At 63.4% G+C, this 53,986-nt stretch carries 62 protein-coding genes (2 of these 62 only partly in view); 25 read left to right on the top strand and 37 right to left on the bottom strand.

The window, feature by feature from the left end; all coding sequences use genetic code 11:
• The 3 genes in view from BVH03_RS07620 to BVH03_RS07610 are tightly spaced (at most 8 nt apart) and all read right to left on the bottom strand, a layout consistent with a single transcriptional unit that may run on beyond the window.
• A protein-coding gene (locus BVH03_RS07620) for an LON peptidase substrate-binding domain-containing protein (RefSeq protein ID WP_075960603.1) crosses the window boundary here: on the bottom strand, window positions 1-83 show its 5' portion. The gene continues 511 nt to the left of window position 1, outside the view; 83 of the gene's 594 nt are visible here — the first part of the coding sequence; it begins with the start codon at window positions 81-83; its stop codon lies off the left edge, out of view.
• Window positions 84-91: 8 nt separating this feature from the next.
• Window positions 92-808, bottom strand: coding sequence for an LrgB family protein (locus tag BVH03_RS07615; protein ID WP_075960602.1), 717 nt, complete (start codon window positions 806-808; stop codon window positions 92-94).
• Window positions 805-1,167, bottom strand: coding sequence for a CidA/LrgA family protein (locus BVH03_RS07610; RefSeq protein WP_075960601.1), 363 nt, complete (start codon window positions 1,165-1,167; stop codon window positions 805-807). The genes BVH03_RS07615 and BVH03_RS07610 overlap by 4 nt, the downstream gene beginning before the upstream one ends.
• Window positions 1,168-1,346: 179 nt before the next feature.
• Here BVH03_RS07610 and BVH03_RS07605 point away from each other — a divergent pair, with 179 nt between their 5' ends.
• Both BVH03_RS07605 and BVH03_RS07600 read left to right on the top strand, forming a co-directional pair.
• The gene (locus BVH03_RS07605; RefSeq protein WP_075960600.1) at window positions 1,347-3,026 is read left to right on the top strand and encodes a C13 family peptidase; all 1,680 of its coding nucleotides are present in this window, start codon (window positions 1,347-1,349) and stop codon (window positions 3,024-3,026) included.
• 58 nt (window positions 3,027-3,084) lie between these two features.
• A complete protein-coding gene (locus BVH03_RS07600; protein ID WP_075960599.1) occupies window positions 3,085-3,726 on the top strand; it encodes an oxidoreductase in 642 nt (213 codons plus the stop codon).
• Between the two features lie 37 nt (window positions 3,727-3,763).
• Here the strand turns inward: BVH03_RS07600 and BVH03_RS07595 are convergent, their stop codons facing one another.
• Entirely contained in the window at window positions 3,764-5,077 is a 1,314-nt protein-coding gene (locus BVH03_RS07595) for a CitMHS family transporter (RefSeq protein ID WP_075960598.1), read from the bottom strand.
• Window positions 5,078-5,274: 197 nt separating this feature from the next.
• On the opposite strand from BVH03_RS07595, the gene BVH03_RS07590 reads away from it, so the two are divergent.
• On the top strand, window positions 5,275-5,961 hold the full coding sequence (locus tag BVH03_RS07590) for an SDR family oxidoreductase (protein ID WP_075960597.1): 687 nt from the start codon (window positions 5,275-5,277) through the stop codon (window positions 5,959-5,961).
• Window positions 5,962-6,090: 129 nt separating this feature from the next.
• Here BVH03_RS07590 and BVH03_RS07585 read toward each other — a convergent pair whose 3' ends face one another.
• Window positions 6,091-7,185 carry a calcium:proton antiporter gene (locus tag BVH03_RS07585; RefSeq protein WP_075960596.1) on the bottom strand — a complete coding sequence of 365 codons (1,095 nt, stop codon included), beginning with the start codon at window positions 7,183-7,185 and terminating at the stop codon, window positions 6,091-6,093.
• A 156-nt stretch (window positions 7,186-7,341) separates the two neighbouring features.
• On the opposite strand from BVH03_RS07585, the gene BVH03_RS07580 reads away from it, so the two are divergent.
• Window positions 7,342-8,289, top strand: a complete 948-nt coding sequence (locus tag BVH03_RS07580) for an adenosine deaminase (protein WP_075960595.1) — start codon at window positions 7,342-7,344, stop codon at window positions 8,287-8,289.
• Window positions 8,290-8,556: 267 nt separating this feature from the next.
• Here BVH03_RS07580 and BVH03_RS07575 read toward each other — a convergent pair whose 3' ends face one another.
• The 4 genes from BVH03_RS07575 to BVH03_RS07560 form a co-directional block, all read right to left on the bottom strand.
• Window positions 8,557-9,036, bottom strand: coding sequence for a copper chaperone PCu(A)C (locus BVH03_RS07575; RefSeq protein ID WP_075960594.1), 480 nt, complete (start codon window positions 9,034-9,036; stop codon window positions 8,557-8,559).
• A gap of 56 nt (window positions 9,037-9,092) precedes the next feature.
• Window positions 9,093-10,454 (bottom strand): PepSY domain-containing protein, encoded by a 1,362-nt coding sequence (locus tag BVH03_RS07570; RefSeq protein WP_075960593.1) that lies wholly within the window; start codon window positions 10,452-10,454, stop codon window positions 9,093-9,095.
• Window positions 10,455-10,525: 71 nt separating this feature from the next.
• Entirely contained in the window at window positions 10,526-10,915 is a 390-nt protein-coding gene (locus tag BVH03_RS07565) for a DUF2946 domain-containing protein (RefSeq protein WP_075960592.1), read from the bottom strand.
• 58 nt (window positions 10,916-10,973) lie between these two features.
• Window positions 10,974-11,891 carry a LysR family transcriptional regulator gene (locus tag BVH03_RS07560; protein WP_075960629.1) on the bottom strand — a complete coding sequence of 306 codons (918 nt, stop codon included), beginning with the start codon at window positions 11,889-11,891 and terminating at the stop codon, window positions 10,974-10,976.
• A 111-nt stretch (window positions 11,892-12,002) separates the two neighbouring features.
• Between BVH03_RS07560 and BVH03_RS07555 the strand changes: the two genes are divergently transcribed.
• Window positions 12,003-13,019, top strand: a complete 1,017-nt coding sequence (locus BVH03_RS07555; protein WP_075960591.1) for a zinc-binding alcohol dehydrogenase family protein — start codon at window positions 12,003-12,005, stop codon at window positions 13,017-13,019.
• Window positions 13,020-13,098: 79 nt separating this feature from the next.
• Here BVH03_RS07555 and BVH03_RS07550 read toward each other — a convergent pair whose 3' ends face one another.
• The 5 genes from BVH03_RS07550 to BVH03_RS07530 form a co-directional block, all read right to left on the bottom strand.
• The gene (locus tag BVH03_RS07550; RefSeq protein ID WP_075960590.1) at window positions 13,099-13,983 is read right to left on the bottom strand and encodes a ChaN family lipoprotein; all 885 of its coding nucleotides are present in this window, start codon (window positions 13,981-13,983) and stop codon (window positions 13,099-13,101) included.
• 10 nt (window positions 13,984-13,993) lie between these two features.
• Window positions 13,994-14,761, bottom strand: a complete 768-nt coding sequence (locus tag BVH03_RS07545) for a heme ABC transporter ATP-binding protein (protein WP_075960589.1) — start codon at window positions 14,759-14,761, stop codon at window positions 13,994-13,996.
• Window positions 14,761-15,798, bottom strand: coding sequence for an iron ABC transporter permease (locus BVH03_RS07540; protein WP_075960588.1), 1,038 nt, complete (start codon window positions 15,796-15,798; stop codon window positions 14,761-14,763). Before BVH03_RS07540 ends, BVH03_RS07545 begins: the two co-directional genes overlap by 1 nt.
• Complete coding sequence (locus BVH03_RS07535; protein ID WP_075960587.1) at window positions 15,795-16,682, bottom strand: hemin ABC transporter substrate-binding protein; 888 nt, start codon at window positions 16,680-16,682, stop codon at window positions 15,795-15,797. The genes BVH03_RS07540 and BVH03_RS07535 overlap by 4 nt, the downstream gene beginning before the upstream one ends.
• 70 nt (window positions 16,683-16,752) lie before the next feature.
• A complete protein-coding gene (locus BVH03_RS07530; RefSeq protein WP_075960586.1) occupies window positions 16,753-17,814 on the bottom strand; it encodes a hemin-degrading factor in 1,062 nt (353 codons plus the stop codon).
• A 198-nt stretch (window positions 17,815-18,012) separates the two neighbouring features.
• Between BVH03_RS07530 and BVH03_RS07525 the strand changes: the two genes are divergently transcribed.
• Together BVH03_RS07525 and BVH03_RS07520 are read left to right on the top strand one after the other, a co-directional pair.
• Window positions 18,013-20,331 carry a TonB-dependent hemoglobin/transferrin/lactoferrin family receptor gene (locus BVH03_RS07525; RefSeq protein ID WP_075960585.1) on the top strand — a complete coding sequence of 773 codons (2,319 nt, stop codon included), beginning with the start codon at window positions 18,013-18,015 and terminating at the stop codon, window positions 20,329-20,331.
• Between the two features lie 81 nt (window positions 20,332-20,412).
• Complete coding sequence (locus BVH03_RS07520) at window positions 20,413-20,730, top strand: Rieske (2Fe-2S) protein (protein WP_075960584.1); 318 nt, start codon at window positions 20,413-20,415, stop codon at window positions 20,728-20,730.
• Between the two features lie 97 nt (window positions 20,731-20,827).
• On the opposite strand, the gene sfsA is transcribed toward BVH03_RS07520, so the two are convergent.
• Together sfsA and BVH03_RS07510 are read right to left on the bottom strand one after the other, a co-directional pair.
• Window positions 20,828-21,538 (bottom strand): DNA/RNA nuclease SfsA, encoded by a 711-nt coding sequence (sfsA, locus tag BVH03_RS07515; protein WP_075960583.1) that lies wholly within the window; start codon window positions 21,536-21,538, stop codon window positions 20,828-20,830.
• Complete coding sequence (locus tag BVH03_RS07510; RefSeq protein ID WP_075960582.1) at window positions 21,528-22,709, bottom strand: pyridoxal phosphate-dependent aminotransferase; 1,182 nt, start codon at window positions 22,707-22,709, stop codon at window positions 21,528-21,530. The genes sfsA and BVH03_RS07510 overlap by 11 nt, the downstream gene beginning before the upstream one ends.
• 315 nt (window positions 22,710-23,024) lie before the next feature.
• On the opposite strand from BVH03_RS07510, the gene dksA reads away from it, so the two are divergent.
• The 3 genes from dksA to BVH03_RS07495 all read left to right on the top strand — a co-directional run bounded on the left by dksA (window position 23,025) and on the right by BVH03_RS07495 (window position 25,002).
• Window positions 23,025-23,468, top strand: a complete 444-nt coding sequence (gene dksA / locus BVH03_RS07505; protein WP_013792734.1) for an RNA polymerase-binding protein DksA — start codon at window positions 23,025-23,027, stop codon at window positions 23,466-23,468.
• A gap of 63 nt (window positions 23,469-23,531) precedes the next feature.
• Entirely contained in the window at window positions 23,532-24,419 is an 888-nt protein-coding gene (gene gluQRS, locus BVH03_RS07500; protein ID WP_075960581.1) for a tRNA glutamyl-Q(34) synthetase GluQRS, read from the top strand.
• A 52-nt stretch (window positions 24,420-24,471) separates the two neighbouring features.
• The gene (locus BVH03_RS07495) at window positions 24,472-25,002 is read left to right on the top strand and encodes a hypothetical protein (RefSeq protein ID WP_075960580.1); all 531 of its coding nucleotides are present in this window, start codon (window positions 24,472-24,474) and stop codon (window positions 25,000-25,002) included.
• 42 nt (window positions 25,003-25,044) lie between these two features.
• Here the strand turns inward: BVH03_RS07495 and BVH03_RS07490 are convergent, their stop codons facing one another.
• Window positions 25,045-25,935: a triacylglycerol lipase gene (locus tag BVH03_RS07490; protein WP_075960579.1), complete on the bottom strand. Its 891-nt coding sequence runs from the start codon at window positions 25,933-25,935 to the stop codon at window positions 25,045-25,047.
• A gap of 159 nt (window positions 25,936-26,094) precedes the next feature.
• Between BVH03_RS07490 and BVH03_RS26750 the strand changes: the two genes are divergently transcribed.
• Both BVH03_RS26750 and osmE read left to right on the top strand, forming a co-directional pair.
• Window positions 26,095-26,229, top strand: coding sequence for a hypothetical protein (locus tag BVH03_RS26750; protein ID WP_256574651.1), 135 nt, complete (start codon window positions 26,095-26,097; stop codon window positions 26,227-26,229).
• A gap of 120 nt (window positions 26,230-26,349) precedes the next feature.
• Window positions 26,350-26,703: an osmotically-inducible lipoprotein OsmE gene (gene osmE, locus BVH03_RS07485; protein ID WP_075960578.1), complete on the top strand. Its 354-nt coding sequence runs from the start codon at window positions 26,350-26,352 to the stop codon at window positions 26,701-26,703.
• A 114-nt stretch (window positions 26,704-26,817) separates the two neighbouring features.
• Here osmE and cysN read toward each other — a convergent pair whose 3' ends face one another.
• From cysN to BVH03_RS07465, 4 genes are all read right to left on the bottom strand, one after another.
• The gene (cysN, locus tag BVH03_RS07480) at window positions 26,818-28,707 is read right to left on the bottom strand and encodes a sulfate adenylyltransferase subunit CysN (protein ID WP_075960577.1); all 1,890 of its coding nucleotides are present in this window, start codon (window positions 28,705-28,707) and stop codon (window positions 26,818-26,820) included.
• A 48-nt stretch (window positions 28,708-28,755) separates the two neighbouring features.
• Window positions 28,756-29,097: a four helix bundle protein gene (locus BVH03_RS07475; protein ID WP_075960576.1), complete on the bottom strand. Its 342-nt coding sequence runs from the start codon at window positions 29,095-29,097 to the stop codon at window positions 28,756-28,758.
• Window positions 29,098-29,150: 53 nt separating this feature from the next.
• Window positions 29,151-30,068: a sulfate adenylyltransferase subunit CysD gene (cysD, locus tag BVH03_RS07470; RefSeq protein WP_027903667.1), complete on the bottom strand. Its 918-nt coding sequence runs from the start codon at window positions 30,066-30,068 to the stop codon at window positions 29,151-29,153.
• A gap of 145 nt (window positions 30,069-30,213) precedes the next feature.
• Window positions 30,214-30,972 carry a Nif3-like dinuclear metal center hexameric protein gene (locus BVH03_RS07465; RefSeq protein ID WP_075960575.1) on the bottom strand — a complete coding sequence of 253 codons (759 nt, stop codon included), beginning with the start codon at window positions 30,970-30,972 and terminating at the stop codon, window positions 30,214-30,216.
• A gap of 108 nt (window positions 30,973-31,080) precedes the next feature.
• Here BVH03_RS07465 and algW point away from each other — a divergent pair, with 108 nt between their 5' ends.
• From algW to BVH03_RS07450, 3 genes are all read left to right on the top strand, one after another.
• A complete protein-coding gene (algW, locus tag BVH03_RS07460; RefSeq protein WP_075960574.1) occupies window positions 31,081-32,226 on the top strand; it encodes a Do family serine endopeptidase AlgW in 1,146 nt (381 codons plus the stop codon).
• Window positions 32,227-32,322: 96 nt separating this feature from the next.
• Window positions 32,323-34,422, top strand: coding sequence for a TonB-dependent siderophore receptor (locus BVH03_RS07455; RefSeq protein ID WP_143485910.1), 2,100 nt, complete (start codon window positions 32,323-32,325; stop codon window positions 34,420-34,422).
• A gap of 15 nt (window positions 34,423-34,437) precedes the next feature.
• Window positions 34,438-35,163: a DUF4198 domain-containing protein gene (locus tag BVH03_RS07450; RefSeq protein WP_075960573.1), complete on the top strand. Its 726-nt coding sequence runs from the start codon at window positions 34,438-34,440 to the stop codon at window positions 35,161-35,163.
• 73 nt (window positions 35,164-35,236) lie between these two features.
• Here the strand turns inward: BVH03_RS07450 and hisC are convergent, their stop codons facing one another.
• From hisC to BVH03_RS07400, 10 genes are all read right to left on the bottom strand, one after another.
• Window positions 35,237-36,289: a histidinol-phosphate transaminase gene (hisC, locus tag BVH03_RS07445; RefSeq protein ID WP_075960572.1), complete on the bottom strand. Its 1,053-nt coding sequence runs from the start codon at window positions 36,287-36,289 to the stop codon at window positions 35,237-35,239.
• 74 nt (window positions 36,290-36,363) lie between these two features.
• Window positions 36,364-37,674 carry a histidinol dehydrogenase gene (hisD, locus tag BVH03_RS07440; RefSeq protein ID WP_075960571.1) on the bottom strand — a complete coding sequence of 437 codons (1,311 nt, stop codon included), beginning with the start codon at window positions 37,672-37,674 and terminating at the stop codon, window positions 36,364-36,366.
• A gap of 122 nt (window positions 37,675-37,796) precedes the next feature.
• Window positions 37,797-38,432: an ATP phosphoribosyltransferase gene (hisG, locus tag BVH03_RS07435; RefSeq protein WP_075960570.1), complete on the bottom strand. Its 636-nt coding sequence runs from the start codon at window positions 38,430-38,432 to the stop codon at window positions 37,797-37,799.
• Window positions 38,433-38,436: 4 nt separating this feature from the next.
• Window positions 38,437-39,702, bottom strand: coding sequence for a UDP-N-acetylglucosamine 1-carboxyvinyltransferase (gene murA, locus BVH03_RS07430; protein ID WP_075960569.1), 1,266 nt, complete (start codon window positions 39,700-39,702; stop codon window positions 38,437-38,439).
• A 15-nt stretch (window positions 39,703-39,717) separates the two neighbouring features.
• Entirely contained in the window at window positions 39,718-39,957 is a 240-nt protein-coding gene (locus BVH03_RS07425) for a BolA family protein (protein WP_075960568.1), read from the bottom strand.
• Window positions 39,958-40,155: 198 nt separating this feature from the next.
• Window positions 40,156-40,464 carry a lipid asymmetry maintenance protein MlaB gene (locus BVH03_RS07420; RefSeq protein ID WP_075960567.1) on the bottom strand — a complete coding sequence of 103 codons (309 nt, stop codon included), beginning with the start codon at window positions 40,462-40,464 and terminating at the stop codon, window positions 40,156-40,158.
• Window positions 40,461-41,093, bottom strand: a complete 633-nt coding sequence (locus tag BVH03_RS07415) for a phospholipid-binding protein MlaC (protein WP_075960627.1) — start codon at window positions 41,091-41,093, stop codon at window positions 40,461-40,463. Before BVH03_RS07415 ends, BVH03_RS07420 begins: the two co-directional genes overlap by 4 nt.
• Before the next feature lie 11 nt (window positions 41,094-41,104).
• A complete protein-coding gene (mlaD, locus tag BVH03_RS07410; protein ID WP_075960566.1) occupies window positions 41,105-41,578 on the bottom strand; it encodes an outer membrane lipid asymmetry maintenance protein MlaD in 474 nt (157 codons plus the stop codon).
• The gene (gene mlaE, locus BVH03_RS07405; RefSeq protein ID WP_074881392.1) at window positions 41,578-42,375 is read right to left on the bottom strand and encodes a lipid asymmetry maintenance ABC transporter permease subunit MlaE; all 798 of its coding nucleotides are present in this window, start codon (window positions 42,373-42,375) and stop codon (window positions 41,578-41,580) included. The genes mlaD and mlaE overlap by 1 nt, the downstream gene beginning before the upstream one ends.
• Complete coding sequence (locus BVH03_RS07400) at window positions 42,375-43,184, bottom strand: ABC transporter ATP-binding protein (RefSeq protein ID WP_075960565.1); 810 nt, start codon at window positions 43,182-43,184, stop codon at window positions 42,375-42,377. Before BVH03_RS07400 ends, mlaE begins: the two co-directional genes overlap by 1 nt.
• A 242-nt stretch (window positions 43,185-43,426) precedes the next feature.
• On the opposite strand from BVH03_RS07400, the gene BVH03_RS07395 reads away from it, so the two are divergent.
• The 10 genes from BVH03_RS07395 (at window position 43,427) to BVH03_RS07350 (ending at window position 50,480) form a co-directional block, all read left to right on the top strand.
• Complete coding sequence (locus BVH03_RS07395; protein WP_075960564.1) at window positions 43,427-44,401, top strand: KpsF/GutQ family sugar-phosphate isomerase; 975 nt, start codon at window positions 43,427-43,429, stop codon at window positions 44,399-44,401.
• Window positions 44,401-44,922, top strand: a complete 522-nt coding sequence (locus BVH03_RS07390; RefSeq protein ID WP_075960563.1) for an HAD family hydrolase — start codon at window positions 44,401-44,403, stop codon at window positions 44,920-44,922. The genes BVH03_RS07395 and BVH03_RS07390 overlap by 1 nt, the downstream gene beginning before the upstream one ends.
• Window positions 44,923-44,931: 9 nt before the next feature.
• A complete protein-coding gene (gene lptC, locus BVH03_RS07385; RefSeq protein ID WP_075960562.1) occupies window positions 44,932-45,501 on the top strand; it encodes an LPS export ABC transporter periplasmic protein LptC in 570 nt (189 codons plus the stop codon).
• A complete protein-coding gene (gene lptA, locus BVH03_RS07380; protein WP_074881397.1) occupies window positions 45,488-46,036 on the top strand; it encodes a lipopolysaccharide transport periplasmic protein LptA in 549 nt (182 codons plus the stop codon). The genes lptC and lptA overlap by 14 nt, the downstream gene beginning before the upstream one ends.
• A 2-nt stretch (window positions 46,037-46,038) precedes the next feature.
• Window positions 46,039-46,764, top strand: coding sequence for an LPS export ABC transporter ATP-binding protein (gene lptB, locus BVH03_RS07375; RefSeq protein WP_075960561.1), 726 nt, complete (start codon window positions 46,039-46,041; stop codon window positions 46,762-46,764).
• Between the two features lie 171 nt (window positions 46,765-46,935).
• Window positions 46,936-48,444 carry an RNA polymerase factor sigma-54 gene (locus BVH03_RS07370; protein WP_075960560.1) on the top strand — a complete coding sequence of 503 codons (1,509 nt, stop codon included), beginning with the start codon at window positions 46,936-46,938 and terminating at the stop codon, window positions 48,442-48,444.
• Between the two features lie 88 nt (window positions 48,445-48,532).
• Window positions 48,533-48,841, top strand: coding sequence for a ribosome hibernation-promoting factor, HPF/YfiA family (gene hpf / locus BVH03_RS07365; protein WP_013792760.1), 309 nt, complete (start codon window positions 48,533-48,535; stop codon window positions 48,839-48,841).
• 15 nt (window positions 48,842-48,856) lie between these two features.
• Window positions 48,857-49,321 (top strand): PTS IIA-like nitrogen regulatory protein PtsN, encoded by a 465-nt coding sequence (gene ptsN, locus BVH03_RS07360; RefSeq protein WP_075960559.1) that lies wholly within the window; start codon window positions 48,857-48,859, stop codon window positions 49,319-49,321.
• A 16-nt stretch (window positions 49,322-49,337) separates the two neighbouring features.
• Window positions 49,338-50,195 carry an RNase adapter RapZ gene (gene rapZ / locus BVH03_RS07355; RefSeq protein WP_075960558.1) on the top strand — a complete coding sequence of 286 codons (858 nt, stop codon included), beginning with the start codon at window positions 49,338-49,340 and terminating at the stop codon, window positions 50,193-50,195.
• A 12-nt stretch (window positions 50,196-50,207) separates the two neighbouring features.
• The gene (locus BVH03_RS07350; protein ID WP_075929216.1) at window positions 50,208-50,480 is read left to right on the top strand and encodes an HPr family phosphocarrier protein; all 273 of its coding nucleotides are present in this window, start codon (window positions 50,208-50,210) and stop codon (window positions 50,478-50,480) included.
• 15 nt (window positions 50,481-50,495) lie between these two features.
• Here BVH03_RS07350 and BVH03_RS26745 read toward each other — a convergent pair whose 3' ends face one another.
• From BVH03_RS26745 to pmbA, 6 genes are all read right to left on the bottom strand, one after another.
• Window positions 50,496-50,630, bottom strand: a complete 135-nt coding sequence (locus BVH03_RS26745) for a hypothetical protein (RefSeq protein WP_256574650.1) — start codon at window positions 50,628-50,630, stop codon at window positions 50,496-50,498.
• 21 nt (window positions 50,631-50,651) lie between these two features.
• Entirely contained in the window at window positions 50,652-51,263 is a 612-nt protein-coding gene (locus BVH03_RS07345) for a superoxide dismutase (protein ID WP_075960557.1), read from the bottom strand.
• Between the two features lie 12 nt (window positions 51,264-51,275).
• Window positions 51,276-51,725: a hypothetical protein gene (locus BVH03_RS07340; RefSeq protein ID WP_075960556.1), complete on the bottom strand. Its 450-nt coding sequence runs from the start codon at window positions 51,723-51,725 to the stop codon at window positions 51,276-51,278.
• Window positions 51,726-51,769: 44 nt separating this feature from the next.
• Complete coding sequence (gene fumC / locus BVH03_RS07335) at window positions 51,770-53,158, bottom strand: class II fumarate hydratase FumC (protein ID WP_075960555.1); 1,389 nt, start codon at window positions 53,156-53,158, stop codon at window positions 51,770-51,772.
• Complete coding sequence (locus BVH03_RS26560) at window positions 53,151-53,546, bottom strand: hypothetical protein (protein WP_075960554.1); 396 nt, start codon at window positions 53,544-53,546, stop codon at window positions 53,151-53,153. The genes fumC and BVH03_RS26560 overlap by 8 nt, the downstream gene beginning before the upstream one ends.
• Before the next feature lie 207 nt (window positions 53,547-53,753).
• Window positions 53,754-53,986: the 3' end of a metalloprotease PmbA gene (pmbA, locus tag BVH03_RS07325; RefSeq protein ID WP_075960553.1), read on the bottom strand. 1,114 nt of this gene lie beyond the right edge of the window; the window shows 233 of its 1,347 coding nt (coding positions 1,115-1,347); its start codon lies beyond the right edge, outside the window; the stop codon is at window positions 53,754-53,756.

Raw genomic sequence — 53,986 nt, 5'->3', positions numbered from 1 at the left:
AGATAGCGCGCCTCGAAGATCTGCAGGTCCAGCGTGCAGCCGGGAAACAGGACGGTGTGCAGCGGAAACAGAGGTAAGGTCATTGCAACTCTCAATTCAGGAAGACGATGGCAAGCGGCAGCAGGATCGCCGTGAACACGCCCATCAGGCTCATGGCCAGCGCGGCGAAGGCGCCGCACTCCTCGCTCTCCTGCATGGCCCGGGAGGTACCGACCGCGTGGGCGGTCATGCCCAACGCCATGCCCATGGCGGCATGATTGCGCACACCGCACAGGCGCAGCAACGACGGCCCGATGATCGCGCCCAGCACCCCGGTGATCATCACGAATACCGCGGCCAGTGCCGCCAGGCCACCGATCTGGCTGGCCACCAGCATGGCGATCGGCGAGGTGACGGACTTGGGTGCCATGCTCATCAGCATGTTGTGCTCGGCGCCCAGCAACCAGGCCAGGGCGACACCGAGCACGGTGGCGACCACGCCCGCAACCAGCAGAGTGAGCACCGTGGGCCAGAACACCTGACGGATGCGCCGCAGGTTGAGATACAGTGGCACCGCCAGTGCCACGGTGGCGGGGCCGAGGAAAGTGGTCAACGCATCGGCGCTGGTCTGGTATTCGGCAAAGGTCAGGCCGCACAGCAGCAGAATGGCGATCACCAGCATGGTGGACACCAGCACCGGCTGCAGAAATACCAGGCGAGTCTTCTCGTAAACGGCAATCGCCAACTGATAGGCGCCCAGGGTGACGCCCGCGCCAAATAGCGGATGATGGGTGACGGCCATCCAGGCGCCGTGCCAGTCGAGCATCATGGCTGCTCCCGACGGCGCGCCTGGCGCTCGATCAGCTTTTGCATCATCCAGCCGGCGAATGCCAGGGACAGAATCAGCGACAGCACCAGCGCACCGATCACCGCCCAGAAGTCGGCGGCGATGGCTTCAGCATACGCCATCACCCCCACCGCTGGCGGCACCAGCAGCAACGGCAGGTATTTGAGCAGGCCGCTGGCCGCCTGCTGGATAGGCTCGTCGACCTGCCCCCGACAAAGCAGGAACACCACCAACAGCAGCATGCCGAGAATCGGCCCCGGCAGCATCGGCAGAAACAGCGCATTGATCGCCGTGCCGAGCAATTGGCACAACACCAGCCAGAACAGGCCACGAAGCAGCATGATTGTCCCCCGCGAACTCGACGGGCGCGGCCCGTCAACAAGGCGGCCATTATAGGCCGCGAATGCGGGCCGCTTAACAGGGGCCGATCCCTCTCCAGCGGCCTGATCAGCCTGGCAGCGCGCCGCCAGGCAGTTTGCGGCATACTGCCGGCACCGCTTATCCGACAGGGACGTACTGCATGTTTCGCCTCGCGCCTTTGGCCCTGACCCTCGCCCTCACGGCCTGCGGCCCGAGCACTCAACTGCTTCCCCCCGACGCCATCCTGCCCGACGGTTCGCGCTACCACGGCGAAGTGGTCGAAGGTCTGCTGCAGGGCGAGGGCCGCCTGGACTATCCCGATGGCAGCCGTTATGTCGGCCATTTCGTCGATGGCCAACGCCACGGCGCCGGGGAGTGGCAGAGCAGCGACGGCGAGCGTTACCAAGGCGCGTTCGCCGCCGGCCGATACGACGGCCAGGGCACGCTGAGCAAAGCCGATGGCAGCCGCTACAGTGGCGGCTTCCGCCAGGGCCGCTTCAGCGGCGAAGGCGTGCTGGAAGAAACCGGGCAAACCTATCGCGGGCAGTTCCGCGCGGGCCGCTTCCATGGCTTCGGCATCCTCGAACAGGCTGACGGCAGCCGTTTCCAGGGCGTCTTCGCCCGGGGCTTGCCAGACGGCCAGGGTATGCGCGAGGACCAGCTCGGCAATCAGCTTTCCGGGCACTTCGTCGGGGGTCAGCTCAAGGGCGCCGGCAGCTACCGCGGCAGTGACGGCGACAGCTATGACGGCGAGCTGAAGGACAGCCTGTTCCATGGCAAGGGCCGCTACCAGAGCGCCGCCGGCGATGCCTGGAACGGCACCTTCAGCGAGGGTGCGCTCAACGGCAAAGGCGAATACCGCGGCACCGATGGTAGCCGCTATACGGGGCAGTTTCGCGACTGGCGCTATCAGGGCGAAGGCCACCTGCAGCAAGCCGACGGCGGTCGCTACGACGGCCAGTTCGCCAATGGCCAGTTCAACGGCCAGGGCACGCTGATCAGCGCCGACGGCACCCGGCAGCAAGGCACCTGGCGCCGCGGCTTGCGGGTACGCGACGAAAACGGCCAGGCGTTGCCCGATCCGCTGGAAATCGGCCTGCTTAAACAAGGCGACTTGCTCGACCAGGCGATTGCCGCGCTGCCAACCTCGACACCACGCGGCGAACTCTATGCCCTGACCCTGGCCGGGGACGGCAAGCAGAGCGTGTTCCTGCGCGAAGCAGACTACGTGGCAGACCTGCTGGCCGAGCGCTTCGCAGCCCACGGGCGCATCACCCTGGCCAACCATCGCGACCACCTGGCCGACCGCCCCCTGGCCACCCGCGAGAATCTGCGTCGTGCGGTAAAGGCCCTCGCCGAACGCACGGGGCCGGAAGACCTGGTGTTCATCTACCTGACCAGCCACGGCTCGCGCACTCACGAGCTGAACCTGGACCAGCCGCGCCTGCAACTCGCCGACCTGCCCGCCGACGAGTTGGCCAGCCTGCTCGAACCACTGGCCGAGCGCGACAAGGTGGTGGTGATTTCCGCCTGCTATTCCGGCGGGTTCATTCCCGTCTTGAAAGACGACAAAACCCTGCTGATGACCGCCGCGCGCGCCGACCGGGTGTCATTCGGCTGCTCCGAAGAGGCCGATTTCACCTACTTCGGCCGCGCCCTGTTCGCCGAAGCACTGCAGCAGACCGATGACCTGCAAGAGGCCTTCGAGCTGGCCCGTGCGGCGGTGGCCGAGCGCGAGCAAGCCGATGGCTTCGAGGCGTCCGAACCGCAGATCTGGGCGCCTGCCGCAGTGCTCCAGCGCTGGAGTACGCTGCGTCAGGCACGCAGCGAAGCGCCTTGAACGATAAATCGGCGATTGCCCTCTAAACTTCACAGTGAATAGCAGTCGAGGATCGACCATGTATTTGACTCCCCAGCACATTCTTCTGGCAGGCGCCTCGGGCATGACCGGCGAACACCTGCTGGATCGCCTGCTCAACGAACCCACCGTCGAGCGCGTGCTGGCCCCGAGTCGCAAGCCGCTGGCCGAACACCCTCATCTGGAAAATCCGGTTGGCGAGTTGCTCGACCTGCTGCCCGCGCTCGACGGCCCGATACATACCGCCTTCTGCTGCCTGGGCAGTACCATCAAACAGGCTGGCTCTCAGGACGCCTTTCGCGCCGTCGATCACGATCTGGTGCTGGCCTTCGCCGCGCGTGCCCGAGAGCTGGGCGCGCGCCACCTGCTGGTGGTCAGTGCCATCGGCGCCGACGCGAAGTCTTCGGTGTTCTACAACCGCACCAAGGGGCAGACCGAAGAAGCGCTCAAGGCCCAGGGTTGGCCGCAACTGACGATTGCCCGCCCATCCCTTCTGCTCGGCCCACGCACCGAGTTTCGTCTCGGTGAGCGGCTGGCCGCGCCTTTCCTGCGCTGGCTGCCGGGCAAGCACCGCGCCATCGAGGTGACAGCCCTGGCGCGCGCGCTGTGGCGCCTGGCGCTGGAAGAAGGCGAAGGGCTGCGTGTCGTCGAATCCGATGAGCTAAGGCGCCTGGGGCGCTAACCAGAAAAAAGCGCCGCAGGCACGGCGCCCTTTGCAGTCAGAACAGGCCCAGCAGTGCAGCGGCGCCGAGCATCAGCAGCGAAAACACCCACATCCACCAGAACGAGTAGCGGATGTGCTGGCCCATCTCCAGGCGAGCCAAGCCCAGCGCCAGCCACAGGGCCGGCGAGAACGGGCTGATGAAGGTGCCGATGATGTTGCCGATCATCAGCGCGTAGACCACGCTGGCCGCCTCCACGCCGTGACTTTCGACCACTTCCAGCACCACCGGCAGCAAGCCGAAGTAGTACGCATCGGTGCTCAACAGAAACTCCATCGGCAGACCGAAGAAGCCCAGAATGATGTGCAGTTGGCCGACCATTGGCTCGGGCAGCACCTTGACCAGATCCTGGGCGATGGACGTCAGCATTCCGGTGCCGGCGAGAATGCCGAGCATCGAGCCGGCGGCCAGGATGATCATGCCCATGCTCAGTGCTGCCGGCGAATGTACAGCTAGACGCTTCATCTGCAGTTTGCCATCCGGGTAGTTGATCAGCATGGCCAGGCTCAGGCCGATCATGAACACATAACCCGCCGGCAATATGCCCGTGAACAGCGAGACCAGTACCGCCAGGAACAGGCCGGCATTGATCCACATGCGCCCGGGCCGTTCGAGCGCCCGCTCCTCGTCGCTGAGCTCGCCCGGGTTGCCGCTATGATCGCTCTCGCCGCCCTCGGTCACGGTGCCACCAGTGCGCGCGATGCGGCGCTGCTCACGCCAGCCCAACAAGGCCGCCATCGCCACCAGTAACACCACGCCGACACCCTGTACGGCGATCAGCGGTCGCCACAGTGCGGTGACATCGATGCCCGTTACCGCGGCCGAACGGCCGAGCGGACCGGCCCAGGGCACCATGTTGAGAATGCCAGCACCGATGGCCAGTAGCATCAGCATCAGATACGGGCTCATGCGCAACTGCTTGTAGAGCGGTAGCAGGGCCGGGATGGTCAGCAGAAAGGTGGTCGCACCGGCGCCGTCCAGGTGAGCGAGCATGCCGATGATCGCGGTAGCCACCGCCACGGCGATCACGTTGCCGCGGGTCAGCCGCACCATGAAGCCGATGATGGGCCGGAACAACCCGGTGTCCTGCATCACGCCGAAGAAAGTGATGGCGAAGATGAACATGGTGGCGATGCTGATGACCCGGCTGACCCCATCGTTGAAGAACACTGAGATTTCCGCCGGGCCGAAACCGGCGCAGAAGGCGCCCAGCAGCGGCACCATGATCAGGGGCAGTACGGGCGACATGCGCCCGCTGAGCAATAGGGCCACCAGGCAAACGATGGTCAACAGGCCAATCAGGGTCAACAAACCGATTTCTCCTCTTTTTCTTGTTCAGTCGCCACTCGCACGACAGCAGGCGCGGACTCTAGAAAGCCAACCTTTCACGAACCTTTATGGTCGGCGTCGCTAAGCCCATGTTTTGTCAGTGAATATGTAGTAACTCGAGGTAACAGTTGCGCGCTCTTGCTAAGCTGATGGGCCTTGCCAATTAGCGGAGCTTCGTCATGTCCTCGAACAAAACTGCCTTGATCATCGGCGCCTCGCGCGGCATCGGCCTGGGCCTGGTACGCCAGCTACACGCCGATGGCTGGCAGGTGACCGCCACCGTGCGCAGCCCGGCGTGCGCCACCGAACTGCAGGCGCTAAGCGGTGTGCAGATCGAATCACTGGATATCGATGACGGCGCTGCGCTGGATGCCCTGGCGCAACGCGTGCAGGGTCAGGTCTTCGACCTGCTGTTCGTCAACGCCGGCGTTCTGGGGCCTGGCCACCAATCGCCTGCTCAGGCCACAACCGAGGAGCTCGGCCAGCTGTTCATGACCAACGTCACGGCACCGATCCGCCTGGCCACGCGCCTGGTCGGCCAACTGCGCCCGCAGACCGGCGTGCTGGCGTTCATGAGCTCGGGGCTGGGCAGCGTAGCCAACCCGGAAGGCAACAACCTGGCCCTGTACAAGGCCAGCAAGGCCGCCCTCAACTCGCTGACCAACAGCTTCGTCTGTGAATTGCCCGAGCCGCGCCCGACCGTGCTGTCGCTGCATCCAGGCTGGGTGAAGACCGACATGGGCGGCGAAAACGCCATGGTCGAAGTCGCCGACAGTTGCCGCGGGCTGATCGCCCAGGTCGAGCGCTTCGCCGGCCAGGGTGGCCACCACTTCGTTGACTACCAGGGCCAGAAGATCGCCTGGTAAGCGCTTTGAGTTGATGGGCGGGGCGCCCATCCTTCGGTGCTCCCACTGAAGGCGGTGTTAGCCTCAATGCCGTAGGATGGGCCGGGCCGCGTAGGCGCAGCTCATCGATACCTCGGTAATGACGCCGACCTAAAGCCCCAGCATCGCCAACATGATGAACGTGGCAAACAGCACGAAGTGAGTCATGCCCTCGATGGCATTGGTTTCACCGTCGTTGAGGTTGATGGCGCAGACGATCAGGGTGATGAACACCATCACCGTCTGCACCGGGGTCATGGCCATCTGGAACGGCTGACCGCTGTACAGCGCCATGGCTTCCATCACCGGCACGGTGAGAATCACCGTCGACAGCGACGCACCCAGGGCAATGTTGACCACCGACTGCATGCGGTTGGCCAGTGCCGCCCGCAGGGCGGTGAGAATCTCCGGCGCGGCGGAAATGCCGGCCACCACGATGGCGGTCAGCACCGGCGGCGCGCCGCTACCTTCCAGGCCGACGTCCAGTGCCAGGGACATCACCTCGGCAAGCATGCCAATGACGATCACCCCGAATACCAGCACGCCGATCGACCAGGCCACGTTGACCTGAGACTCGTCGGTGCCGTGCCCTTCACCGCCACGGTGCTTCTTCTCCGGGTAGCTGTAGCTGAAGAAGTAACTGTGCGGGCCGACCTGCATGCGCAGGAATACCGCGTAGAGCACCAGCATGGCGCCGATGGTGAACATCGAATACGCCTTCCAGTCCGACTCGGGAATGAACTCCGGCACCACCATGGAAATGCCCATGGCCGTGAGGATCATCACGCTGTAGCTACGCGCCGAGTCATCGTTGTAGGGCTGCTCGCCATGTTTGATACCGCCCATCAGTGCGGCGAGGCCGAGGATGCCGTTGATGTCGAGCATCACCGCCGAGTAGATGGTATCGCGCACCAGCGTAGGTGACGCCTGGTTACTCATCATGATCGCCAGGATCACCACCTCGACCAGCACCGCCGACAGGGTGAGGATCATGGTGCCGTAGGGGTCGCCGACCCGCTCGGCCAGTTGCTCGGCATGGTGGGCGACGCGCAGCGATGCGCAGACGATGGCGGCGATCAGCGCCACGGCACCAGCCAACGCGATGGCCTGGCCATGGCCGAGTAGCGCATGCTCCATCGGCAGGGCGACGAGAGCGGCGAGCACGGCCAGCAGCAGCCAGTACTCCTGCTTGATGGCATTCAGCATGGGTGATTCCTTTCCGGGCGTTGAGAGCGATCCTGCTCCGACTGCAACATCCTGTAAATAATTCCAGTCACTTACCGTTGATGCTCTCGGATGCCGCACGGTTGAGTGCATAGGGGTAAACTTCGCGGCCACGCTTTGACTGAACGAGATTTACCCATGTACGACTGGCTCAACGCCCTGCCCAAGGCCGAACTGCACCTGCATCTCGAAGGCTCCCTGGAGCCCGAGCTGCTGTTCGCCCTGGCCGAGCGCAACCGCATCGCACTGCCCTGGAACGATGTCGAGGCGCTACGCGCGGCTTACGCCTTCAACAATCTGCAGGAATTCCTCGACCTGTATTACCGCGGCGCCGACGTGCTGCGTAGCGAGCAGGACTTCTATGACCTGACCTGGGCCTACCTGCTCAAGTGCAAGGCGCAGAACGTGGTACACGTCGAGCCGTTCTTCGATCCGCAGACCCACACCGACCGCGGCATTCCCTTCGACGTGGTGATGCGCGGCATCAAGGGGGCGCTGGTCGATGGCGAGAAGCAGCTGGGCATCAGCCACGGCCTGATTCTCGCGTTCCTGCGCCACCTGCCCGAAGCGCAGGCCTTCCAGACCCTTGAGCAGGCCATGCCATTCCGCGATGCTTTTATCGGCGTTGGCCTCGACAGCTCGGAGACGGGGTTTCCGCCGCGCCTGTTCGAGCGCGTGTTCGCCAAGGCCCGCAGCGAAGGCCTGCACGCCGTCGCCCATGCTGGCGAGGAAGGCCCGCCCGAATACATCTGGGAAGCCCTGGATCTGCTGAAGATCGTACGCATCGACCATGGCGTACGGGCCAGCGAGGACGAGCGGCTGATGCAACGCATCATCGACGAGCAGATTCCGCTGACCGTCTGCCCGCTGTCCAACACCAAGCTGTGCGTGTTCGAGCATATGGGCCAGCACAACATCCTCGACATGCTCGAGCGCGGCGTGAAGGTCACCGTCAACTCCGACGACCCGGCCTATTTCGGCGGCTACGTCAATGAAAACTTCATGGCACTGCACGAAGCCCTGGGCATGAGCGAAGCGCAGGCCAAGCGCCTGGCGCAGAACAGCCTGGATGCGCGACTGGTATGAAACACCGGTAGCGCAACGATACCCGGGCAGCCAATCCCTGGGGTCTGTTCCCGTTTCAGCGCGATGCGGCGTTACTCGATGGCTCATTTGGCCCGCCAAACCTCGCATCTGTGTGCCCCACATGGATGAGGGAAATGCCGCAAGCCCGCCTGGAGCGGGCGCGGCCCTTGCCTCGCGCAAAAATTGACTCCGGCGCGGCCATGCGTGAAACGGGAACAGACCCTGGGTATCGCGGCGCTCAACCGCAGGCTACGGGGCAGGCTTTCATCAATGCCCCTTATGCTCATGCCCACCTTCCGCCGCCGGCTCATCCTTCTGCACCGCCACCTCGACCGTCACCGGCCCGGCCTTCTCGAAGGTCAGGGTCAGCGGAAAACGGTCACCAGCCTGGGCCTGCTGCTTCAGGTTGAACAGCATCACGTGATAACCCATGGGCGCAAACTTCACTTCGCCACCGGCAGGAATCACCACGGTCTGCACCTGTTGCATCTTCATCATGCCACCCACGTGGGCGTGCTCGTGAATTTCCGCCTTGCCGGCGACGGGTGTCTGGACGGTGAGCAGGCGGTCATCGGCATCGCCCTTGTTGTGCACAACGAAATAGGCGGCGGCGGTCGGCGCCACCGGCGGCATTTCACGCGACCAGGGGTGGTCGATGTGCAGTTGGCCGACGTCGTACTGATGCGCGTTGGCCAGCAGGCTGGTGGCGAGCAGTGCAACGGTCAGAGCGAGTTTGTTCAGCGTCATGGTGCTTCTCCTTCAATAGAATTCGGGGTGGCCGCCACGGGCAGCCGCCGGTTGGGTCAGGCCAAGCGCCGGCTGGCGAGGCGCGACAGCAGCAGATAATCCAGCGCCCAGATCGCCAGCAGCGAAGCACCGACCAGGGGGAACAGCACGCCGAGCCCGATCATGATCGCTACGCCGACCTTCCAGCGCGGCAGGTCATGGCGCAGCGGCGGTACGCCCAGGCCACCGCTGGGCCGTCGCTTCCACCACATGATCAGGCCGCTGACCGAGCTGAGCAGAACCAGCAGGCACACGGCGAAGATGAACAGTTGATGCGGCAGGCCATAGAGCTTGCCCATGTGCAGCATCACGCCACTTTCTACCGCACGGGCCGCCAGGCCGTAGTCGGCCCAACGCACGTCGGCGAGCACCGCGCCACTGTATTGATCGACGTGCAGGGTGGCGTCGTTGCGCGGATCATCGGCGAATACCGCGATGGTGTAGACACCGGTCGGCGTGGTCGGGAAGGTGATGCTGTAGCCCGGATACACGCCGCGTGCGCTGGCGATGTCCACCACCTGCTGCAGGCCCAAGGTCGGGTTGGCGGTGGACGCCGGGGTGGCCCCGCCGTTGTGCGCCGCATGGGGGTCGGATTCGGGCAGCGGGGTATTCTCCAGTGCCCAGGGCACCGTCTGCTTGTGGCTCTGATTGAGCTCACCGGCCTGGCGGTCGGAGGTCGGCACCTGGTCCCACATGGCAGCCGGAAAATGGTTCCAGGCGCTGGCGAACTGCTTGCCCCAGAAGCCGGTCCAGGTCATGCCGGTGAGCAGCATGAACAGCAGCAGCAAGGCGCCCCAGAAGCCGGTGACCGCATGCAGATCACGCCAGAACAAGCGGCCACGGGCCGACAGCCGTGGCCACAACACACCGGCGCCGCGCCCACGCGGCCACCACAGGTACAGCCCGGAAACCACCAGCACCACGCCCCAGCCGGCAGCCAGTTCGATCAACCGATCGCCCGGCGTGCCGATCAGCAGGTCGGCGTGTACGGTGCGGGCCAGGGCCTGCAGGTTGTTCTGGGCGTCCTGGGTACCGAGGATCGCGCCCCCGTAGGGGTCGACGAACACGTTACGGGTGCGCTCGCCGAGCTTTACCACGAACTGCGCGCTGTGGTCGGCATCCACCGGCGGCAGGTACTGGCCGATGCTGCCTTGAGGATAAACGGCCTGTACGCGGGCGAGCATCTCGTCAGCGGTCAGCGCCTGGCCGCTCGCCTCGACCTGCAACAGATCGGCATACATCAGCCGGTCGAGCTGCGGTTTGAGCAGGTAGATGATGCCGGTCAGCGACAGCATGATCATGAACGGAATGACGAACAGCCCGGCATAGAAGTGCCAGCGCCAGGCGAGGTTATAGAACGACGGTGTCGCGTTTTTCATGTGAAGCCCGATCGTATGCATGAACGAACTGCCCACGGCGACAAGCGCAGCAGGCAACGACAATCAGCGAGTCAGGCGATCAGCGGCGATGCGCGAGGGTTGGCCGAGGGCCACAGGTAACGGACCGCCCCGCCAGGCTCGGCGCTGGGGCGTGGGGTGGCGGGACGCTGCCGGGGCAGCAGACCGAGCAGGCCGAAGAAGGCCGCCAGGGCCAAGGCCACGAAGGTGGAGCACAACGGACACACCGAGCCCATGAACGGCATCGGCATGCCCGAATCCAAGCCGCCCATGTCCATGCTGCCGTTGGCGCCGGCCTCCAGGCCGCAATAGCCGCCATCCATGCCGCTGAGCTGCAGGCCGGTCATCTGCCCATGACTCACCGCACAGGCGAGCGCGCTGAACAGGACGCTGAAATACAGCACCCAGGCGAGCAATGAGCGGTTGCAGCGGGACAGGTTCATGGCTGGCGATTTTAGGGGCAGTGGCGGCAAACGGGCTGTGGTGGATTGCCGCAGCAGCTTAACGGTGCCACGGCGCTTGCGCCAGCAACTCGCCGCAACGCGCCTGCACGAACTCGCGCAGCAGGTGCACCGGCTTGCTCAACTGCTCGCGGTGGGTGCAGATCAGATTCAACGGCGTCGGCTCGCCAAGTACCTCCGGCAAGAGGATGCGCAAGCGCCCGGCGTGCACGTCGCCGGCCACGTCCAGCCAGGATTTGTACACCACCCCGGCGCCAGCCACGGCCCAGCGCCGCACCACATCGGCATCGTCGCTGAGGCGATCACCGGCCACCTGCAGGCCGTGCGCCCGGTCGCCGTCGTGAAAGCGCCAGCGCTCGTAGGCGCGGCCGCCGAGCATGTAGATCAGACAGTTGTGCTGGCGCAAATCAGCGATCTGCCGCGGCTCGCCATGGCGCTGCAGGTAGGCTGGCGCAGCGCACAGTACCCGGCGGTTGCCCGGCGCCACTGGCAGCGCCACCAAGCTCGAGTCCTCCGGCGCGCCGTAGCGCAGGGCGATGTCGACGGGCTCACGAAACAGATCGGTGACCCGGTCGCCAAGCAGCAGGCGCAATTGCACCTGGGGATGCGTCTGCATGAAGGTATCGAGCCAGGGCAGCAGCGTGTTGCGGCCGAAGTCCGAGGGCGCCGCGAGTTGCAGCGGCCCGCTGATCGCCGACTTGCTGCCGGCCAGTTGTTGGCGCCCCGCCTCCAGGCTCTGCAGCGCTTGGCGGGCATGCAGCAGAAAGGCCTCGCCGTCGGCGGTCAGCCGCAAACTACGGGTCGAGCGTACGAACAGGCGCGCCTGCAACTGCTGTTCCAGGCGCTTGAGGCCGGCGCTGGCCACGGCCGGCGATATGTCCAGCTGGCGCGCAGCCGCCGACAGGCTGCCCGCTCCGGCAATGCTTACGAACAGTTGCAGGTCATCGAAACGCAGCATGGCGATCATCTTCAAAAAAATATTGAAAGAGACTCTAGCTGCCTATGGTTTTTCCTGGCAATGGATTGGCGCAAGCTGCCCTCCATCCCATGCCCCTACAGGACGCCCCCCATGAAAGCCGTTGCCTATCACCAGTCGCTGCCCATCGATAATCCGCAGGCCCTGCAGGACGTCACGCTCGACGCACCGACGCCCGGCCCGCGCGACCTGCTCGTCGAAGTGAAAGCCATCTCCGTGAACCCGGTGGACACCAAGATCCGCCGTAACGTGGCGCCCGACGCCGGCCAGCCCAAGGTACTGGGCTGGGACGCGACCGGTGTGGTCAAGGCGGTCGGCAGCGAGGTGACGCTGTTCAAGGTCGGTGATGAAGTCGCCTACGCCGGCGCCATCAACCGTGCCGGGGCCAACAGCGAGCTGCATGTGGTCGACGAGCGCATCGTCGGTCGCAAGCCAAGCAGCCTGCCCTTCGCCGAAGCCGCTGCCCTGCCGCTGACCGCCATCACTGCCTGGGAGCTGCTGTTCGACCGCCTGCAGGTCGCCGAGGGCACGGCCGACCAGGGCCAGAGCCTGTTGGTCGTCGGCGCCGCCGGTGGCGTCGGCTCGATCCTCGTGCAACTGGCCCGACAGCTCACCGGGCTGACCGTGATCGGCACCGCCTCGCGTCCGGAAACCCAGGCCTGGGTTCGCGAACTGGGCGCCCATCATGTGATCGACCACAGCAAGCCGCTGAACGAAGAACTGGCGCGGATCGGCATCGCCCAGGTCACCCACGTGGCCAGCCTGACCCAGACCGACCAGCACTATGACGCCATCGTCGAGGCCCTGGCCCCGCAAGGCCGCCTGGCGCTGATCGACGACCCGCTGCAGCCGCTGGACGTGATGAAGCTCAAGCGCAAGAGCATCTCCCTGCATTGGGAACTGATGTTCACCCGCTCGCTGTTCGAGACCGCCGACATGATCGAGCAACACCGCCTGCTCAATCGCGTCGCCGACCTGGTGGACGCCGGCACCCTGAAAACCACCCTGGGCGAGCACTTCGGCACCATCAATGCCGAAAACCTGCGCCGCGCCCATGCCCTGCTGGAAAGCGGCAAGGCCAAGGGCAAGATCGTGCTGGAAGGGTTCTGAAGCAGCCTGAGAGGCGCCGATAACCGGATGCGTCTCGCCCCCGAGACAAGCACCTGACCCGCCCTAAGAGGATCTTGCGCTAGCGAAATCGCGCGCAATGGTCCTCGGGCGGCAAGGCGGCGGTGTACCACACGTAATCCGCTTGCTCGGCGGTCACCGGCTTACCCACTTCGGAAAGGATCAGCACCTGGGCGCCATCCGGCTCGCCCAGGTCGCTCAGGTGCAGCGGCACGCCCAGGTCGCGGCGCACGTGAAAGGCGCCAGCGAACAACATCGCCGGCTGCGGTGCTTTCAACAGTTGCTCGGCCATGCGCCGGTCGCGCTGCTGCTGCACGGCGAGCATCGCTGGCAGCTGGCTGATCGGCAGCTTGTCGCAATGGGACTCGCTAATCTGCGCCAGCAGCGGTTCCTGCACGGCCGCCGCGGTGGAGGCCTCTCCTCTCAGCACTGGCTGCTGCCGGTAGATCATCATGATCTCGGCACGGTCGAGATTCGCGGCACGCAGCGGGTAGTCCTGTACCAGCGCATGATGCACGATGGGGCCGTACAGCGCCCACGGCCAACCGTTGCTCCACTCCAGCGCCTTGGGCAGATCGGCGATCTGCAGGCCTTCACGCAATTGCTGCTTCACATCTTCGACCTGCGGCTGCTGGCTGTTGGCGAGCATTTCCAGCAACAGGCTGCCTTGCCCTCGCCGCGCCTCCAGGGCGCGCAGCAACCACAGATGCAGAGCGTGGTGATCCGGGTTGTCATGCTGCTCGCCGACCAGCACTCGGGGAGCCTTTGCCAATCGAGCGACGAGTTGCTCGGGCGTCAGCCGTGCGCGGCGGCGCAGGTCGATGATTTGCCCCAGCTCGGCGTGCCCACGCCCCTCTGGGCTTTGCCACGCGGGCACGGGCGCCAGGACGGGCTGGCTTTGGCAGGCAGTGAGCAGCACCAGCAGGGCGAAAAACAGCGTACGCATCGGGCTTCCTTCAGCGGGCGACGATCAGTGGGTGCCCGCGTTCGGGGTGGCGCTGCACCAGCACTTCCAGGCCGAACACCGCGTGCAGCGGCTCGGCACGCAGCACCTCGGCAGGCAGGCCGATGGCATGGGCACGACCGTCGTTGAGCAACAGCAGGCGGTCGCAATACCGGGCCGCCAGGTTCAGATCATGGAGAATGACCATCACCGCGGCGCCCTGTTCGGCGAAGCGGCGTACGGCCTGCAAGGTGGTGTGCTGATGCAACGGGTCGAGCATGGAGGTCGGCTCGTCGAGCAGCAGCGTCTGCTCGGCACCGCCCGGCCACAGCTGCGCCAGCACCCGCGCCAGGTGCACACGCTGACGCTCGCCGCCGGACAGCTGCAAATAGCTGCGTTCGGCCAGGTGCTCGGCATCGGCGGCCTGCAACGCCTCGCGGACGATCTGTTCATCACGCTCGCGGCCCGTATCGTGGGGCATGCGGCCCATCATCACCACATCGCCGACCACGAAACTGAAGTTCAGCGACGAGCTTTGCGGCAACACCGCCAGGCGCCGCGCGCGGGCCGTGCCCGGCCACTCCTGCAGCGGCCGGTCGTCCAGAACGACCTCACCCGCAGCCGGGCTCAACTCGCCGCACAGGGCGCCCAGCAAGGTGCTCTTGCCAGCGCCGTTGGGGCCGAGCACGCCCAGCACTTCACCAGGCTGCAGTTGCAGGTCGATATCGGCCAGCACCGTCTTGTCGCCACGCTGGATCGACAGGTTGCGGGCACTGAGCATCAGGTGCGTCCTCGCAGCAGCAGATAGAGAAAGAACGGCGCGCCGATCAGGGCGGTAACGATGCCGATGGGCAGCTCGGCGGGCGACAGGATCAGCCGCGCGAACAGATCGGCGAGCAGCAGCAAACTGGCGCCCGCCAGCGCCGAAGCCGGCAGCAGCACGCGGTGATCGGGCCCGACCAACAGCCGCACCAGGTGCGGCACCACCAGGCCGATGAAACCGATCATCCCCGCTGCAGCCACGGCGGCACCGACACCCAACGCGGTGCAGAACACCAGCTCGCGCTTCAGGCGCTCCACCGCAACGCCCAGGTGACGCGCCTCGGACTCGCCGAGCAGCAAGGCATTCAGCGCCAGAGCACGGCGCGGCAGCCACAGCGCCACCGCCAGGGTCACCAGCAGCAGCGGCCACAGCCGGGCATAGCTGGCGCCGTTGAGGCTGCCCAGGTTCCAGAAGGTCAGGGTGCGCAAGGTGGCATCGTCGGCCAGGTAGGTGAACAGGCCGATGCAGGCGAACGCCAGGGCATTGAGGGCGATACCGGCAAGCAGCATGGTGGTCACGCTGGTCTGCCCGTTGCGGCGCCCCAGGCGATAGACCAGCGCGGTCACCACCAGGCCACCGAGAAAGGCGCACAGCGATAGCAGGTAAGGCGCGAACAGCTCCGGCATCCCCCCCATGGCGGCGCTCCCGACGATGGCGATGGCCGCGCCAAGCGCCGCACCGCTGGAAACGCCGATCAGGCCGGGGTCGGCCAATGGGTTGCGAAACAGGCCCTGCATCGCCACGCCACACAGCGCCAGCACGGCGCCGACCGCCAGGCCCAGCAGGGTACGCGGCATGCGGATCTGGCCAAGGATCAGCTCGGCCTGCTGCAGGCCATCGTCCGCCAGTGGTAAACCGGCCAGGCGCAGGGCGGCTCGCAGGGTATCGCCTAGCGGCAGGCTCACCGGCCCGAGGGCCAGGGACAGCCACAAAGCGAGTGCCAACAGCAGACCCAGCGCGATGAACAGTGAGCGCGGGGCAATCACCGGCTTCATGGCGTGGCGGTTGCCAGCGGCGTACGCCCGGGGTAGAAGGCGGCAGAAAGCGCAGCGAGGCCGGCGGGAATGCGCGGGCCGAGCCCGCCGACCAGCAGGGTCGGGTCGATGGCCACCAGACGACCTTGCTTGCCGGCCTTGGTCGAGGCCAGGGCCGGGTTCTGCTTGAGCAGCGCCTGTCTGGCCTCGTCGCCGCTCAGGCGGCGGTCGGCGAAGATCACCACGTCAGGGTCCAGCGCCAGCAGCGCCTCGGTGGACAGTGCCTTGTAGCCTTCGTGAGTGGTCAGGTTGTTGCCACCGGCCTGCTCGATCATCCAGGCCGCCGCCGTGTCCTTGCCGCCGGCCATGGGGCTACTGCCGGCGTGACCGAGCAGCAGCAGAGCGGTTGGCGCCGGGGTTTGTGCCTGAGCCTTGGCGACCCAATCAGCCTGCTCGCTCAGGCGCGCCTGATAGGCGGCGAAAACGCGCTCGGCCCGGGCCTCGTCGCCCAGCAGCACACCTATGCGCTCGAGATTGCCTTGCAGCACCTGCAGGTTGGCATCGGCAGGCAGCGCCTCGACTTTCACGCCGGCGGCGGCCAGCTGTGCCAGCACCGGCGGCGGGCCCATCTCATCGGTACCGAGCAGCACCTCGGGGCGCAAGGCCAGAATGCCCTCGGCGGCCAGTTGGCGCTGGTAACCGACACTGGGCAGTTTTTGCAGCGAAGCCGGGTGCTGGCTGGTGGTGTCCACGCCAACCAGCTTGGCTTCACCGCCGAGCTCGACCACCCACTCGCTCAGGGAGCCCCCGGCGCTGACCCAGCGTTGCGGCAGGTTGTCGGCGCTTGCCGCCAGTGGCACCAGCAGGCTGGCGAACAGGGTGAATGCAGCGAGGGGACGGATCATGGAGCAACTCCGGAAGCGAATTCGTATCGGCCGCCAACAGGCAGCGGCGGCAGGCGCTGGCAGTGTAGCGTCAGGCTGGCAGAGCGGGTGTCTGCTCGGCCAGAAGACGCCAGTCCTCACGTTCCGGCACGCCCGGTTTGCGCGCGCCGAACACCTGCACGATCAGCTCACCGTTGGCATCGAACGCCTCCCAACTGGTGATCACGCCATCGCTGCTCGGTTTGCGTACGCGCCACAGCGTGTGAACGTCATTGGCCTTGAGGTGCAGGTTGAACTGCGGGTCCAGCACGTTGAACCAGGTGTCCATCCACTTCAGGTTGCTGATCGGCCCGGTATGGATCTGGATGCAGTGATGGTTGCCGACGAACACCATGATCGGCACGTCGCCGGCTGCCGCGCGCTCGAACACCCCCGCAAGCGCCTCGGGCGCCAGCGGTTCGGCCCATTCACGACCGGCCAGGCGTAACGCCTGGGTGCGTGCCGCGCCGTGGTTCTTCAGCAGGGCGAAGAAATGGTGGGTGTCCTTCAGCGCCGCCCAGCCGGCGCGCAGCGACTCGCCGTCGATGGCGTCGTCCGGCTGCACGGTTGCGGGCTCCGGCATCGGCTTGAGCGCCAGTTCGCTGCTTTGCTGCTCATCGCGAAAACGCGCGAGCAGCGGCTCCCAAGCATCCAGCTCGCTGCGTTCGGTAAGGTAGACCTTGTGCACCGCGGTGCCCTGGTGATCGAACACCTGGACGCTGCGCAACACGCCGCGCGGCGTCTGCTCGGCCACGGCGAAGACGCTGGACCAACCACTAAGGAACAGGCGCAGGTCGATATCCGCCGACACCACCAGGCCCATCTGGCCATTCCCGGCAATCGTCACCTCGCGGTAAACGCCCTTGCGCTCGTGCACGCAGGACTCGTTGCGGGTCAGTGCCATCACGTGGCCAAGCTCGCCCAGCGCGGGCAGCAACGTTGCCCAGTCGGGGCGCAGGCGCACGGTATCCACAGCCAGGCGGCTGGCGGTCAGCTCGGCCTCGCTGACGCCCAACTTCGCCGCCGCATCCCGGGCCCGCAGGTACGGCTGCTCGGCACGCAGGGTTTGCCAGGCGGCATACAGGCCTGCGTCGGCCACGGACAGATCGCTCATCACTTCAACTCCCTTGCAAGGCCCGCTGAACAGGCGAGGAAAACCATAGACCGGAAGGGTAAACGGCTGGATTGGAGAGTAAAACCCAGCAAACATTAAATAATCTTAACCGCTAGACAATCTTGTTTACAAACGATAATCACTACCATCTAATGCGACATCTTTTTCTTCCGCATTTCGACATGACAGGAGAATCGCATGTCGCCTACCCCGCCCTTCCCACTTCGCTCCTGCCTAGCCTTTTTATTGTTCAGCCCTGCGTTCGCCGTTGCCCAACAGGCGCAAGGCAAAGTGACAGAACTTGAAAGCACACGGGTTATCGGCAGCGCCGTCGAGCAGTCACTGCCCATCACCACCTCGACCGATGCCAAGACAATGGATCAGCGCCTGATTCGCAGCTTCGACGATCTGGGACGGCGTGCGGAACCGGGGGTTAACTTCAATCGCAGCAATGAAAGTATCAACATTCGCGGGCTCGACCGGGATCGGGTACTGACGACAATCGATGGTATTCGCGTGCCCTGGCTGACCGATGGCGCACGTAGCCAAGGCCCGACCGGCGGCGCTCAAGGCGGACTCGACAGTGTGGACTTCAATGGGCTTTCCGCCGTGGATATCGTGCGGGGTTCGAATTCCAGCCAGGTAGGCTCCGGTACGCTGGGCGGCGCCGTCCAGTTGAGGACACTGAACCCGCAGGATCTGCTTGTGAACGGCAAGACTTTCGGCAGCCTGATCAAAACCGACTACGACAGTGCCGACGATAGCTGGGGCCTGAATGCGGCACTGGCGGGCCGCTACCAAAACACCAGTTGGTTGTTACAGGGGGGGCTGCGGCAGGGACATGAGCTGGAAAATGCTGGCACGTCGAATAGTTTTGGCGCCACGCGCACCCGTGCCAACCCGGCCGATACCGATCAGCAAAGCCTGCTGTTCAAGCTCCAGCAGGATTTAGAAGGTGGCCACAAGCTAGGCTTCACGGCCGAGCACTTTGACCGCGACTACGATATCGACAGCCGCAGCAATCAGGGCGGCAACTATCTGATTGGCGACAACAGCACGACCAAGCATGTACGGCGCGAGCGCCTGTCCATCGACTACGGCTTCGTGGCGGACACCGCCGATGGACTGCTGGATCACGCCAATGTCATCGCCTACTGGCAGAAACTGCGCCGTAACGATGACCAGGCTGGCACCCGCGTACTCAGAGACGCGCGCGCCAATATTCCGGATGTGGTGTTCCAAACGGTAGGTCGCCTGCCGGGCAATCCGTATCGCTACCCGAGCGGAGCATTCGGGCGCGACAACCAGATAGAGAAGGAGCTGTACGGTGTGTCTGGCGAGGCCGGTAAAACGCTCCGGCTGGCCGACACCTCTCACCACCTGGTGGCGGGTGCCGAACTCTACCGGATCGATACGCAGCAAGTCTCCGAAGGCTACGACAATTGCCCGGCTTTCAGCATCGACCCGAGTAACCCGATGTACATGGGGCCTGCCGCCTGCGACTTCCTGCACACCAACCAGGCGGATATGCCCAAAGCCGAGGGTAGCCAATGGGCCATCTACGCACGTGATGAAATCGGTTTTGCCGACAACACCATCACACTGACACCGGGCATTCGCTATGACGCCTATCGACAGCAACCCAAAGCCGGTGGCGACTTCGCCAACAACGTCAATCCCAGCAACGAGCAGACCCTGCGCAGCAGCAGCGACCATAAACTCTCCGGCAGCCTGCTCGCCAGCTGGCAAGCAGATGATGATCTGTTGCTCTACGCCCAGTGGGCACAAGGCTTCAAGGCACCGGATGCGACCCAGCTGTACATGAACTATGGCGCCGAAGGCAGCTATCTTCGCCTCGGCAACGTTGACCTCAAGCCAGAGGAAAGCAACGGCTTCGAGGTCGGCGCACGCCTCGGCGATCAACGCCTCGGCGGTTCGCTCGCCCTGTTCGACAATCGCTACAAGAACTTCATCGACGAAGGTGTCGCCGTGGACGCGGCAACGCTCGCCTCAATCGGACTGGACAATGCCGACTACCCGCTAGGCGTGACCCGGACACAGAACCGCTCCAAGGTTCGCATCTACGGTGCAGAAGCCACGGCTCACTGGGAATTCATTACCCAGTGGAAACTCTGGGGCTCCGTGGCCTGGGCGGTAGGCAAGGATCGTCAGACCGATCAACACTTGAGCTCGGTGGCGCCACTGAGCGGTTTGCTGGGGCTCGGCTATGAAGCCGATCACTATGGGGCAGACTTGATGCTGCGTGCAGCGGCAGCACGCAACAAGGTCGAGAACGCGGGTGACTTCAAGGCGCCTGGTTACGGCGTGGTCGACCTGACTGGCTACTGGCAGCCCGCGATGCTTGATGGTGTGAAACTGCAGGCCGGGCTGTTCAACGCGCTGGACAAGAAATACTGGAACGCGCTCAACGTCCCGACCGGCGCCCTGGCTCAGCCCAACGACTATTACAGCGAAGTGGGACGCAACTTCCGGGTCTCGGCATCCTGGCAGTTCTAGACACGCCATCCGCGCACGAACACGGCTCTTCCATCCCCAGGCCGATGCGGGATAATCCCCCGCCCTGGCCTGGAGAGCTCGATGATCCGTCTATGCGCCCCCGACGAGCTGCCGGAAGCTCAGAGCCGGGGCTTTGATATTGAAGACATGCAGCTGTTCGCCGTGCGCAAGGGCGGCGAGGTGTTCGTGTACCGCAACCGTTGCCCGCACCGCGGCGTGCCGCTGGAATGGCAGGCCGACCAGTTTCTCGATCCCAGTGCCAGCCTGATCCAGTGCGCACGGCATGGCGCACTGTTTCTGATCGAGTCCGGTGAGTGCGTGGCAGGGCCTTGCGAGGGGCAAACGCTGCGGCCTATCGACAGCCGCGAGGATGGCGAGGGGATCTGGGTCGATCTGTAGCACCAATAACCCTGGGTATCGCTTCGTTCAACGCCAGGCTACCAGAGCGACACCGCCCCGTAGCCCGGGTCGAGCGCAGCGATCCCCGGGAACGCTCTCAAGTCAGCAGCACATTCAAACGGCGTACCACCTCGATCCCCTGAGGCGAAATATCCACCCCATAGGCCAGCACCTCAACGCCCGCCTGCACCGCCTCGCGCAGCGCAGCAGCATAGGCCGGATCGATTTCTTCGGCAGGGCGCACGGCCTCGATACCCGACAAATTCACGCAATACAGCTGCACGGCGCGCACGCCGCTGCGCGCCAGGGCAGCCAGCTCGCGCAGGTGCTTGCTGCCGCGCTCGGTGCGCGCATCCGGGAAGGCCGCGACCCTCGTGTCGGCAAACCCCAGGGTCACGCTTTTCACTTCGATGAAGGTCGCGCCACTTGGGTACTCGAGGCAGAAGTCGACCCGGCTGCGCTCCACGCCGTAAGGCACCTCACGGCGTAAGGCCGTGAAGCCGGCCAACTCGGGGATTCGCCCGGCACGCAGGGCCTCTTCGACCAGGGCGTTGGCCCGCGCGGTATTGATGCAGGCCAGCCGGCCATGGGGCGTTTCACCGACCTCCCAGGTGCCGGGCAGCTTGCGCTTGGGGTCGTCGGAGCGGCTGAACCACACCCGACAGCCCTCGCTCATGCAGTTGAGCATCGAGCCGGTGTTCGGGCAGTGGATGGTCAGCAATTCACCGTCAGCGGTCTCGATATCGGCGAGAAAGCGCTTGTAGCGACGCAGCAACCGGGCCTCTTCGAGGGGCGGATCAAACCGCATGGGCTTGCCAACTATTCAGGCCACGGGCAATGCGCGCGACGGCCTCTTCGAGTCGTGGCAGGCTCTGGGTGTAGGCGAAGCGCACATGATGGCCGGCCTGGTGGCGACCGAAGTCCAGTCCCGGCGTAAAGGCCACATGCTCGGTTTCCAGGAAGTGCTGGCAGAAGGCATAGGCATCGCCGCCAAACGCGCTCACGTCGGCATACAGATAGAAGGCCCCCTCGGGCTCGACGGCAATGCCGAAGCCGAGCTCGCGCAACGCCGGCAGCAGGAAGTCGCGGCGCTCTGCAAAGGCGGCACGACGCTCCTCGAAGATGGCCATCGACTCCGGCTGGAAGCAGGCCAGCGCAGCATGCTGGGCCATGCTCGGCGCGCTGATGTAGAGGTTCTGTGCCAGCTTCTCCAGATCCGCTACCGCTGACTCGGGCGCCACCAGCCAGCCCAGCCGCCAACCGGTCATGCCGAAGTACTTGGAAAAGCTATTCAGCACGAAAGCTTCGTCATCCACCTCCAGCACGCTGCTGGCGTCCACGCCGTAAGTCAGGCCGTGGTAGATCTCGTCGACCACCATATGCCCGCCACGGGCTTTCAGCGCCTGGGACAGGGCCGCCAGCTCGGCGGCGCTCAACAGCGTACCGGTCGGGTTGGCCGGCGAGGCGAGCAAGGCGCCGACGCTGTCGGCCTTCCAGTACTCGGCCACGCTGTCGGAAGTGAGCTGATAACGCTGCTCGGGGCCGACCGGCACCAGCTGCGCCGCGCCTTCGACCAAGCGCAGAAAATGCCGGTTGCAGGGATAGCCCGGGTCGGCCAGCAGCCAGTGCTTACCGGGGTCGACCAACAGACTCGCCGCCAGCAGCAGTGCACCGGAGCCGCCCGGCGTGATGAGAATGCGCTGGGGGTCTATGCTCAGCCGATAGCGTTGCGCGTAGAAGCCGGCAATCGCCTCACGTAATGCCGGCAAACCACGCGCGGCGGTATAGCGGGTATGGCCGGCAGCCAGCGCCGCCTGGCCGGCGGCGACGATGGGCGCGGCGGTGGTGAAATCCGGCTCGCCGATCTCCAGATGAATGACGTCATGGCCCTCGGCCTGTAACTGATTGGCGCGGGCCAACAGGGCCATCACGTGAAAGGGTTCGATCGCGCGGCTGCGGGCGCTGTAAGGCTGTGCCATGGGAATGCCCCGGGAAACGATAAAGGTGGAATTCTATCAGGGGCGCTCTGTCATACCGTGCCAACGCACCACTGAAATACGTGTTTACGTTGCGATTGCAGGCTTTGGCATCAGTCACGGGGTGGCTCCTGAGCCCCACCGCGAAGCCTAGGCAGAGCCGGCTGGAAACCAGATGCACTACCGCAACATCCGGGAGTGGCGCGGCTTGAGTCGATCTGGTAAGTTCGCCCGCTTGCAGTCGCAGGGCCGTTATTGTAAACGGCAACGGACACATTCCCTGCGCAGTGGATTAGAGAGAGTGAGAGGCGGTCATCCATGCCCACCAAAGCAAAAGCAACAAACGGCCAATTGATTCGTGGCTTCGAACCCTACAAGGAAACCAAGGGCGAGGAGTACATGAGCGAGGCGATGCGCGCCCACTTCACCAGTATCCTGAACAAATGGAAGCTGGAACTGATGCAGGAAGTCGACCGTACCGTGCACCACATGCAGGACGAAGCGGCCAACTTCCCCGATCCAGCCGACCGCGCCAGCCAGGAAGAAGAGTTCAGCCTGGAACTGCGTGCCCGTGATCGTGAGCGCAAGCTGATCAAGAAAATCGACGAGACGCTGCAGCTGATCGAAGACGAAGACTACGGCTGGTGCGACTCCTGCGGTGTCGAGATCGGCATTCGTCGCCTGGAAGCGCGCCCTACCGCCACCCTGTGCATCGATTGCAAGACCCTGGCGGAAATCAAGGAAAAACAGGTCGGCTCCTGAGTCGATCCACAGACGGGGCGCTCAGGCGCCCCGTTTCGTTTTGTCCCGCACAAACGCCCCGCCATGCCTAAACCCGCTTATATCGGTCGTTTCGCACCCACGCCCAGTGGCTATCTGCACTTCGGCTCGCTGGTCGCCGCCCTCGCCTCCTATCTCGATGCCCGCTCCGTTGGCGGCCGCTGGCTGCTGCGCATGGAAGACCTCGACCCGCCCCGGGAGGTGCCTGGTGCCCAAACTGCCATCCTGCAGACCCTGGAGCGCTATGGCCTGCACTGGGACGGCGAGCTGGTGCGCCAGAGCGATCGCCACAGCGAATACGAAGCGCTGGTGCAGCGCCTGTTCGACCAGGGCCTGGCCTACGCCTGCACCTGCTCGCGCAAGCAGCTCGAGGGCAGCGGCGGCATCTATCCGGGCCATTGCCGCAATGCCGGGCACCCTCGCCATGACGCGGCCATACGCCTGCGCGTGCCCGAGCTGATCTATCGCTTTACCGATCGCGTGCAGGGCGAGTACAGCCAGCACCTGGGTCGCGAGGTCGGCGACTTCGTGATCCGCCGCCGCGACGGCCTGTACGCCTATCAGCTCGCCGTGGTGCTGGACGATGCCTGGCAGGGCATCAACAGCGTGGTACGCGGCGCCGACCTGCTCGACTCCACGCCACGCCAGCTCTACCTGCAGGAGCTGCTCGGTTTCTCCCAGCCGCGTTATCTGCATGTGCCGCTGATCATCCAGCCCGACGGCCACAAGCTCGGCAAGTCCTACCGCTCGCCGCCCCTGCCCGGCGACCAGGCCACGCCTTTGCTGATCCGCGCGCTACGTGCCCTGGGCCAGCCCGCGCCAGTTGAATTAGCTGATGCCAGCGCCGAGGAGCTGCTGCAGTGGGGCGCCAGGCACTGGGACGCCGGGCTCATTCCCCGCACCCGCAACCTGGCGGAAAGCCAGTTGCGCTGAACGCCGCTAACGGGCAGCCTTTCGCACCCAAAATCATCATCAGGAAATCGCCATGCGCGCCCAGCTCGAAGAACTCATCGGCAAAATCAGCTCGGGCTGCCTGCCTCAGAACGAAATCGGCCGCATCGCCGACGAAGCGGCCCAGGCCTACGCCGACCCGGCCGCCTTCCTGGCGGCCAACCCGGACATCAACTACGACGACAGCTTTCCCATTCCCCTGGGCGAGTGGACGGTGGTCGGCAACCTGCCGGAGACCGTGCTGTTCCAGGCCGATGGCTACGAAGCGCTGTTCGCGCAGATCACCGAGTCCTTCGGGCCCGAAGTGAGCTTCGTGCTGACCGCCAAGCAGTTGAAGAAGATCGAACCGCTCAAGGCCCTGAACCGCATCCAGGTGCAGCTCGGCAGCCTGTCGAGGGAAACCCAGGGCTATACGCTGGTCGACTTCAGTGAACCGCTGGATGACGAGCTGCAGGCCGTGCTGGTTTACACCACCGACCTGCCTCGAGTGCTGGAGCTGGCGGTCGAGGTCGGCATTTACGCGGCGCCGGCTTACGATGCGTTGAAGGCTGCACAAGCACAATGAAGCCCCCTGGGTATCGCTCCGCTCGACCGAGGCTACGGCGCCTTACAGACCTGCCTCGTGCAGCCGACGCAGGTGTTCGATGTAAAGGCCGAGCGGATCGACACCCTCGCCGACCCGGCCGAAGTGCTGGTTGACGATGTCCAGGTGATCGAGCGGGTAGTCGTCGCGAATCACCTTGCCCAGGTGTGAGCTGACCCGCCCGACCATGCCGTCGCACTGGCCGGCCTCGCGCACGAAGGAACGGGCGAAACGGCGACAGAACCAGTTCGACGGATCACGTCGGTTGCCACCCTGATCGGTGATGCCCGGCTGCAGGGTGCCGGACCAGGAGTAATAGCGCACGCCATTGACCTCCTCGGGGCCGTCTTCGCCCCAGGTCGGGGGCAAACCCTGCGGATACTGATGGTTGAAGATACCCACGCCCTCGGTGGTCAGCGAGCGATGGGCGGCGAGGGCGTTGATCGGCATCGTCGCGCCGCGCGCGCCGCTGTCCAGCAAGGTGAACAGCCGCGCCAGCATATGGGTGCCCATGCGCAATAGCAGGCTTTTCAGGCCGTTCGAGGCGTACTTGCGTTCCAGGTGATCGGCCAGCTCCGAGCCCTGGTTGGGGCCTGCCACCGAGGTGACCGAGGCGACCCATTCCGGCCGGTGTGCGGCGGCATAACGACATACCAGCGCACCCTGGCTGTGACCGACCAGGTGCACCTTCTCTGCGCCGCTGCGCCGCCGCGCCTCGGCGATCTGCAAAATCAGCTGCTCGCCACGCAGTTCAGTGGCGTGCACCGGTGACAGGCGCGCCGGGTACACGTCCACGCCCTGGTTACGCAGCGCGGTGGTGATGCCGTACCAGTATTCGAAACCGAACAAACTGACGAAACCCAGTATGCCGGGCACCAGCACCAGTGGATAACGGGGAACTGCACGATGACCCATTTCAGTCTCCATTGGGGCGTCCTTGGCCGAGTCGATGGTCACGCGCAACACGCATCATGACGGTCGATGGCCACTATCGAGCCGTTCGACTTCATCCCTGACTGCCTCGCCCCTAGCATGGTTCCGTGAAACACCGAACATAGCGAGACGAGGTACACCATGAAAGCCCTGACCATCACCCTGCTGCTGAGCCTGCTCAGCGCCCAGGCGCTGGCGCTGCCCAGCCGTCATCCGCCCCCCATCCTGGGCGAAGCCGTCGACAGCAGCCAACAGCAGTCCGCCAGCGAGCGATAAGACCAGTGACCGGCAGGCCCACCGGGAACGACCTGCACAGGCCGCAGTGATTTAAGCCGAACTTAATTCCCTGGCCCAGGCTCAGAAAAATGGTCTGGTTCATCACAAGGGAAACTAACCATGTTCAAGCAAAGCCTGGGTGCCGCCTGTGTACTGGCCGTTCTGACCGGTTGTGCCGGCAAGCCCGAGAATCCGGTCGACCACTTCACCTTCCGCAACGAACCGCTGGTCAAACAGGTGGAAAAGGACATGAGCAAGTCCACCGTGCTGGAGCTGGGTGGCCCGCCTTCCTCGGAGGTCAACCGCACCATCACGCCGGGCACTTGCAACAACTACATCCTCAACAAGGATGGCAAGGAGCAGCCCTACTACGTCGCCTTCAATTCGGCTGACCGCGTGGAAAGCAAGGGCTTCCTGACCTGCGAACAGATGGAGATCAACGAGCGCGAGCGCGCCCGTGGTCACGGCATCTGATCGTCAGTACTGAAATGAAAATGCCCGCCTCGTGAGAGCGCGGGCATTTTTTATGTCCATCAAAACCTGTTTTCAGCTCAGCTGCGCCGAAGCACAGCTGGTCATGAGCAGGTTTTAGATGGCACCACGGACACGCAGCACGGCCAGCACCTGCTTGACGCCTTCCTCCACCGACACACTCTGGGTATCGATGACCAGATCGGCATCGAGCGGCACATCGTATGGGAAGGACTCACCCGGGATGTTGTCGCCAGCGGCCGCGTACAGCCCCTGCGGATCACGCTCGGCACATGCCTGCGGCGAAGCCTGCACGTAGACGGTGATCAGGCGCTCGGTACCGATCAGCACCTTGGCCTGCTCACGCCCTTCGGCATCCGGCGCCACGAAGGCGGCCAGGGCGATCAGCCCGGCTTCGTTGAACTGACGCGCCACATGGGCGGCACGACGCCAGTTCTCGGCACGGCCGGCACGATCCTGCGGCAGCCCCTTGTTCAGGTCATGGCGCAGGTTCTGGCCGTCGAGCACGTACACCGCACGCCCCATATCGAACAGCTTGCGCTCCAGGGCGTAGGCCAGGGTGCTCTTGCCAGCCCCGGACAGGCCACTGAACAGCACGGTAGCCGGCTGCTGGCCGAGGCGCGCAGCGCGCTCCTCGGTGGACACATGGCCGCTGTCGGCATGGTGCGCGCCGCTGCTGGCATCGGCGATGATCATGCCGGCGCCTACGGTGCCGTTGGTCAGGCGATCAATGACGATGAACGCACCAGTGGTGCGGTTGTGCTCGTAGCCGTCCAGGGCAATGGGCGCATCCAGCGCGACCTTGACCTTGCCGATCTCGTTGAGCTGCAGGCTGCTCGCCGCGCCCTGCTCCAGGGTGTTCACGTCGACCCGATGAGTGATGCTGGCGATCGAGCCCGGTACGTAGCTGGTGGCGCGTTTGATGTCGTATTTCTTGCCCGGCAGCATCGGCTCTTCGGCCATCCACACCAGCATGGCGTCGAAGGTGTCGACTACCTGCGGGCGGTTGTCGGCGTGTACCAGCATGTCGCCACGCGATACGTCGATCTCGTCTTCCAGGGTCAGGGTGATGGCCTGGCCCGGACCGGCCTGCTCCAGCTCACCTTCGAAGGTGACGATGGACTTGACCCGGCTGCTCTTGCCCGACGGCAGCGCGATGACTTCGTCACCCTTGCGCACGATGCCGCTGGCCAGGGTACCGGCGAAACCGCGGAAGTTGAGGTTCGGACGGTTGACGTACTGCACCGGGAAACGCAGGTCGTCGAAGTTGCGGTCGCCCGCCACTTCCACGCTCTCGAGGATTTCCATCAGCGACTGGCCGGTGTACCAGGGCGAGCGCTCGGACTTGTTGACCACGTTGTCGCCCTTGAGCGCCGACATGGGCACGAACTCCAGGGTGCTCGGCCGCAGGTTGATCTTCTCGGCGAAGGCCAGGTAGTCAGCCTTGATCTGCTCGAACACGCCCTGGTCGAAGTCCTTGAGGTCCATCTTGTTGATGGCCACGACGATGTGCTTGATGCCCAGCAAGGACGCGATGAAGCTGTGTCGCTTGGTCTGGGTCTGCACGCCGTAACGGGCGTCGATCAGGATGATCGCCAGGTCGCAGGTCGAGGCACCGGTGGCCATGTTGCGCGTGTACTGCTCATGGCCGGGGGTGTCGGCAATGATGAACTTACGCTTGGCAGTGGAGAAATAGCGGTAGGCGACATCGATGGTGATGCCCTGCTCGCGCTCGGCCTGCAGGCCGTCGACCAGCAGTGCCAGGTCGACTTCCTCACCGGTGGTGCCGCTCTTCTTCGAATCGCGGGTGATGGCTTCCAGGTGATCCTCGTAGATCATCTTGGAGTCGTGCAACAGGCGCCCGATCAGGGTGCTTTTGCCGTCATCGACGTTGCCGCAGGTAAGGAAGCGCAGCAGTTCCTTGCGCTCGTGCTGAGCCAGGTAGGCGTGAATGTCCTGGCTGATCAAATCGGATTGGTGAGACATTTGGGCTCCAGGCTGCAAGCTGCAGGCGGCAGGCTTACAGCACAAAAATCATTCAGAAATACGAGTTATCAGGCCAGTCAACATTCGCGATATACGCATCGACTCTTCGAGCCAGGGGGTGGCGACAGGCTGGCTTATATAGCCAATATCAGCGCCGATAAGGATCTGCGTTCTCAACTCTGCACAAGAGCCTTTGGCAATCCACAGAAACCGGCACTTCTCCTTGTCGCTACCTCTTTCCATCCCTTCAGCGATATTGCTAGGGATGGACAAAGCCGAACGAGTGATCTGATCCCTGAAACCGTAGTCACGGCACTCGGTGAAACCTTTGTATACATCTACCGTCAGCGTCCGGGCGCGCTGCCAGACCTCAAGCCGCTCGAAGTCCATTTATCTTCTCCGCCTCTGCCTGAAGCCTGTGGCCTGACGCCTGTAGCCGTATTTTAGAAATAGCCCTGACGTTTCTTTTCTTCCATCGAGCCGGCGGCGTCGTGATCGATCACGCGGCCCTGGCGTTCGGAGGTCCGGGTCAGGAGCATTTCCTGGATGATGTCGGTCAGGCTTTCCGCTTCGGACTCCACCGCGCCGGTCAGCGGGTAGCAACCCAGGGTGCGGAAACGCACCTTCTTCTTCTGAATGCGCGACTTTTCCTCGTCGCTCAGGTGCTCGAGAATGCGCTCGTCATCGATCATGATCAGCGTGCCGTTCTTCTCGATGACCTCGCGCTCGGCGGCGAAGTACAGCGGTACGATCGGGATCTGTTCCAGATAGATGTATTGCCAGATATCCAGCTCGGTCCAGTTGGAGAGCGGGAATACGCGGATCGACTCGCCCTTCTTGACGTTGCCGTTGTACACGTTCCACAGCTCGGGGCGCTGGTTCTTGGGATCCCAGCGGTGCTTGCTGTCGCGGAACGAGTAGACGCGCTCCTTGGCACGGGACTTCTCTTCGTCGCGGCGCGCGCCACCGAAGGCGGCATCGAAGCCGTACTTGTCCAGCGCCTGCTTGAGACCCTCGGTCTTCATCACGTCGGTGTGCTTGGCACTGCCGTAGGTGAAGGGATTCATGTCCTGCGCCACACCGTCGGGATTGATGTGGGTGATCAGGTCCAGGCCCATCTCGCTGACCATCTTGTCGCGGAAGCGGTACATCTCCTGGAATTTCCAGCGCGTATCGACGTGCATCACCGGAAACGGCAGTTTGCCGGGAAAGAACGCCTTGCGCGCCAGATGCAGCATCACGGCGGAATCCTTGCCGATGGAATAGAGCATCACCGGGTTATCGAATTCGGCGGCCACTTCACGAATGATGTGGATACTTTCCGCCTCGAGCTGTTTCAAGTGCGTCAGTTTGTCGAGCATGGCTACTCACGAGGTCACGGTATTTTATTCAGGCCAGACGGGCCTTGGACGAGCGCGCACTCTAGCACAGCGCCTACTTCTAATCAGGACGGCACTTAGATCGAAACGGTCTAGGTTTATGCCTGGGAATTTGGACGTCTGACGCTCAAATCGGATTCGGGCAATCGATGAACAGGTGCTCGATAGCGAAGCGTCGGCTCAGGTACTCGCCCAACGCCTGCACGCCATAACGCTCGGTGGCATGGTGGCCGGCGGCGATAAAGCTGACGCCGTTTTCCCGGGCGCTGTGGTAGGTCTGCTCGGATGCTTCCCCGGTGAGGTACAGGTCGACGCCTGCGGCGATGGCCTGGTCGATGTAGCCCTGGCCGCCCCCCGTACACCAGCCGATACGGCTGACCATTCTGTCTTCCTCCACCAGTAGTGGCTCGCGGCCCAGTACCTCATGCACGCGACGGGCGAAGTCGCGGGCGCTCAGCGGTTGCGCGAGCGAGCCGATCAAGCCGACCGTACGCGGGTTATCCGGCTCCAGCGGCCCCTCGACGGTGATATCGAGCTGACGCGCCAGTTGCACGTTGTTGCCCACTTCAGGGTGCACGTCCAGCGGCAGGTGGTAAGCCAGCAGGCTGATGTCGTTGGCCAGCAGGGTCTTCAGGCGACGCTGCTTCATGCCGGTAAGGCAGGGGTTCTCGCCCTTCCAGAAGTAGCCGTGGTGCACCAGCAGCACATCGGCGCGCGCCTCGACGGCGGCCTCGATCATCGCCAGGCTGGCAGTCACGCCACTGACGATGCGCTGAACCTGCGGCCGTCCTTCGACCTGCAGGCCGTTGGGGCAATAATCGCTGATGCGCGTAGCGCCCAGGTAGCGCTCAGCGTCCTCTACCAGAGTAGTCAGGGCGATAGCCATACAGTTTTCCTCACGAACGGTGGCGAACCGCTGCTTTCTTGGCGCGGTTCTCTATAATGGCGCACCTTAAGGGCCCGATAGGGGCCTCGCAACCCTCAGGATGGATCGATGCTCAAGGCCCTGCGTTTTTTCGGCTGGCCACTCTTGGTTGGCGTTCTGGTATCGCTGCTGATCATGCAGCAGTATCCGCAACTGGTCGGTCTGCCCATGCACGACGTTCAGCTGCGCCAGGCGCCGATCTACGCCCGCTCCCAGGAGGGCCCGGCCTCCTACGCCACGGCCGTCAGCGTCGCCTCGCCGGCGGTGGCCAGCCTGTACACCACCAAGTACACCGGCAAATCCAACCACCCGTTGCCCGATGACCCGCAGTTCCGCAAGTTCTACGGCGACAACCTGCCTGGCCAGCGACGCATGGAGTCCAGCCTCGGCTCGGCGGTGATCATGAGCCCGGAAGGCTACCTGCTGACCAACAACCATGTGAGTGCCAATGCCGACGAGATCGCGGTGGTGCTCAAGGATGGTCGCGAGACCCTGGCCAGGGTGATCGGAAGCGACCCGGAAACCGACCTGGCGGTGCTGAAGATCGACCTCAAGGATCTACCAGCCATGACCCTCGGGCGCTCGGACAACATCCGCATCGGCGATGTCACCCTGGCCATTGGCAACCCGTTCGGCGTCGGTCAGACGGTGACCATGGGTATCGTCAGCGCCACCGGTCGCAACCAGCTGCGCCTCAACACCTACGAAGATTTCATCCAGACCGACGCAGCGATCAACCCGGGCAACTCCGGCGGCGCGCTGGTCGACGCCTATGGCAACCTGGTCGGCATCAACACGGCGATCTTCTCCAAACCCGGCGGTTCCCAGGGCATCGGCTTCGCCATCCCGGTGAATCTGGCAATGGAAGTGATGCAGGCGATCATCGAGCACGGCAAGGTGATCCGCGGCTGGCTGGGCCTCGAAGTGCAACCGCTGACGCCGGAGCTGGCCGAGTCCTTTGGCCTGGAAGGCCGTCAAGGCATCATCGTTGCCGCTATCTTCCGCAACGGCCCGGCGCAGAAGGCCGGCTTGCAACCCAACGACCTGATCCTCAAGATCGACGGCGAGCCGGCAGACGATGCACGCCGTTCGATGAACCAGGTCGCCCGTGCCAAGCCCGGCGAGACCATTCGTATCGAATTGATGCGCAATGGCAAGCCGATGGAGCTCAAGGCCGAGATCGGCATCCGCCCGCCTGCCGCCACCAGCAACTGATCCCCAGCAGAGGCTGCATCGTCTGAACGCAGACGTTGCGGTCTGCCAGTGTTAAAATGTAATGTTATTACGTTTTATAACCTGCCAAGGATTTGCATCTTGCGTCGCTCCCTCGCTCTGTTCAGCAGCTTGCCGCTCGGCTTGCTGAGTGTTTCCTCGTACGCCGAAAGCACCGGCACCCTGCAACTCGATGAGAGCGTGATCAGCGCCGAACATCGCCAGGAGTCGGCCGATGGCCCGGTATTGGGCTACCGTGCCACGCGCTCGGCAACGGCCACGCGCACCGATACCGATATTCGCAACACACCGCAGAGCATCCAGGTCGTGCCTGCCCAGGTGCTCGAAGATCTCAACACCACGCGCATCGACCGAGCCCTGGACTTTGCCGGCGGCGTATCGCGGCAGAACAACTTCGGCGGCCTGACCTTTCTCAACTACAGCGTGCGCGGCTTCACCACCGGCGAACTGTACAAGAACGGTTTCGCCATCAACCGCGGCAGCTACAGCTCGCCGGACACCTCCAGCATCGAGCGCATCGAAGTACTCAAGGGTCCGGCCGCCAGCCTGTATGGTCGCGGCGATCCTGGCGGGCTGGTGAACATCGTCAGCAAGCGCCCGCAGGATGAAGCCTTCAGCACGCTGTCGTTCAGCGCCGGCAGTTGGGATCGCTATCGCAGCAGCCTGGATGTGAATACCCCGCTGAACGAGGACGGCAGCCTGCTCTCCAGGGTCAACATGGCCATCGAGGACAACGGCAGTTTCCGCGATCACGTCGGCAGCCAACGGCGTATCGTCAGTCCCTCACTGAGCTGGCAGCTCTCACCGGACACCCGGCTGATGCTGGACGCCGAGTTCTCGCGCACCGAGTCGGTATTCGATCGCGGGATCCCGGCGGTCAATGGCCAGTTAGGCTCGGTGAAGCGCTCGACTTTCATGGGCGAGCCCAACGATGGGGACATCCGCAACGACAACCAGACCCTTGACCTGGCCCTCGAACACTACCTGAGCGACGCCTGGAAACTGCGCCTGGCCAACCACTACACCCAGGGCACCTTGCGGGGAAACAGCTCGGAACCCCAGGCACTGGTAGGCACCACCATCACCCGTTTCTACCGCCAGCGTGATTTCGAATGGAACGACAGCATCACCCAGGCCGAACTGCATGGTGATTTCGAGTTCGCCGGCTGGCAGCACCAGACGCTGATCGGTCTCGAATACGAGAACTATCGCAACAGCCAGAAGTACCCACAGAGCGCAACGCTGGCGAGTTACGGCCTGGATATCTACAACCCGGTGTACGGCCAGGCGAAGCCGGCACTGACCCGTGCCAACGACTTTCACGAACGCACGGAAAGCTACGCCCTGAACCTGCAGGATCAGATCGCCTTCACCGAGCGCTTGCGTGGCCTGGTGGGCGTACGCCTGGAGCGCATCGAGCAGACCGCCCTGAACCGCACCACGCGGGTCAGTAACCGCCAGGAGAAAGACGTCGCCACACCTCGCCTCGGCCTGCTCTATCAGCTCACCCCAGCGATGGGTGTGTTCGCCAACGCGTCCACCTCCTTCAAACCCAACACCATCGGCACCCGTGGCCAGGTCTACAAGCCGGAAAAGGGCCTGGGCTATGAGACCGGGGTGAAGCTCGATCTGCTCGACGGGCGCCTTGGCGGCACCATCGCGCTGTTCCATATCGACAAGGAAAACGTCATCACCACCAATGCCCTTGGCGACAGCGTCGCCGCCGGTAAGGCACGTAGCCAGGGCCTGGATATGCAGTTCAGCGGCCAGTTGAGCGATGCGGTGCGGATCATCGGCGCCTACGCCTACATCGATGCCGAAGTGACCGAGGGCGATGCAGCGCTGCCCAAGGGCAGTGACCTGCTGGGCATCGCTCGCCACAGCGGCAGCCTGCTGAGCGTGTACGAATTCCAGAACGGTGCCCTGCGTGGATCCGACATCGGCGCCGCCTTCAACCATGTCGGCAAGCGCTCTGGTCAGGCGGGCAGCGACTTCACCCTGCCGTCCTACAGTACGGTCGACCTGCTCGCCCACTACAAGGCCAGTGAAGACGTGACCCTGGGCCTGAACCTCAACAACCTGTTCGACCGCAAATATTACGAGCGCGCCTACAACAGCGCCTGGGTGCTCCCCGGCGAGCCGCGCAACCTTAGTGTCAGCCTGACCCTCAACCTCTGATCGAAAGGACGCACCATGCGCATCTCAAGTAAAACCGCCGCTCTACTCGCCCTCCTCGCCGTCGCCGGCCAGGCCGGTGCCCACGGCCTGTGGACGGAGCAGCGCCGCGGCAACATCGAAGTGGTCTACGGCCATGGCGCTGAAGACGATGCCTTCAAGGCTGAGAAAATCAGCCGCGCCTGGGCGTTCAATGGTGCCGGCAAGAGCGTGCCGGTGACCATCGAGCGTCTCGCCGACCACGCACGCCTCAAACCCCTGAGCACACCAGCGTCGCTGGCAGTCGCCCTGGACAATGGCGCCTGGTCAAAGACCGCCGATGGTGAATGGATCAATCAGGGCCGCAGCCAGGTGCCGGGCGCTGTGGAGGCACTGCACACCTACAAATACAGCCTGTCGATCCTCCAGGCACACGCCCACCTGCCCGATCTGAAAGGGCTGCGCATGGTGATCGTGCCCCTGGCCGATCCCCTCGAGGTCGGCGTCGGCAAGCCGCTTCCCGTACGCGTGCTGATCGACGGCAAACCAGCCGCCGATGTAAAGCTGATCGGTGACTACCGCAGCGCGCCGGACACTATCAGCGCCACCACCGACGCCAAGGGCGAGGCTCAGGTGACGGTACGCAACGAAGGCCTGAACGTCATCGCTGCCGAAGCCACCCAGCCGGTGAAAGGCGATGCGGATATCGACAGCCGCGGCTATTTCACGTCGCTGACCTTCATTGGCCAGGGCCATCAGCACTGAGTGGCGTCGGCAACTTCGCGCAGATACGAAAAAGCCAGGGCTATGCCCTGGCTTTTTCATGAACGGCTGACGCTCAGAGCGACGCGAGTGCGTCGAGCAACGCCTGGTTCTGCTCGGGCGAGCCGATACTGATACGCAGGAACTGGGCGATGCGCTCCTGCTTGAAGTGGCGCACGATCGCGCCCTGTTCACGCAGCGAGGCGGCAATGCCGGCCGCGTCACGCCGAGGGTGGCGGGCGAAGATGAAGTTCGCGGCCGAAGGCAGCACCTCGAAACCCATGGCCTGCAGGCCGGCGACGACCTGTTCACGGCTGGCGATCACTGCCGCACAGGTTTGCTCGAAGTAGGCGCGATCCTCGAACGCCGCGGCAGCACCGGCGATGGCGATGCGGTCCAGCGGGTAGGAGTTGAAGCTGTTCTTGATCCGCTCCAATGCCTCGATCAGATCCTCGTGCCCCACCGCCAGGCCGACGCGCAGCCCAGCCAGCGAGCGCGACTTGGACAGTGTCTGGGTGACCAGCAGGTTAGGGTACCTGCTCACCAGGCCGATCGCCGATTCGCCGCCGAAATCGATATAGGCCTCGTCCACCAGCACGACGCTGTCCGGGTTGGCTTGCAGCAGACGCTCAACCGCCTCCAGCGCCAGCAGGCAACCGGTCGGCGCGTTCGGGTTAGGGAAAATGATGCCGCCGTTGGGCCGCGCATAATCCTCGACGCGGATCTGGAACTGCTCGTCCAGGGCGATCGGCTCGGCCTGGATGCCGTACAGCCCGCAGTAGACCGGATAAAAGCTGTAGCTGATATCCGGGAACAGCAGCGGCTTGCCGTGCTGGAACAGACCGTGGAAGGCATGGGCCAGCACTTCGTCGGAGCCATTGCCGACGAACACCTGGCTGCTCGGCACGCCGTAGTAGGCTGCCACCGCCTGCTTGAGGCGGTCGCCGTTGGGATCGGGATACAGGCGCAGGTCGTCGTTCAGCTCGGCCTGCATGGCAGCGATGGCTCGCGGCGACGGGCCGTAGGGATTCTCGTTGGTGTTGAGTTTGACCAGCTTGCTCAGCTTCGGCTGCTCACCCGGTACATAGGGCACCAGGCTCTTGACGAAGGGGCTCCAGAATTTGCTCATCTGCCCTTCTCTCCTCGAAATTGTTCAGACGACACGGTGGACGAGGAAAGCGTCGTCCACCCCACGATCATTGATCAGTTCTTGATGCGATATTCGGCGCTGCGCGCGTGAGCGGTCAGCGACTCGCCGCGGGCGAGCACCGAGGCCACCTTGCCCAGTTCTGAAGCACCGGCGGCCGAGCAGTGGATGATCGACGAGCGCTTCTGGAAGTCGTACACGCCCAGCGGCGAAGAGAAGCGCGCGGTGCCCGAGGTCGGCAGGACATGGTTGGGACCGGCGCAGTAATCGCCCAACGCCTCGGCGGTGTAGCGCCCCATGAAGATCGCACCGGCATGGCGAATCTGCGCCAGGTACTGCTCCGGGTTCTCGACCGAAAGCTCCAGGTGCTCGGGCGCGATACGATTAGCCACTTCGATGGCCTGGGCCATGTCTTCGACCAGAATCAGCGCGCCGCGGCCTTCGATGGAAGTGCGCGCGATGGTCTCGCGCTCCAGGCTCGGTAACAGCCTGGCGATGCTTTCGGCGACCTTGTCGAGGAATGCGGCGTCCGGGCTGACCAGGATCGACTGCGCGTCCTCATCGTGCTCGGCCTGGGAGAACAGATCCATGGCGATCCAGTCCGGGTCGGTCTGGCCGTCGCAGACCACGAGGATTTCCGATGGCCCGGCGATCATGTCGATGCCGACCTTGCCGAACACGTGGCGCTTGGCGGTGGCCACGTAGATGTTGCCCGGCCCGACGATCTTGTCCACCGGCGGCACGCTCTCGGTACCGTAGGCCAGCGCAGCGACGGCCTGGGCGCCACCGATGGTGAACACCCGGTCGACGCCGGCGATGGCCGCGGCGGCCAGTACGATCTCGTTGATCTCGCCACGCGGCGTGGGCACCACCATGACCACCTCGGACACACCGGCGACCTTGGCGGGAATGGCATTCATCAATACCGAAGATGGATACGAGGCTTTGCCACCGGGTACGTACAGCCCGGCACGATCGAGCGGCGTGACCTTCTGGCCCAGCACCGTACCGTCGGCCTCGGTGTAGGTCCAGGAATCCTGTTTCTGCTTCTCGTGGTAGCTGCGCACCCGGGCGGCGGCAGTTTCCAGCGCCTGGCGCTGCTCGGTGGTGATGCGGGTGAGCGCCAGTTCCAGGCGCTCGCGCGGCAAGATCAAGTCGGCCATCGAGGCCACGTCGAGCGCATCGAAACGCTGGGTGAATTCGACCAGCGCCGCATCACCCCGTTCGCGCACGGCCTTGATGATATCCACTACGCGCTGATTGACGCCGTCGTCGGAGACGCTTTCCCAGCTCAGCAGATGATCCAGATGCTGGGCGAAATCCGCGTCGGCAGCGTTGAGTCGGCGAATGGCAACTGGAGCGGTCATAGCTGAAGCCTCATCTGGAGTTTTTCAGGCGCCACATTAGCAGGCCTCTCCGTGCGGGCACCTGAAAAATTGGCTATGACACGGATAGGCAGTGCGTGGTTATCAAATCACGCGAAAGAGGATCAATGCGGATGGTGGGTCTCGACCGCTTCACGCAGCGTGTCGATCAGAGCCTGAACGCGGCCGTGCTGCATCTTCATGGACGCCTTGTTGACGATCAGGCGCGAGCTGATGTGGGCGATCAGCTCCTGAGCTTCCAGGCCATTGGCCTTGAGCGTGTTACCGGTGTCGACCACGTCGATGATCTTGTCGGACAGACCTACCAGAGGCCCCAGTTCCATGGAACCGTACAGCTTGATGATGTCGACCTGACGGCCTTGCTCGGCATAATAGCGCTTGGCGACGTTGACGAACTTGGTGGCCACGCGCAGGCGGCCTTTCGGCTCGGGCGCGCCCACGGCACCGGCGGTCATCAGCTTGCAGCGCGCGATACGCAGGTCCAGCGGCTCGTAGAGCCCCTGGCCACCGTATTCGAGCAGCACATCCTTGCCGGCTACGCCGAGGTCGGCGGCACCGTGTTCGACGTAGGTCGGCACGTCGGTGGCGCGCACGATCAACAGACGCACATCGTCCTGGGTGGTCGGGATGATCAGCTTGCGGCTCTTGTCCGGATTCTCGGTCGGCACGATGCCTGCCGCCGCGAGCAGCGGCAGGGTGTCGTCGAGAATACGGCCTTTGGACAGGGCAATGGTCAGCATGTGGTCAGCCTGGCACGCGGCGAATCTTCGCCCCCAGCAATTGCAGTTTTTCCTCGATGCATTCGTAGCCACGGTCGATGTGGTAGATGCGATCGATCACGGTGTCGCCCTGGGCGACCAGCGCGGCGATGACCAGGCTCGCCGAAGCGCGCAGGTCGGTAGCCATCACCGGAGCCCCCTTGAGCTGCGGCACGCCGGTGACGATGGCAGTGTTGCCCTCGACCTGGATCTGCGCGCCCATGCGGCTCATTTCGTAGACGTGCATGAAGCGATTTTCGAAGATCGTCTCGATCACCGTGCCGGTGCCCTCGGCGATGGCGTTGAGGGCGATGAACTGCGCCTGCATGTCGGTCGGGAACGCTGGATAGGGTGCGGTACGCAGGCTCACGGCCTTGGGGCGCTTGCCTTTCATGTCCAGCTCGATCCAGTCGGGACCGGTGGTAATTTCGGCACCCGCTTCCTGCAGCTTGGCCAGAACGGCTTCCAGCGTGCTCGGGTCGGCGTCCTTGACCTTGACGCGGCCACCGGTGGCCGCCGCGGCAACTAGGTAGGTGCCGGTTTCGATACGATCGGGCATCACGTTGAAACGTGCGCCGTGCAGGCGCTCGACGCCATCGATGGTGATGGTGTCGGTGCCGGCGCCCTGGATCTTCGCCCCCATGGCGATCAGGCAGTTGGCCAGATCCACCACCTCCGGTTCGCGCGCGGCGTTTTCCAGAACGGTGCGGCCCTTGGCGAGGGTGGCGGCCATCAGGATGTTTTCGGTACCGGTCACGCTGACCATGTCGAAGAAGAAATGCGCACCGCGCAGGCCGCCCTCGGGCGCCTTGGCCTTGATGTAGCCGCCTTCGACATCGATGATCGCGCCCATCGCTTCGAGACCGCGGATGTGCAGGTCGACCGGACGCGAACCAATGGCGCAACCGCCCGGCAACGCCACCTCGGCCTCACCGAAACGGGCGACCATGGGGCCGAGCACCAGGATCGAGGCGCGCATGGTTTTCACCAGCTCGTAAGGTGCGACCAGCGTCTTCATGGTGCGCGCATCGACTTCGACGCTGAGCTTCTCGTCAATGATCGGCTCGATACCCATGCGGCCGAACAGCTCGATCATCGTGGTGATGTCGTGCAGGTGTGGCAGGTTGCAGATGGTCACCGGCGCATCGCCCAGCAGGGTGGCGGCCAGGATCGGCAGTGCGGAGTTCTTCGCACCGGAAATGCGGATTTCGCCGTCGAGACGCACGCCGCCCGTAATGCTCAATTTATCCATAGCTAATTCGTCGTCTCAGGAGCGCGCGGCCCAGTCGGCACGGCTGAAGAATTTCATGCTCACGGCGTGGATGCTGCCATCGGCGATCCAGGGGTTGAGGTGAGCGTAGATCTGTTGCTGACGCTTGACCGGGCTGAGGCCGGCCAAGTCGTCGCTGATCAGGTTGAGCTGGAAGTTGCAGCCTTCGCCGTCGACCTCTACCTGAACATCCGGCAGTTTGGTCTCCAAGAAACTTTTTACCTCAAGGGCCTGCATGCTCAACCTCGATCAACGTATTCAATATGCGTAAACGTCGCCTGGCGACGCCTGTGAAAGCAGACCATGCCCAGTTAGCGCAGCGCGCTTGGCGGTGTCCATCGGCGCTGACCGGCAGACATGGGGCCGGCATCATACCAAAAAATCGCCAGCGGCGATTTTCCACTTCAACCGGCGGCGCGCCCGGCAGCCAGGCACTCAGGCCGGCACCGGCAGCACGTGCTGCAACTCGCAAACCTTGGCGATTCCGCCCATGTCCCGGGGCAAACCGCGCACGCTCAACTGCTTGCCGGCCGCGCGCGCATCACGCATGTAACACAACAGCAGCGACAGGCCGACGCTGCTGGACTTCTCGACGGCCGAGCAGTCGATCACGCAGGCCATTGCCTGAGTGGCGCGAATCAGACGCCCGCCCTGCTCGCGCAAGGCCGGGCCGCTTTGGTAATCGAGCACGCCGGAGAGCGCGAGTACGCCCGGTGTCTGCTCGACGATGGCTGCTGAACTCACGACGCACCTCGAGCCTGGCGGGCCCTGGCCACGGTGTCGGCCCAGCTGTCGATGACCTTGTCGAGGTCGTTGCGGTTGTTCTGCATCGACTGGGCGAACTGATCGCGAAACAGCTTGCCGACGTTGATGCCATTGATCACCACGTTACGCAGCTTCCAGGTTCCGTCCATGGCGACCATGGTGTACGACAGCGGGTACACGGTGCCCCTGCCGTCACGGATTTCCATGTTCACCGACGTACGCTGCGGGTCCTGTCTGCCGGAAGCCGGAATCACGCGAATGTCCTGGTTGTTGTATTCCAGCAATGCGTTGCCGTAGAACTGCATCAGGCTGCGCTTGAAGTTTTCCTGGAAGCGCGTCATCTGCTCTGGCGTGGCTGCACGGGAGTAACGCACGGTCATCACACTGCGCGAAATGCCATCGACATCCACCACGGGACCGAGAATCTCGTTGAGCGAGTTGTAGAAGGCCTCGGGATTCTGGCGGTACTCATCCTTGTTCGCTTTCAGATCGGCCAGCAGGGTGTCGGTGGTTTTCTGTACCACTTCGTGGGCAGCAGGCGCGGCCATGGCCATCAATGGCAGAGCGGCCAGCAGAACGACAAGGCTGTTGCGCAGGGTCTTGATCATCATCGGGAGCCTCATTGGCTTTCCTGGTCTCTGTTCACCGAATTGAGCAAGAATTTGCCAATCAAGTCTTCCAGCACCAGGGAAGATTGGGTGTCGTGGATGGTTCCGCCATCGGCCAGCAACTCTTCGTCGCCGCCCACGCTGATACCCACGTACTTTTCACCGAGCAGACCAGCGGTCAGGATCGATGCAGTGGAGTCCATCGGAAGATTGTCGACAGCGCTGTCGAGTTCCATCGTTACGCGCCCGGTGTAACTGTCGCGGTCCAGATCGATGGCGGTGACGCGACCGATATTGACCCCCGCCATGGTCACCTTGGCGCGCACGGTAAGGCCGGCAATGTTGTCGAAGTGCGCGTAAACCTTGTAGGTATCGACATTGTTACCCGGCGCCAGACCACTGACCCGCAGAGCCAGCAACAGCAGGGCCAGCAGGCCGGCGAGCAGGAACAGGCCGACACCGATTTCCATCGTGCGGTTTTGCATCAGAAGTCTCCAAACATCAAAGCGGTCAGAATGAAGTCCAGCCCCAGTACGGCCAGCGAGGCATACACCACCGTGCGAGTGGTCGCACGGCTGATGCCTTCGGAAGTGGGTTCGCAGTCATAGCCCTGGAACACGGCGATCCAGGTCACCACGAAGGCGAAGACCAGGCTCTTGATCACACCGTTGAGCACGTCTTCGCGGAACGAAACGCTGTTTTGCATGTTGGCCCAGAATGAGCCTTCGTAAACACCCAGCCAGTCGACGGCGACCATCGCACCGCCCCAGATGCCGACCACGCTGAAGATCATCGCCAGCAGCGGCATGGAAATGAAGCCGGCCCACAGGCGCGGCGCGACGATGTGCTTGAGCGGGTCGACGCCGATCATCGCCAGGCTCGACAGCTGCTCGGTGGATTTCATGTTGCCGATTTCGGCGGTCAGCGCCGAGCCGGCACGCCCGGCGAACAACAACGCCGTGACCACCGGCCCTAACTCGCGCAGCAGGGTCAGAGCGACCATCTGCCCCACCGCCTGCTCGGAGCCGTACTTGGCCAGGATGCTGAAGCCCTGCAGCGACAGCACCATGCCGATGAACACACCCGACACCACGATAATCGCCAGGGACAGCACGCCCACCGAATACAGCTGCTTGATCAACAACTGCAGGCCATTGCCCGAGGTGCCGCGGCCAAACAGCGCGCGCAGTAGAAAGATCGTCGAACGCCCCAGCGCGGCGACCACATCGATACCCGCCCGCCCGAACAGGCGAACGCGTTCGAGTGAAGATGTCCTGCGCATCAGCGCCCTCCCAGTAGATCGTCGTGGTAATTCGGCGCTTGGAAATGAAAGGGAACCGGACCATCCGGCGTTCCCTGCATGAATTGACGCACCCGTGGATTATCCGAGTCACGCAGCTCGGCCGGCGTTCCCTGGCCCAGCACCTGGCTGTCGCCGACCACATAGATGTAGTCGGCGATGCTGGCCGTTTCGGTCAGATCATGGGACACCACGATGCTGGTGAGACCCAGTGCATCGTTGAGCAGGCGGATCAGCCGGACCAGCACGCCCATGGCGATCGGATCCTGGCCGACGAACGGCTCGTCGTACATGAGAATCTGCGGATCCAGGGCGATTGCCCGCGCCAGGGCCACACGACGCTTCATGCCGCCGGACAGTTCATCAGGCATTAGCTCGATGGCGCCACGCAAGCCGACGGCCTGCAGCTTCATCAGAACAATGTCACGAATCATTTCTTCGGGCAGCGGGGTATGCACACGCAGCGGAAAGGCCACGTTCTCGAACACGTCAAGGTCGGTGAACAGCGCGCCGCTCTGAAACAGCACGCCCATCTGCTTGCGCATGTCGAACAGCTCGCTGCGCGACAGGTCGGGCAGGTTCAGGCCGTTGACCCGAATCTCGCCAGCGCTCGGGCGCAGCTCGGCCGCGATCAGGCGCAGCAGCGTGGTCTTGCCACAGCCGGACGGCCCCATGATCCCGGTGACCTTGCCACGCGGAATGCAGATATCGACGTTCTTGAAGATGTGTCGCTCGCCGCGCTGAAAACTTACGTTCTTAAGCTCGACCGCGTACTGATTTTCCGCGCTCATCGGAACTCCATTGCGTACTGCCTTCCTAATCAGACGCCCGAGATCGGGACAAGGGCACTCCATTCACCCCCTTGAAATGGCTGCGGACTATAGCATTTGCCCATTTGCCCGCCAAAGCCGGGCCGCAGCAGCGTTCAGGGTTGTGACAGCTTTGCCATTTATAGGTTGCTGTATGAATGATGAGTCCACAGGGCTTTCCCGCTATAATCCCCGTCTTTTTCGTCGAGCAGTCCAAGCCGAGCATGAACCAGACCCGCGACCTGATTGATTCCGCACAGCGCACCATTCGCCTCGAGATCGAGGCGGTGCAAGAGCTGCTGCCTCGCATCGACGCCGATTTCGTCAAGGCTTGCGAGCTGATCCTGGCCAGCAAGGGCCGCGTGGTCGTGGTAGGCATGGGCAAGTCCGGGCATATCGGCAACAAGATCGCTGCGACCCTCGCCAGCACCGGCACCACGGCGTTCTTCGTGCATCCGGCCGAGGCCAGCCACGGCGACATGGGCATGATCACCCGTGACGACGTGGTGCTGGCGCTCTCCAATTCGGGCTCCACCGCGGAAATCGTCACCCTGCTGCCGCTGATCAAGCGCCTGGGCATCACCCTGATCAGCATGACCGGCAACCCCGAGTCGCCCCTGTCGAAGGCTGCTGAAGTCAATCTCGACACCCGCGTGGCCAAGGAAGCCTGCCCGCTCAACCTGGCGCCGACGTCCTCCACCACCGCCTCGCTGGTGCTGGGCGATGCCCTGGCCATTGCCTTGCTCGAAGCCCGTGGTTTCACGGCCGAGGACTTCGCATTCTCCCACCCGGGAGGCGCGCTGGGTCGCCGCCTGCTGCTCAAGGTGGAAAACGTCATGCATGCCGGCGACAGCCTGCCCCAGGTCAAGCGCGGCACCAGCCTACGCGACGCGCTGCTGGAGATGACTCAAAAAGGCCTGGGCATGACCGCCGTTCTGGAAAACGATGGCCGACTGGCCGGCATCTTCACCGATGGCGATCTGCGCCGTGCTCTGGACAAAGGCATCGACGTACGCGATGCACGCATCGACGAAGTCATGACCCTCCACGGCAAGACCGCCCGAGCCGACATGCTCGCCGCCGAGGCCCTGAAGATAATGGAAGACAACAAGATCAGCGCGCTGATCGTGGTCGACATCGACCACCGTCCGATCGGCGCTTTCAACCTGGGCGACCTGCTGCGCGCGGGGGTAATGTGATGAACGACCTGCTGCAACGTACTCACGCCATCAAACTGGCGATCTTCGACGTCGACGGCGTGCTGACCGATGGCAAACTGTATTTCATGGTAGACGGTAGCGAATTCAAGACCTTCAACACGCTCGATGGCCAGGGCATCAAGATGCTCATCAACTCCGGCGTGCGCACCGCTATCATCAGTGGTCGCAAGACGCCGGTGGTCGAGCGCCGCGCCCAGAACCTCGGCATCCAGCACTTGTACCAGGGCCGCGAGGACAAGCTCGATGTCCTCGATGAACTGCTCGGCGAGCTGGGCCTGAGCTACGAACAGGTGGCCTATCTCGGCGATGACCTGCCCGACCTGCCGGTGATTCGCCGCGTGGGCCTGGGCATGGCCGTGGCCAGCGCCAACGAGTTCGTGCGCCAGCACGCCCACGGCGTGACCCAGGCACGGGGCGGCGAAGGCGCTGCCCGTGAATTCTGTGAACTGATCATGCGCGGACAGGGCACGCTCGACGCCGCCCAATCCGCCTACCTGTAGGGCTCGCCGATGCTGCGCAAATTCCTCACTCCCGTCCTGCTGACCTTCGGCGCACTGCTGCTGGTGGCGGCCGGCTACTGGAACGTCAACCCGGACAGTTTCTCCAATGCGCCGCAACACACCGGGCCGGAAAACCCGATCGATTTCTACGCGATCAACGCGCGCAGCGTGCAGTATCTGCCCGACGGTCGCGTGCAGAACGACATGACCAGTGAAAAACTCGAACACGTACAGAGCACCGACACCACGCTGCTGACCGAGCCGCGCATGAACCTGTTCCGCGGCACCGAACTGCCCTGGAAGGTGCGCAGCGCCCGTGGCGAGGTCGGCCCCGACGGCAATGAGGTCGAGCTGATCGATCAGGTGCGCGTCGAGCGCACAGACGAAAAGGGCCGCCCCACTATACTCACTACCAGCCGCCTGACCGTATTCCCGCAGAAGGAATATGCGCAGACCCAGCAAGCCGTTAGAATCGACGCGGCCAATGGGGTGACCACGGCACAAGGAATGAAAGCGTACTTGAATGACGGCAGGATGATCCTGCAGTCCAACGTAAGAGGCCAGCATGAGGTTCGTTAAAACCCTCCCCCTACTTCTCAGCCTTGGCGCCACGCTCGGAAGCGTAAGCGCCTGGGCTCTGCCGAGTGACCGCGATCAACCGATCCGCGTGCAGGCCGACAGCGCTGAACTAGACGACAAACAGGGCGTGGCGGTATACCGCGGCGACGTGGTGATCACCCAGGGCACCATGAAGATCACCGGCGACACCGTCACCATCACCCAGAATGCGCAGGGCGAAGTCGACGTGTTCACCTCGGTGGGCAAACCGGCCTATTACGAGCAGAAGCCGGCCGTCGACAAGCAGATCGTCAAGGCGTACGGCCTGACCATCCAGTACTTCGCGGCCAACGAGCGCATCGTGCTGATCGATCAGGCCAAGGTCGTCCAGGAAGGCAACACCTTCGAAGGCGAGAAGATCGTCTACGACACGCGTCGCCAGATCGTCAACGCCGGCCGCGCCACCGGCACCAATGTGTCGAGCCCGCGTCCGCGTATCGACATGGTGATCCAGCCGCAGAAGAAGGCAGCCCCCGCTGCCGAGCAGGGCCAATAACCATGGCGATTCTCAAAGCCCAGCACCTGGCCAAGAGCTACAAGAGCCGCCAGGTCGTGCGCGACGTCAGCCTGAGCATCGAGAGCGGCCAGATCGTAGGCCTGCTCGGCCCCAACGGCGCCGGCAAGACAACATGCTTCTACATGATCGTGGGCCTGGTACAGGCCGATCAGGGCCGCGTGCTGATCGACGACCTCGACGTCAGCCACCAGCCGATGCACGGCCGTGCGCGCGCCGGGATTGGCTATCTGCCGCAGGAAGCGTCTATCTTCCGTAAGCTCAGCGTCTCCGACAACATCATGGCGATTCTGGAAACCCGCAAGGACCTCAACCGCGAACAGCGGCTGCAGGAACTCGAGAGCCTGCTGCAGGAATTCCACATCACCCACATTCGTGACAACCTGGGCATGAGCCTTTCCGGCGGTGAACGTCGCCGGGTGGAGATTGCACGCGCCCTGGCCACCGCGCCGAAATTCATCCTGCTCGACGAACCCTTCGCCGGCGTCGACCCCATCTCCGTGGGCGACATCAAGCAGATCATCCATCACCTCAAAGCCAAGGGCATCGGCGTGCTGATCACCGATCACAACGTGCGTGAGACCCTGGACATCTGCGAAACCGCTTACATCGTCAGCGAAGGCCAACTCATCGCCGAAGGCGATTCGGCGGCGATCCTGGCAAACCAGACGGTCAAGGACGTCTACCTGGGCCACGAATTCCGCTTGTAGCGGAGCCTTCCCCATGAACCTCTGCAAGTGCCTGTTACCGCTCGAGCGCCCTCGCAACGAAATGGCAACAGGCGCTAGGCAAATGGTTTGGATTCAGGCATATAATTTGCTTCCTAGTGGCGCTTCGTCGCCCTGTCGTGGATTACGTACAGACGCCGGATAAGGTCTGCAATGAAACCATCGCTAGTCCTGAAAATGGGCCAGCAGCTGACGATGACTCCGCAGCTGCAACAAGCCATTCGCCTGCTCCAACTGTCGACCCTGGATCTGCAACAGGAAATCCAGGAGGCATTGGAATCCAATCCGATGCTGGAGCGGCAGGAAGAAGGCGAAGACTTCGACAATTCCGACCCCATGGCCGATGGCGCTGAGAGCGCGGCCTCGCCTGCGCCTCAGGAAGAGACCTTTCAGGAACCGAGTTTCCAGGAAAGCCCACAGACAGTCGACAATCTCGAAGATGGCGAATGGGGTGAGCGCATTCCCAACGAGCTGCCCGTCGATACCGCCTGGGAAGACATCTACCAAACCAGCGCCAGCAGCCTGCCCAGCAACGATGATGACGAATGGGATTTCACCACCCGTACCTCATCCGGTGAGAGCCTGCAGAGCCATATGCTCTGGCAACTCAACCTGGCGCCCATGTCCGACAAGGACCGCCTGATCGCCGTGACGCTCATCGACTGCATCAACGATCAGGGCTATCTGGAGGAAACCCTCGACGAAATCGTCGAATCCTTCGACCCCGAGCTGGACGTCGAGCTGGATGAAGTCGAAGCCGTGCTGCACCGTATCCAGCAGTTCGAGCCATCGGGCATCGCGGCGCGGGATCTACGCGAATGCCTGCTCCTGCAATTACGCCAACTGCCCGCTTCAACGCCCTGGCTCAGCGAAGCACAGCGCCTGACCAGCGAGTACCTGGATCTGCTCGGCAACCGTGACTATAGCCAGCTGATGCGCCGCATGAAGCTCAAGGAAGACGAGCTGCGTCCGGTCATCGAGCTGATCCAGAGTCTCAACCCGCGCCCCGGCTCGCAGATCGAATCCAGCGAACCGGAGTACGTGGTGCCGGACGTGATCGTGCGCAAGCACAATGATCGCTGGCTGGTCGAGCTCAACCAGGAAGCCATGCCGCGTCTGCGCGTCAACGCCCAGTACGCCGGTTTCGTGAAACGCGCCGACTCCAGCGCCGACAACACCTTCATGCGCAACCAGTTGCAGGAAGCGCGCTGGTTCATCAAGAGCCTGCAGAGCCGCAACGAAACCCTGATGAAGGTCGCCACGCAGATCGTCGAGCACCAGCGCGGCTTCCTGGACTACGGCGACGAGGCGATGAAACCGCTGGTACTGCACGACATCGCCGAGGCGGTGGGCATGCATGAGTCGACCATCTCCCGCGTCACCACCCAGAAGTACATGCACACCCCGCGTGGCATTTACGAGCTGAAGTACTTCTTCTCCAGCCACGTCAGTACCTCCGAAGGCGGTGAATGTTCGTCGACCGCGATCCGCGCAATCATCAAAAAACTGGTCGCAGCGGAAAATGCGAAAAAGCCATTGAGCGACAGCAAGATCGCTGGTTTACTGGAAGCACAGGGCATTCAAGTGGCGCGCCGCACAGTCGCCAAGTACCGTGAATCGCTCGGTATAGCGCCTTCGAGCGAACGCAAGCGACTGATGTAAGGGAGCCCTTGTAGCGAAAGCGAAGCCCCAGTGTTCCTGCGGCGGGTTCGACACCCGCCACTCACACACGGCAACAAGGAGAAGCGGTATGCAAGTCAACATCAGTGGACACCAGCTGGATGTGACAGACGCACTACGCAGCTACATCGAAGAGAAGCTCGAGCGCCTCGAGCGACACTTCGACAAGATCACCAATGTGCAGGTCATCCTGGAGGTCGAGAAGCTCAAGCAGAAAGTCGAAGCCACCTTGCACATCGCAGGAGGCGAAGTAGTGGCCAATGCCGAGCACGACGACATGTACGCAGCCATCGATCTACTCACCGACAAACTCGATCGCCAACTTATCAAGCACAAGGAAAAACAGCTCGATCGTCAGCAGGGCGCAATGGCCCGCTGAGTTCGTCCTTCTCCTATGATCCGACTTGAAACCATCCTGACCCCCGGCCGTTCCCTGGTGAACGTGCCGGGCGGCAGCAAGAAACGCGTCCTCGAACAGATTGCCAGCGTGATCGCGCGTGACCTGCCCGATCTCGATGGCCAGACCATCTACGAAAGCCTGATCGCCCGCGAGAAGCTCGGTTCGACCGGCTTCGGTAACGGCATCGCCATTCCCCACTGCCGCCTGCCCGGCTGCAGCACGCCGATCAGCGCCCTGCTCAAGCTGAGCAATGCCGTTGACTTCGACGCTATCGACGGCGCTCCCGTCGACCTGCTGTTCGTGCTGCTGGTACCCGAAGCAGCCACCGACGAACACCTCGAGCTGCTGCGCCAGATCGCCAGCATGTTCGACCGTGAGGATGTTCGCGAACGGCTTCGTCAGGCTCAAGACAGCGAATCCCTGTACCAGACCGTCGTGAACGTCCAGAACGGCCAATAGCCTGCGGGGTGAACCCATGCGCCTGATCATCGTCAGCGGTCGTTCCGGTTCGGGCAAGAGCACAGCGCTCGACGTGCTCGAAGACAATGGGTTCTATTGCATCGACAACCTGCCAGCTGGCCTGCTACCGGAATTGGCAGAGCGCGCGCTTCCGCATACCGAATTGCTGCACCCGCAGGTGGCGGTGTCCATCGACGCACGCAACCTGCCCAGCCAGCTCAGGCGCTTCGCCGAACTGCTCGACGAAGTGCGCTCGCGTAACATCCGTTGCGATGTGCTGTACCTGGATGCCAGCGAGGAGACCCTGCTCAAGCGCTTCTCGGAAACCCGCCGCCGCCATCCGCTGACCAACGACCAGCGCTCCCTGGCCGAAGCCATGGTCGCCGAGGTCGAGTTGCTAAGCCCGATCATCGACCGGGCCGACCTGAAGATCGACACCACGCACCTGAACCTGTATCAGCTGCGCGACATCCTCAAGCTGCGCCTGCTCAACCAGTCCGAGCCGGGCACCGCGTACCTGATCGAGTCGTTCGGCTTCAAGCGCGGCATGCCGGTGGATGCCGACCTGGTCTTCGACGTGCGTTGTCTGCCCAATCCCTACTGGAAGCCCGAGCTGCGCGACTTCACCGGCCTGGAGCAGCCCGTTGAGGAATACCTGGCAGCGCAGGCGGATGTCGAGGAGATGTATCAGGACATCTATACCTACCTGCACAAATGGCTACCCCGCTTCGCCGCCAGCAATCGTTCCTACGTGACCGTGGGTATCGGCTGTACGGGTGGTCATCACCGCTCCGTCTATCTGGCCAATCGCCTGGGCCAGGCCCTCAAGCCGCTATTGAAGAACCTTCAGATCCGCCACCGCGACCTCAGTTAAGGAATTGCCGCGATGCCCGCCCGTGAAATCACCATCATCAACAAACTCGGCCTGCATGCCCGGGCGGCCGCTAAATTCGTCGGCGTTGCGGGACGCTTTCCGTGCCAGATCAAGATTGGTCGTAGTGCCGAATCGATGGTCGACGGCAAAAGCATCATGGCGGTGATGATGCTGGCGGCAGGCAAAGGCACCAACGTGCATCTGCTGACCGAAGGCGAGCGTGAAGACGAGGCGCTGCAGGCACTGGTCGACCTGATCAACAACTACTTCGACGAAGGCGAATAGCTGAGACGCAGGCGGTCAGACGAGCCAGGCCGAAGCACCATCGAAGATTTTGAGGGCGAGGATCAACCCGCCCGCAAAAACCACCATGAAACCCAATGCATAGCGCAGCGAGCGGCGGTTGGCCACGATCAGCTCATGCAGTGGGCTCATGGAAACTCCCGAAAACGTGAATCACGCCAGCGCGGCCTGATAGCGACGAGCAACTTCCGCCCAGTCGACCACGTTGTAGAACGCGCCAACGTATTCAGGACGGCGGTTCTGATAGCGCAGGTAATAGGCGTGCTCCCACACGTCCAGGCCGAGGATCGGCGTGTTGCCGTTCATCAGCGGGCTGTCCTGATTACCGGTGTTCTCGACCACCAGCTTTTTCTGCGGCGTCACACTGAGCCAGGCCCAGCCGCTGCCGAAACGCGTCAGTGCAGCCTTGGTGAAGGCTTCCTTGAACGCTTCGAAGCCACCTAGCTGGCTGTCGATCGCCGCTTTCAGATCGCCCTGTGGCTCGCCGCCACCGCTGGTGCTCATCACCGTCCAGAACAACGAGTGGTTGGCGTGGCCGCCACCGTTGTTGATCACGGCACCGCGCTTGTCTTCCGGTACTTCCTTGAGACGGGTCAGCAACTCCTCGACCGGCAGTTCGCCCAGTGCATTGCCTTCCAACGCGGCATTGAGGTTGTTGACGTAGGTCTGATGATGCTTGCTGTGGTGAATCTCCATGGTCTGCGCATCGATGTGCGGTTCCAGGGCATCGTAGGCATAGGGCAGAGCAGGCAGGCTATACGGCATGGTTTCACTCCTCTAATGGTACTGACGGGCGGCAGGCATCAGGTGCGCTGCCGTTGACGCATCTCCGGACGCATGTGCTTCCAGCAATCGATCTGTATGGGGGTAGGCCCCGTGCTCGGCGACAAAGTTCAATACACCGGCGTAAGTTCGCCGGCTGTGGTTCATGGCGGCCTGGCGCAGCGCGGGCGACAGGTGCCCGGCCGCCGTGCAGCGCAACAGGTGTTCATGGCAGGCGCACAAGTGCTCGGCCGCGCCCTCGGGATGGCCGATCGTCAGTTGCAGGTCGGCCAGGTTGTGCTGCGAGACGACGAACGCGGCCACTGCAGCATCGGCATCGCGCCAGCGCTCGAACAGCACCTGCGCCAGGGCGAGCGCCTGCAGATAATGCTCACGCGCCTCGACCCAGCGGCCTTCGGCGAAGTAGCGGTTACCGGCTTCGCTGAGTCGTTTCCACTGCTCCATGATCTGCTCCTCGGCTGACGTCGGACACCAATGCGCTGCCGTGCTTAAAGACCGCCCTCGGTGAGGCGCTCGGGGTTGAGCAGCTGTTCCAGCTCGGCGCGGCCCAGCTCGGTCATTTCTTCGGCTACATCGATGATCGGCCGGCCTTCCCGGTAGGCCTTCTTGGCGATCTCGGCGGCCTTCTGGTAGCCGATCAGCGGATTGAGCGCGGTTACCAGAATCGGATTGCGCCCCAACGCTTCCTTGAGCTTGGGCTCGTTGACCTTGAAGCTGGCAATGGCGCGGTCGGCCAGCAGACGGCTGACATTGGCCAGCAGCTCGATACTACCGAGCAGGTTGTGGGCGATGACCGGCAGCATGACGTTCAACTCGAAGTTGCCGGACTGCCCGGCCACCGCGATGGCAGCGTCGTTGCCGATCACCTGCGCGGCGACCATGGCGGTGGCTTCGGGGATCACCGGGTTGACCTTGCCGGGCATGATCGACGAGCCAGGCTGCAGGGCCTCCAGTTCGATCTCGCTGAGGCCGGCCAGGGGCCCCGAGTTCATCCAGCGCAGGTCGTTGGCGATCTTCATCAGCGAAACGGCGGTGGTCTTGAGCTGGCCGGACAGCGCGACCGCCGTGTCTTGGGAGCCGATCAGGGCGAAGAAATTGCTGCCCGGCGTGAACTGCCGGCCGGTCAGGGCGTTGAGCTCCTGGCAGAACAGCTCGGCGAAGCGTGGATGGGCGTTGATGCCGGTGCCCACCGCGGTGCCGCCCTGAGCCAGCGCCTGCAGCGCCGGCAGCAATCCGGTGAGCAGCTGGATGTTGGCCTGGATCTGCTGAGCCCAGCCATCGAGCACCTGGCTCATGCGCACCGGCATGGCATCCATCAGGTGAGTACGGCCGGTCTTCACGTAAGGCTGCACCGCCAGAGACTTGTTGCACAGCACTTCGAGCAGATGCCCCAGCGCGGGCAGCAGCTTTTCGCTGACCTCGATGGCGGCACTGACATGGATGGTGGTGGGGATGATGTCGTTGCTGCTCTGGCCGCAATTGACGTGGTCATTGGGGTTGATCGGCTCGCCCAGGATACGTGTGGCCAGGGTGGCGATCACCTCGTTGGCATTCATGTTGGAGCTGGTGCCGGAGCCGGTCTGAAACACATCCACCGGAAAATGCTGCATGAAGTCTTCGGCCAGCAATTGCTGGCATGCCGCGACGATGGCATCGCCCTGGGCGGGCAGGATCTGTTCCAGGTCGACATTGGCGCGAGCGGCGGCCGCTTTGGCCAGCACCAAGGCACGGATGAACGCCTCAGGCATGGCCTGCCCCGACACCGGGAAGTTGTTGACCGCACGCTGGGTCTGGGCGCCATACAGCGCTTCGGCGGGCACAGCCAGTTCACCCATGCTGTCGCGTTCGATACGGGTGTCGCTGTGGTGGTTACTCATAAGGATTTCCTTCTGCCAGTTCGGACATCGAAAGCGAGGGCTGCATGCGCAACGTAGCCAGGCGATTGCGCGCGCGATTGAGGCTGCCTTGCCGATCGCGGTCGACCGACAGGTGCTGCAGGGCGTAGAGCGAGCGGTAGGCGTGATCCAGGCAGACACTGCGCCAGTGCCACGGCAGCGCCGTATCGCAGGCGGTATCCATGAGCAGGGTCAGGGTGGTCAGCGACATCCGCCAGGGGCACAGCCGCCCGTGCTCGACCAGTTGCCTGCCCTGCGCCCAATGCAGTTCCAGAAGCCGCGGCTCGTCCGGCAGCAGCGCACAGCGGATCCTGAATCCCAGCCAGTGCCAGCAATCCAGACAGGGCGTGTTGCTCGCGCGAAATCTCATGGCAATCCCTCAAAAGATAATGATATTAATTCCTATATAGTAAAAATAATCAATACTTTGCGGTAAATGCAAACGCAGATGCCGATTCAGCAGGAAGGATGAAATGGACAAATAAGCCGGATGAACCGCGCGGGATAAACCGAGAATTCAAAACCGTTGCCTTGCGCAACGGCTTGCAGAGACCGGGCGCCCAGGGCGCCCGATGATTCAGCTACCAGCGACGGTCATTTTCTCGATCAGCACCGAGCCCGTGCGGATATTGCTGCGCAGCTCCAGATCGCTGCCCACAGCCACGATCTGCCGGAACATGTCGCGCATGTTGCCGGCGATGGTCACCTCCTGCACGGCGAACTGGATCTCGCCATTTTCGACCCAGTAACCGCCCGCGCCGCGGGAATAGTCGCCGGTCACCATGTTCAGGCCATGGCCCATCAGCTCGG

The organism is Pseudomonas sp. PA15(2017) (assembly GCF_001945395.1).
Lineage (GTDB): Bacteria > Pseudomonadota > Gammaproteobacteria > Pseudomonadales > Pseudomonadaceae > Aquipseudomonas.
The sequence above is the reverse complement of the archived record's forward strand: the minus strand, read 5'-3'. Positions and strand labels throughout refer to the sequence as shown.

Excerpts from the sequence above, each read along its gene's own strand:
- BVH03_RS07615 (WP_075960602.1), bottom strand. The coding sequence starts at position 808 with ATGATGCTCGACTGGCACGGCGCCTGGATGGCCGTCACCCATCATCCG.
- BVH03_RS07610 (WP_075960601.1), bottom strand. The coding sequence starts at position 1,167 with ATGCTGCTTCGTGGCCTGTTCTGGCTGGTGTTGTGCCAATTGCTCGGC.
- BVH03_RS07605 (WP_075960600.1), top strand. The coding sequence starts at position 1,347 with ATGTTTCGCCTCGCGCCTTTGGCCCTGACCCTCGCCCTCACGGCCTGC.
- BVH03_RS07600 (WP_075960599.1), top strand. The coding sequence starts at position 3,085 with ATGTATTTGACTCCCCAGCACATTCTTCTGGCAGGCGCCTCGGGCATG.
- BVH03_RS07590 (WP_075960597.1), top strand. The coding sequence starts at position 5,275 with ATGTCCTCGAACAAAACTGCCTTGATCATCGGCGCCTCGCGCGGCATC.
- BVH03_RS07585 (WP_075960596.1), bottom strand. The coding sequence starts at position 7,185 with ATGCTGAATGCCATCAAGCAGGAGTACTGGCTGCTGCTGGCCGTGCTC.
- BVH03_RS07580 (WP_075960595.1), top strand. The coding sequence starts at position 7,342 with ATGTACGACTGGCTCAACGCCCTGCCCAAGGCCGAACTGCACCTGCAT.
- BVH03_RS07575 (WP_075960594.1), bottom strand. The coding sequence starts at position 9,036 with ATGACGCTGAACAAACTCGCTCTGACCGTTGCACTGCTCGCCACCAGC.
- BVH03_RS07570 (WP_075960593.1), bottom strand. The coding sequence starts at position 10,454 with ATGAAAAACGCGACACCGTCGTTCTATAACCTCGCCTGGCGCTGGCAC.
- BVH03_RS07565 (WP_075960592.1), bottom strand. The coding sequence starts at position 10,915 with ATGAACCTGTCCCGCTGCAACCGCTCATTGCTCGCCTGGGTGCTGTAT.
- BVH03_RS07560 (WP_075960629.1), bottom strand. The coding sequence starts at position 11,891 with ATGCTGCGTTTCGATGACCTGCAACTGTTCGTAAGCATTGCCGGAGCG.
- BVH03_RS07555 (WP_075960591.1), top strand. The coding sequence starts at position 12,003 with ATGAAAGCCGTTGCCTATCACCAGTCGCTGCCCATCGATAATCCGCAG.
- BVH03_RS07550 (WP_075960590.1), bottom strand. The coding sequence starts at position 13,983 with ATGCGTACGCTGTTTTTCGCCCTGCTGGTGCTGCTCACTGCCTGCCAA.
- BVH03_RS07545 (WP_075960589.1), bottom strand. The coding sequence starts at position 14,761 with ATGCTCAGTGCCCGCAACCTGTCGATCCAGCGTGGCGACAAGACGGTG.
- BVH03_RS07540 (WP_075960588.1), bottom strand. The coding sequence starts at position 15,798 with ATGAAGCCGGTGATTGCCCCGCGCTCACTGTTCATCGCGCTGGGTCTG.
- BVH03_RS07535 (WP_075960587.1), bottom strand. The coding sequence starts at position 16,682 with ATGATCCGTCCCCTCGCTGCATTCACCCTGTTCGCCAGCCTGCTGGTG.
- BVH03_RS07530 (WP_075960586.1), bottom strand. The coding sequence starts at position 17,814 with ATGAGCGATCTGTCCGTGGCCGACGCAGGCCTGTATGCCGCCTGGCAA.
- BVH03_RS07525 (WP_075960585.1), top strand. The coding sequence starts at position 18,013 with ATGTCGCCTACCCCGCCCTTCCCACTTCGCTCCTGCCTAGCCTTTTTA.
- BVH03_RS07520 (WP_075960584.1), top strand. The coding sequence starts at position 20,413 with ATGATCCGTCTATGCGCCCCCGACGAGCTGCCGGAAGCTCAGAGCCGG.
- sfsA (WP_075960583.1), bottom strand. The coding sequence starts at position 21,538 with ATGCGGTTTGATCCGCCCCTCGAAGAGGCCCGGTTGCTGCGTCGCTAC.
- BVH03_RS07510 (WP_075960582.1), bottom strand. The coding sequence starts at position 22,709 with ATGGCACAGCCTTACAGCGCCCGCAGCCGCGCGATCGAACCCTTTCAC.
- dksA (WP_013792734.1), top strand. The coding sequence starts at position 23,025 with ATGCCCACCAAAGCAAAAGCAACAAACGGCCAATTGATTCGTGGCTTC.
- gluQRS (WP_075960581.1), top strand. The coding sequence starts at position 23,532 with ATGCCTAAACCCGCTTATATCGGTCGTTTCGCACCCACGCCCAGTGGC.
- BVH03_RS07495 (WP_075960580.1), top strand. The coding sequence starts at position 24,472 with ATGCGCGCCCAGCTCGAAGAACTCATCGGCAAAATCAGCTCGGGCTGC.
- BVH03_RS07490 (WP_075960579.1), bottom strand. The coding sequence starts at position 25,935 with ATGGGTCATCGTGCAGTTCCCCGTTATCCACTGGTGCTGGTGCCCGGC.
- BVH03_RS26750 (WP_256574651.1), top strand. The coding sequence starts at position 26,095 with ATGAAAGCCCTGACCATCACCCTGCTGCTGAGCCTGCTCAGCGCCCAG.
- osmE (WP_075960578.1), top strand. The coding sequence starts at position 26,350 with ATGTTCAAGCAAAGCCTGGGTGCCGCCTGTGTACTGGCCGTTCTGACC.
- cysN (WP_075960577.1), bottom strand. The coding sequence starts at position 28,707 with ATGTCTCACCAATCCGATTTGATCAGCCAGGACATTCACGCCTACCTG.
- BVH03_RS07475 (WP_075960576.1), bottom strand. The coding sequence starts at position 29,097 with ATGGACTTCGAGCGGCTTGAGGTCTGGCAGCGCGCCCGGACGCTGACG.
- cysD (WP_027903667.1), bottom strand. The coding sequence starts at position 30,068 with ATGCTCGACAAACTGACGCACTTGAAACAGCTCGAGGCGGAAAGTATC.
- BVH03_RS07465 (WP_075960575.1), bottom strand. The coding sequence starts at position 30,972 with ATGGCTATCGCCCTGACTACTCTGGTAGAGGACGCTGAGCGCTACCTG.
- algW (WP_075960574.1), top strand. The coding sequence starts at position 31,081 with ATGCTCAAGGCCCTGCGTTTTTTCGGCTGGCCACTCTTGGTTGGCGTT.
- BVH03_RS07450 (WP_075960573.1), top strand. The coding sequence starts at position 34,438 with ATGCGCATCTCAAGTAAAACCGCCGCTCTACTCGCCCTCCTCGCCGTC.
- hisC (WP_075960572.1), bottom strand. The coding sequence starts at position 36,289 with ATGAGCAAATTCTGGAGCCCCTTCGTCAAGAGCCTGGTGCCCTATGTA.
- hisD (WP_075960571.1), bottom strand. The coding sequence starts at position 37,674 with ATGACCGCTCCAGTTGCCATTCGCCGACTCAACGCTGCCGACGCGGAT.
- hisG (WP_075960570.1), bottom strand. The coding sequence starts at position 38,432 with ATGCTGACCATTGCCCTGTCCAAAGGCCGTATTCTCGACGACACCCTG.
- murA (WP_075960569.1), bottom strand. The coding sequence starts at position 39,702 with ATGGATAAATTGAGCATTACGGGCGGCGTGCGTCTCGACGGCGAAATC.
- BVH03_RS07425 (WP_075960568.1), bottom strand. The coding sequence starts at position 39,957 with ATGCAGGCCCTTGAGGTAAAAAGTTTCTTGGAGACCAAACTGCCGGAT.
- BVH03_RS07415 (WP_075960627.1), bottom strand. The coding sequence starts at position 41,093 with ATGATCAAGACCCTGCGCAACAGCCTTGTCGTTCTGCTGGCCGCTCTG.
- mlaD (WP_075960566.1), bottom strand. The coding sequence starts at position 41,578 with ATGCAAAACCGCACGATGGAAATCGGTGTCGGCCTGTTCCTGCTCGCC.
- mlaE (WP_074881392.1), bottom strand. The coding sequence starts at position 42,375 with ATGCGCAGGACATCTTCACTCGAACGCGTTCGCCTGTTCGGGCGGGCG.
- BVH03_RS07400 (WP_075960565.1), bottom strand. The coding sequence starts at position 43,184 with ATGAGCGCGGAAAATCAGTACGCGGTCGAGCTTAAGAACGTAAGTTTT.
- BVH03_RS07395 (WP_075960564.1), top strand. The coding sequence starts at position 43,427 with ATGAACCAGACCCGCGACCTGATTGATTCCGCACAGCGCACCATTCGC.
- BVH03_RS07390 (WP_075960563.1), top strand. The coding sequence starts at position 44,401 with ATGAACGACCTGCTGCAACGTACTCACGCCATCAAACTGGCGATCTTC.
- lptC (WP_075960562.1), top strand. The coding sequence starts at position 44,932 with ATGCTGCGCAAATTCCTCACTCCCGTCCTGCTGACCTTCGGCGCACTG.
- lptA (WP_074881397.1), top strand. The coding sequence starts at position 45,488 with ATGAGGTTCGTTAAAACCCTCCCCCTACTTCTCAGCCTTGGCGCCACG.
- lptB (WP_075960561.1), top strand. The coding sequence starts at position 46,039 with ATGGCGATTCTCAAAGCCCAGCACCTGGCCAAGAGCTACAAGAGCCGC.
- BVH03_RS07370 (WP_075960560.1), top strand. The coding sequence starts at position 46,936 with ATGAAACCATCGCTAGTCCTGAAAATGGGCCAGCAGCTGACGATGACT.
- hpf (WP_013792760.1), top strand. The coding sequence starts at position 48,533 with ATGCAAGTCAACATCAGTGGACACCAGCTGGATGTGACAGACGCACTA.
- ptsN (WP_075960559.1), top strand. The coding sequence starts at position 48,857 with ATGATCCGACTTGAAACCATCCTGACCCCCGGCCGTTCCCTGGTGAAC.
- rapZ (WP_075960558.1), top strand. The coding sequence starts at position 49,338 with ATGCGCCTGATCATCGTCAGCGGTCGTTCCGGTTCGGGCAAGAGCACA.
- BVH03_RS07350 (WP_075929216.1), top strand. The coding sequence starts at position 50,208 with ATGCCCGCCCGTGAAATCACCATCATCAACAAACTCGGCCTGCATGCC.
- BVH03_RS26745 (WP_256574650.1), bottom strand. The coding sequence starts at position 50,630 with ATGAGCCCACTGCATGAGCTGATCGTGGCCAACCGCCGCTCGCTGCGC.
- BVH03_RS07345 (WP_075960557.1), bottom strand. The coding sequence starts at position 51,263 with ATGCCGTATAGCCTGCCTGCTCTGCCCTATGCCTACGATGCCCTGGAA.
- BVH03_RS07340 (WP_075960556.1), bottom strand. The coding sequence starts at position 51,725 with ATGGAGCAGTGGAAACGACTCAGCGAAGCCGGTAACCGCTACTTCGCC.
- fumC (WP_075960555.1), bottom strand. The coding sequence starts at position 53,158 with ATGAGTAACCACCACAGCGACACCCGTATCGAACGCGACAGCATGGGT.
- BVH03_RS26560 (WP_075960554.1), bottom strand. The coding sequence starts at position 53,546 with ATGAGATTTCGCGCGAGCAACACGCCCTGTCTGGATTGCTGGCACTGG.